Source organism: uncultured Amphritea sp., assembly GCF_937127095.1.
In the GTDB taxonomy this organism is placed as follows: Bacteria; Pseudomonadota; Gammaproteobacteria; order Pseudomonadales; family Balneatricaceae; genus Amphritea.
Window position 1 is genome coordinate 1 of sequence record NZ_CAKZLP010000011.1, and the last position, 56238, is coordinate 56238.

General features: G+C 50.2%; 63 protein-coding genes (1 of these 63 only partly in view). 52 read left to right on the plus strand and 11 right to left on the minus strand.

What is annotated here, in order from left to right; genetic code table 11:
* The first annotated feature begins 167 nt into the window (after positions 1-167).
* The 32 genes from Q0499_RS02535 to Q0499_RS02690 all read left to right on the plus strand — a co-directional run bounded on the left by Q0499_RS02535 (position 168) and on the right by Q0499_RS02690 (position 22949).
* Positions 168-905: a Rha family transcriptional regulator gene (locus Q0499_RS02535; RefSeq protein WP_299195712.1), complete on the plus strand. Its 738-nt coding sequence runs from the start codon at positions 168-170 to the stop codon at positions 903-905.
* Positions 906-907: 2 nt separating this feature from the next.
* A complete protein-coding gene (locus Q0499_RS02540) occupies positions 908-1741 on the plus strand; it encodes a DnaT-like ssDNA-binding domain-containing protein (RefSeq protein ID WP_299195954.1) in 834 nt (277 codons plus the stop codon).
* A 16-nt stretch (positions 1742-1757) separates the two neighbouring features.
* A complete protein-coding gene (locus tag Q0499_RS02545) occupies positions 1758-1943 on the plus strand; it encodes a hypothetical protein (RefSeq protein WP_299195714.1) in 186 nt (61 codons plus the stop codon).
* Positions 1944-2001: 58 nt separating this feature from the next.
* Positions 2002-2439 (plus strand): DUF6378 domain-containing protein, encoded by a 438-nt coding sequence (locus Q0499_RS02550; protein ID WP_299195716.1) that lies wholly within the window; start codon positions 2002-2004, stop codon positions 2437-2439.
* The gene (locus Q0499_RS02555; protein WP_299195718.1) at positions 2436-2858 is read left to right on the plus strand and encodes a hypothetical protein; all 423 of its coding nucleotides are present in this window, start codon (positions 2436-2438) and stop codon (positions 2856-2858) included. Before Q0499_RS02550 ends, Q0499_RS02555 begins: the two co-directional genes overlap by 4 nt.
* Positions 2855-3079: a hypothetical protein gene (locus Q0499_RS02560; RefSeq protein WP_299195720.1), complete on the plus strand. Its 225-nt coding sequence runs from the start codon at positions 2855-2857 to the stop codon at positions 3077-3079. The genes Q0499_RS02555 and Q0499_RS02560 overlap by 4 nt, the downstream gene beginning before the upstream one ends.
* A complete protein-coding gene (locus Q0499_RS02565) occupies positions 3045-3506 on the plus strand; it encodes a hypothetical protein (RefSeq protein ID WP_299195722.1) in 462 nt (153 codons plus the stop codon). The genes Q0499_RS02560 and Q0499_RS02565 overlap by 35 nt, the downstream gene beginning before the upstream one ends.
* 333 nt (positions 3507-3839) lie before the next feature.
* On the plus strand, positions 3840-4112 hold the full coding sequence (locus tag Q0499_RS02570) for a hypothetical protein (protein WP_299195724.1): 273 nt from the start codon (positions 3840-3842) through the stop codon (positions 4110-4112).
* Between the two features lie 404 nt (positions 4113-4516).
* Positions 4517-4801 (plus strand): hypothetical protein, encoded by a 285-nt coding sequence (locus Q0499_RS02575; protein WP_299195726.1) that lies wholly within the window; start codon positions 4517-4519, stop codon positions 4799-4801.
* A complete protein-coding gene (locus Q0499_RS02580; protein ID WP_299195728.1) occupies positions 4801-5259 on the plus strand; it encodes a lysozyme in 459 nt (152 codons plus the stop codon). Before Q0499_RS02575 ends, Q0499_RS02580 begins: the two co-directional genes overlap by 1 nt.
* Positions 5259-5597, plus strand: coding sequence for a hypothetical protein (locus Q0499_RS02585; RefSeq protein WP_299195730.1), 339 nt, complete (start codon positions 5259-5261; stop codon positions 5595-5597). Before Q0499_RS02580 ends, Q0499_RS02585 begins: the two co-directional genes overlap by 1 nt.
* A 154-nt stretch (positions 5598-5751) precedes the next feature.
* Positions 5752-6114 carry an HNH endonuclease signature motif containing protein gene (locus Q0499_RS02590; protein ID WP_299195732.1) on the plus strand — a complete coding sequence of 121 codons (363 nt, stop codon included), beginning with the start codon at positions 5752-5754 and terminating at the stop codon, positions 6112-6114.
* A gap of 102 nt (positions 6115-6216) precedes the next feature.
* Positions 6217-6684: a phage terminase small subunit P27 family gene (locus Q0499_RS02595; protein WP_299195735.1), complete on the plus strand. Its 468-nt coding sequence runs from the start codon at positions 6217-6219 to the stop codon at positions 6682-6684.
* A 3-nt stretch (positions 6685-6687) separates the two neighbouring features.
* A complete protein-coding gene (locus Q0499_RS02600) occupies positions 6688-8409 on the plus strand; it encodes a terminase large subunit (protein WP_299195737.1) in 1722 nt (573 codons plus the stop codon).
* Positions 8409-9623, plus strand: a complete 1215-nt coding sequence (locus tag Q0499_RS02605) for a phage portal protein (protein WP_299195740.1) — start codon at positions 8409-8411, stop codon at positions 9621-9623. Before Q0499_RS02600 ends, Q0499_RS02605 begins: the two co-directional genes overlap by 1 nt.
* Positions 9601-10263: an HK97 family phage prohead protease gene (locus Q0499_RS02610; RefSeq protein ID WP_299195742.1), complete on the plus strand. Its 663-nt coding sequence runs from the start codon at positions 9601-9603 to the stop codon at positions 10261-10263. Before Q0499_RS02605 ends, Q0499_RS02610 begins: the two co-directional genes overlap by 23 nt.
* Positions 10264-10265: 2 nt before the next feature.
* Positions 10266-11468, plus strand: a complete 1203-nt coding sequence (locus tag Q0499_RS02615; protein ID WP_299195744.1) for a phage major capsid protein — start codon at positions 10266-10268, stop codon at positions 11466-11468.
* Between the two features lie 64 nt (positions 11469-11532).
* Positions 11533-11730 carry a hypothetical protein gene (locus Q0499_RS02620; RefSeq protein ID WP_299195746.1) on the plus strand — a complete coding sequence of 66 codons (198 nt, stop codon included), beginning with the start codon at positions 11533-11535 and terminating at the stop codon, positions 11728-11730.
* Positions 11731-11795: 65 nt separating this feature from the next.
* Positions 11796-12365: a head-tail connector protein gene (locus tag Q0499_RS02625; RefSeq protein WP_299195748.1), complete on the plus strand. Its 570-nt coding sequence runs from the start codon at positions 11796-11798 to the stop codon at positions 12363-12365.
* Positions 12366-12677 (plus strand): phage head closure protein, encoded by a 312-nt coding sequence (locus Q0499_RS02630; RefSeq protein ID WP_299195750.1) that lies wholly within the window; start codon positions 12366-12368, stop codon positions 12675-12677.
* A 12-nt stretch (positions 12678-12689) separates the two neighbouring features.
* Positions 12690-13148 carry an HK97-gp10 family putative phage morphogenesis protein gene (locus Q0499_RS02635; RefSeq protein ID WP_299195752.1) on the plus strand — a complete coding sequence of 153 codons (459 nt, stop codon included), beginning with the start codon at positions 12690-12692 and terminating at the stop codon, positions 13146-13148.
* Positions 13145-13498 (plus strand): DUF3168 domain-containing protein, encoded by a 354-nt coding sequence (locus tag Q0499_RS02640; protein WP_299195755.1) that lies wholly within the window; start codon positions 13145-13147, stop codon positions 13496-13498. The genes Q0499_RS02635 and Q0499_RS02640 overlap by 4 nt, the downstream gene beginning before the upstream one ends.
* A gap of 16 nt (positions 13499-13514) precedes the next feature.
* The gene (locus tag Q0499_RS02645) at positions 13515-13943 is read left to right on the plus strand and encodes a hypothetical protein (RefSeq protein WP_299195757.1); all 429 of its coding nucleotides are present in this window, start codon (positions 13515-13517) and stop codon (positions 13941-13943) included.
* 159 nt (positions 13944-14102) lie between these two features.
* On the plus strand, positions 14103-14453 hold the full coding sequence (locus Q0499_RS02650; RefSeq protein WP_299195759.1) for a hypothetical protein: 351 nt from the start codon (positions 14103-14105) through the stop codon (positions 14451-14453).
* Positions 14453-14689, plus strand: coding sequence for a hypothetical protein (locus tag Q0499_RS02655; RefSeq protein WP_299195761.1), 237 nt, complete (start codon positions 14453-14455; stop codon positions 14687-14689). Before Q0499_RS02650 ends, Q0499_RS02655 begins: the two co-directional genes overlap by 1 nt.
* Positions 14690-14726: 37 nt before the next feature.
* Positions 14727-16373: a hypothetical protein gene (locus Q0499_RS02660; RefSeq protein WP_299195763.1), complete on the plus strand. Its 1647-nt coding sequence runs from the start codon at positions 14727-14729 to the stop codon at positions 16371-16373.
* A 3-nt stretch (positions 16374-16376) separates the two neighbouring features.
* Positions 16377-16991, plus strand: a complete 615-nt coding sequence (locus tag Q0499_RS02665; protein ID WP_299195765.1) for a hypothetical protein — start codon at positions 16377-16379, stop codon at positions 16989-16991.
* Positions 16992-16998: 7 nt separating this feature from the next.
* On the plus strand, positions 16999-18990 hold the full coding sequence (locus tag Q0499_RS02670) for a hypothetical protein (protein ID WP_299195767.1): 1992 nt from the start codon (positions 16999-17001) through the stop codon (positions 18988-18990).
* Positions 18990-20030, plus strand: a complete 1041-nt coding sequence (locus Q0499_RS02675; protein WP_299195769.1) for a hypothetical protein — start codon at positions 18990-18992, stop codon at positions 20028-20030. The genes Q0499_RS02670 and Q0499_RS02675 overlap by 1 nt, the downstream gene beginning before the upstream one ends.
* A gap of 71 nt (positions 20031-20101) precedes the next feature.
* Positions 20102-20383, plus strand: coding sequence for a hypothetical protein (locus Q0499_RS02680; protein WP_299195771.1), 282 nt, complete (start codon positions 20102-20104; stop codon positions 20381-20383).
* Between the two features lie 5 nt (positions 20384-20388).
* On the plus strand, positions 20389-22455 hold the full coding sequence (locus tag Q0499_RS02685; protein WP_299195773.1) for an immunoglobulin-like domain-containing protein: 2067 nt from the start codon (positions 20389-20391) through the stop codon (positions 22453-22455).
* Positions 22455-22949 carry a hypothetical protein gene (locus Q0499_RS02690; RefSeq protein WP_299195775.1) on the plus strand — a complete coding sequence of 165 codons (495 nt, stop codon included), beginning with the start codon at positions 22455-22457 and terminating at the stop codon, positions 22947-22949. Before Q0499_RS02685 ends, Q0499_RS02690 begins: the two co-directional genes overlap by 1 nt.
* A gap of 205 nt (positions 22950-23154) precedes the next feature.
* Here Q0499_RS02690 and Q0499_RS02695 read toward each other — a convergent pair whose 3' ends face one another.
* Positions 23155-23523, minus strand: coding sequence for a hypothetical protein (locus tag Q0499_RS02695; protein WP_299195777.1), 369 nt, complete (start codon positions 23521-23523; stop codon positions 23155-23157).
* Between the two features lie 280 nt (positions 23524-23803).
* Here Q0499_RS02695 and Q0499_RS02700 point away from each other — a divergent pair, with 280 nt between their 5' ends.
* Positions 23804-24304, plus strand: a complete 501-nt coding sequence (locus tag Q0499_RS02700) for a low molecular weight protein-tyrosine-phosphatase (RefSeq protein ID WP_299195779.1) — start codon at positions 23804-23806, stop codon at positions 24302-24304.
* Positions 24301-25326 carry a UDP-N-acetylmuramate dehydrogenase gene (murB, locus tag Q0499_RS02705; RefSeq protein ID WP_299195781.1) on the plus strand — a complete coding sequence of 342 codons (1026 nt, stop codon included), beginning with the start codon at positions 24301-24303 and terminating at the stop codon, positions 25324-25326. Before Q0499_RS02700 ends, murB begins: the two co-directional genes overlap by 4 nt.
* Positions 25327-25404: 78 nt before the next feature.
* On the opposite strand, the gene rne is transcribed toward murB, so the two are convergent.
* Complete coding sequence (gene rne, locus Q0499_RS02710; protein WP_299195783.1) at positions 25405-28620, minus strand: ribonuclease E; 3216 nt, start codon at positions 28618-28620, stop codon at positions 25405-25407.
* Positions 28621-29117: 497 nt separating this feature from the next.
* Between rne and rluC the strand changes: the two genes are divergently transcribed.
* From rluC to Q0499_RS02730, 4 genes are all read left to right on the plus strand, one after another.
* The gene (gene rluC, locus Q0499_RS02715) at positions 29118-30098 is read left to right on the plus strand and encodes a 23S rRNA pseudouridine(955/2504/2580) synthase RluC (RefSeq protein ID WP_299195785.1); all 981 of its coding nucleotides are present in this window, start codon (positions 29118-29120) and stop codon (positions 30096-30098) included.
* Positions 30099-30108: 10 nt separating this feature from the next.
* Positions 30109-31215, plus strand: a complete 1107-nt coding sequence (locus Q0499_RS02720; RefSeq protein WP_299195787.1) for a DNA-binding protein — start codon at positions 30109-30111, stop codon at positions 31213-31215.
* A gap of 133 nt (positions 31216-31348) precedes the next feature.
* Complete coding sequence (gene cysB, locus Q0499_RS02725) at positions 31349-32323, plus strand: HTH-type transcriptional regulator CysB (RefSeq protein WP_299195789.1); 975 nt, start codon at positions 31349-31351, stop codon at positions 32321-32323.
* 92 nt (positions 32324-32415) lie between these two features.
* Positions 32416-33399 carry a pseudouridine synthase gene (locus Q0499_RS02730; protein ID WP_299195791.1) on the plus strand — a complete coding sequence of 328 codons (984 nt, stop codon included), beginning with the start codon at positions 32416-32418 and terminating at the stop codon, positions 33397-33399.
* 16 nt (positions 33400-33415) lie between these two features.
* On the opposite strand, the gene Q0499_RS02735 is transcribed toward Q0499_RS02730, so the two are convergent.
* The 3 genes from Q0499_RS02735 to Q0499_RS02745 are packed head-to-tail and all read right to left on the minus strand — an operon-like array spanning position 33416 to position 36546.
* Positions 33416-34429 (minus strand): LLM class flavin-dependent oxidoreductase, encoded by a 1014-nt coding sequence (locus Q0499_RS02735; protein ID WP_299195793.1) that lies wholly within the window; start codon positions 34427-34429, stop codon positions 33416-33418.
* Positions 34419-34838, minus strand: coding sequence for a heme-binding protein (locus Q0499_RS02740; protein WP_299195795.1), 420 nt, complete (start codon positions 34836-34838; stop codon positions 34419-34421). Before Q0499_RS02740 ends, Q0499_RS02735 begins: the two co-directional genes overlap by 11 nt.
* Before the next feature lies 1 nt (position 34839).
* Positions 34840-36546, minus strand: coding sequence for a sigma-54-dependent Fis family transcriptional regulator (locus Q0499_RS02745; protein WP_299195797.1), 1707 nt, complete (start codon positions 36544-36546; stop codon positions 34840-34842).
* 117 nt (positions 36547-36663) lie between these two features.
* On the opposite strand from Q0499_RS02745, the gene Q0499_RS02750 reads away from it, so the two are divergent.
* Positions 36664-37551, plus strand: a complete 888-nt coding sequence (locus Q0499_RS02750; RefSeq protein ID WP_299195799.1) for a LysR family transcriptional regulator — start codon at positions 36664-36666, stop codon at positions 37549-37551.
* On the opposite strand, the gene Q0499_RS02755 is transcribed toward Q0499_RS02750, so the two are convergent.
* Positions 37544-38125, minus strand: a complete 582-nt coding sequence (locus Q0499_RS02755) for a DUF2889 domain-containing protein (RefSeq protein ID WP_299195801.1) — start codon at positions 38123-38125, stop codon at positions 37544-37546. The two genes, Q0499_RS02750 and Q0499_RS02755, sit on opposite strands and share 8 nt — an antisense overlap.
* 110 nt (positions 38126-38235) lie before the next feature.
* A complete protein-coding gene (gene paaX, locus Q0499_RS02760; RefSeq protein WP_299195803.1) occupies positions 38236-39156 on the minus strand; it encodes a phenylacetic acid degradation operon negative regulatory protein PaaX in 921 nt (306 codons plus the stop codon).
* Between the two features lie 550 nt (positions 39157-39706).
* Here paaX and Q0499_RS02765 point away from each other — a divergent pair.
* The 6 genes from Q0499_RS02765 to maiA all read left to right on the plus strand — a co-directional run bounded on the left by Q0499_RS02765 (position 39707) and on the right by maiA (position 45008).
* The gene (locus tag Q0499_RS02765; RefSeq protein WP_299195805.1) at positions 39707-40729 is read left to right on the plus strand and encodes a TRAP transporter substrate-binding protein; all 1023 of its coding nucleotides are present in this window, start codon (positions 39707-39709) and stop codon (positions 40727-40729) included.
* Between the two features lie 10 nt (positions 40730-40739).
* Positions 40740-41255 (plus strand): TRAP transporter small permease, encoded by a 516-nt coding sequence (locus Q0499_RS02770; protein ID WP_299195808.1) that lies wholly within the window; start codon positions 40740-40742, stop codon positions 41253-41255.
* 51 nt (positions 41256-41306) lie between these two features.
* Positions 41307-42635, plus strand: coding sequence for a TRAP transporter large permease (locus tag Q0499_RS02775; protein ID WP_299195810.1), 1329 nt, complete (start codon positions 41307-41309; stop codon positions 42633-42635).
* A gap of 57 nt (positions 42636-42692) precedes the next feature.
* Positions 42693-43175: a universal stress protein gene (locus Q0499_RS02780; RefSeq protein ID WP_299195812.1), complete on the plus strand. Its 483-nt coding sequence runs from the start codon at positions 42693-42695 to the stop codon at positions 43173-43175.
* Between the two features lie 174 nt (positions 43176-43349).
* On the plus strand, positions 43350-44276 hold the full coding sequence (locus tag Q0499_RS02785; protein WP_299195814.1) for a LysR family transcriptional regulator: 927 nt from the start codon (positions 43350-43352) through the stop codon (positions 44274-44276).
* Between the two features lie 99 nt (positions 44277-44375).
* Positions 44376-45008, plus strand: coding sequence for a maleylacetoacetate isomerase (gene maiA, locus Q0499_RS02790; RefSeq protein WP_299195816.1), 633 nt, complete (start codon positions 44376-44378; stop codon positions 45006-45008).
* A 79-nt stretch (positions 45009-45087) separates the two neighbouring features.
* On the opposite strand, the gene Q0499_RS02795 is transcribed toward maiA, so the two are convergent.
* Complete coding sequence (locus tag Q0499_RS02795; RefSeq protein WP_299195818.1) at positions 45088-46311, minus strand: HDOD domain-containing protein; 1224 nt, start codon at positions 46309-46311, stop codon at positions 45088-45090.
* A gap of 174 nt (positions 46312-46485) precedes the next feature.
* Between Q0499_RS02795 and ylqF the strand changes: the two genes are divergently transcribed.
* From ylqF to Q0499_RS02815, 4 genes are all read left to right on the plus strand, one after another.
* Complete coding sequence (gene ylqF / locus Q0499_RS02800) at positions 46486-47442, plus strand: ribosome biogenesis GTPase YlqF (protein ID WP_299195820.1); 957 nt, start codon at positions 46486-46488, stop codon at positions 47440-47442.
* 1 nt (position 47443) lies between these two features.
* A complete protein-coding gene (locus tag Q0499_RS02805; RefSeq protein WP_299195822.1) occupies positions 47444-47725 on the plus strand; it encodes a hypothetical protein in 282 nt (93 codons plus the stop codon).
* Positions 47726-47815: 90 nt separating this feature from the next.
* Positions 47816-48058 (plus strand): CDGSH iron-sulfur domain-containing protein, encoded by a 243-nt coding sequence (locus Q0499_RS02810; RefSeq protein WP_299195824.1) that lies wholly within the window; start codon positions 47816-47818, stop codon positions 48056-48058.
* Between the two features lie 81 nt (positions 48059-48139).
* On the plus strand, positions 48140-49318 hold the full coding sequence (locus Q0499_RS02815; protein WP_299195826.1) for an NAD(P)/FAD-dependent oxidoreductase: 1179 nt from the start codon (positions 48140-48142) through the stop codon (positions 49316-49318).
* A 157-nt stretch (positions 49319-49475) separates the two neighbouring features.
* On the opposite strand, the gene Q0499_RS02820 is transcribed toward Q0499_RS02815, so the two are convergent.
* Positions 49476-50279, minus strand: a complete 804-nt coding sequence (locus Q0499_RS02820; protein ID WP_299195828.1) for an alpha/beta hydrolase — start codon at positions 50277-50279, stop codon at positions 49476-49478.
* Positions 50280-50370: 91 nt separating this feature from the next.
* Here Q0499_RS02820 and Q0499_RS02825 point away from each other — a divergent pair, with 91 nt between their 5' ends.
* Positions 50371-50958, plus strand: coding sequence for a CGNR zinc finger domain-containing protein (locus tag Q0499_RS02825; RefSeq protein WP_299195830.1), 588 nt, complete (start codon positions 50371-50373; stop codon positions 50956-50958).
* 68 nt (positions 50959-51026) lie between these two features.
* Here Q0499_RS02825 and Q0499_RS02830 read toward each other — a convergent pair whose 3' ends face one another.
* Both Q0499_RS02830 and Q0499_RS02835 read right to left on the minus strand, forming a co-directional pair.
* Positions 51027-52688, minus strand: a complete 1662-nt coding sequence (locus tag Q0499_RS02830) for a diguanylate cyclase (RefSeq protein ID WP_299195832.1) — start codon at positions 52686-52688, stop codon at positions 51027-51029.
* A 157-nt stretch (positions 52689-52845) separates the two neighbouring features.
* Positions 52846-53739 carry a LysR family transcriptional regulator gene (locus Q0499_RS02835; RefSeq protein WP_299195834.1) on the minus strand — a complete coding sequence of 298 codons (894 nt, stop codon included), beginning with the start codon at positions 53737-53739 and terminating at the stop codon, positions 52846-52848.
* 103 nt (positions 53740-53842) lie between these two features.
* On the opposite strand from Q0499_RS02835, the gene Q0499_RS02840 reads away from it, so the two are divergent.
* Positions 53843-54958, plus strand: coding sequence for an FAD-dependent monooxygenase (locus Q0499_RS02840; RefSeq protein ID WP_299195836.1), 1116 nt, complete (start codon positions 53843-53845; stop codon positions 54956-54958).
* Positions 54959-55209: 251 nt separating this feature from the next.
* Positions 55210-56238, plus strand: the 5' portion of a protein-coding gene (gene rsgA / locus Q0499_RS02845; RefSeq protein WP_299195838.1) for a ribosome small subunit-dependent GTPase A. Its footprint extends 15 nt past the window's final position; only the first 1029 of its 1044 coding nucleotides appear in the window; the start codon lies at positions 55210-55212; its stop codon lies beyond the right edge, outside the window.

The following is a 56238-nucleotide window of genomic DNA, read 5'->3' on the forward strand; positions in this document are numbered from 1 at the left end:
GTTTATGGGTAGTTCGACTTCCCTTGGCATTCAATGAGTGTCTTGGCTGCTCATAGACTGCTCTGCAGATGTGAAGGTGGAAGATGCCAGGCACAGACAATAAAAAGCCGCTATCAATGGGGCGGCAACCCCTAAGCGGCATTTATCAACTAACTGAGGTAGCGAGTATGAATCATGCACTGACAACCTGCAACTATCAGATGGTGATGAGTAGCCGCGAAATATCTGATCTTGTTGAGAAGCGTCACGATAACGTTAAGCGCACGATTGAAATGCTGACCGCCCGGGGCGTTATACAACTTCCTCAATCTGAGGATGTTAAAAATGAGCGCGGTCAGACGGTTTCTGAGTATCGTATCACCAAACGTGACAGTTATGTCATTGTTGCTCAGCTATCCCCTGAGTTTACGGCGCGGCTGGTGGACCGGTGGCAGGAACTGGAAACTCGCTCTGCACTGCCTGACTTTACTAACCCGGTTGAGGCCGCTAGAGCCTGGGCTGATCAGGCTGAACAAAAGCAGCAGCTTGCCCTCGAAAACGATTCTTTAAAGCATGAAAACGACCACCTTAGCCGGTTTTTCAGCGACGGTGTGGGCATTGTTGATTTTGCCCGCACCCTGAACGGAGTGAATATTCAACAGGTGCAGAAGTTTTTAGCGGCGAAAGGGTGGATCCGCCGGGCGGGTTTTGAAGGCTATAAGGCGAACAGCCAATACCGTGATCGTTATGTGGCTGATTCGTGTCGCAACTGGACACACCCGGTCACTCATGAGCAGTGCCAGAGCTTTAAGCCTGTGCTGCTCAAACAGGGTGCCAAGCGCCTTTATCAATTTTATCTTAACGGTGAGTTACCTATGAAATCGAACTGGGATGGCTGCTTTCTGCACCAGGAGGCAATGGTTTGAGCATGACGTTGATGGTTGAGGCGTTGAGCGTAAAAGTGGGTAACCACGGGCGCAAACTCGTCTTAATCAAATTGGCTGATAACGCCAACGATAAGGGCGAGTGCTGGCCGTCTTATCAGCATGTGGCTGATCAGTGTGAGATGGGGCGCAGCACGGTTAAGGCGCACATTAAGCAGTTGGAAAAGGATGGGTTTTTAAAGATCGAAGCCCGGAATGATGGCAAGAGCAGCAACCGGTATCTGTTGACGATTAGCAAAGGGTCTATTGATTCAACCCGGTCAAATTCTGACCCGGTTGAGAATAAACCCGGTCAGAATACAACACCCACCCGGTCAGAATCTGACCCCCTGACCCGGTCAGAATCTGACCCCAGAACCTATCACTCTTTTGAACCTGTCATTGAACCGGAGGAGAGCGCACCCACCAGCAGCGATGAAAATGCCCCATCGGCTTTGCGTATCGAGACAACCCAGACCGCTGATGATCTGCTGGCCAATCAACCGCCCGCGTTGAGCAGCCCAGTCAATCGTCAACGGTTTGAGATGCACTGGGACTGGCAGCCCTCGACGGCCCTGGCGGATCACTGCCGGGTGATGGGCGTTAACCTCGCTCTGTTTGATTCTGATGCGCAGGAGCTTCAACTGGGCGAGTTTCGCAGCTATTGGGTATCTCAGTCCGCCGCGTTTAATCAATCGGGCTGGGAGCACAAGCTGGCGCAGCACCTGAAACGCCAGATGGTTCGACTACAGGAAACCCCGCCGGATAACACCACCCCGGCAGACCGACGCGCTACGGTGTCGGCGGCTATTTCCGATCTCCATGACACAAATTGGTAACCCGCGAGGTAACGACATGAGCTCACATCAGGAACAACGCAACATCAACGCCATGCAGTCAGGCATGAAACGCACAGAGCGGGCGCTGACTGAAGCCAGAGCGGTGATTATGGCGGCCCTGGATGATCTTAAAGCGGGCGGCACAATCGCGGCAAAAGCGAAGCTTGAAAACTATGTGAAAGAGGTGATGTGTGGTGACTGATTCGGTTATTAAGTGTCATATTTGCCAGCGAGTTAAAGGCAAAGATCAGCAGTTTGTTATGACGAATGGTATTTATCTGTGCTCCATCGAGTGTGCTGATAAGCATTTCAAATCATCGGAGGCTGAAGCCACTCCAGACGGTATTGATCAGCATGAACCTGGCGCAAAGCTGAATGTGTCATTCATAGAGAAATCACCGGTTAAGCCTTCAGAGGTGTTAATGGCTGGCGCAAAGCACATGGAGGATCGTTCCGTTACTTACGATAAGCCAGATGGCGAGCGCAGCATGGAGGCAACGGTTAACGCTTTTAATGCCGTCACTGGTAACCTTCTGACTGAAGAGCAGGGGTGGCTGTTGATGGCGCTATTAAAAATGGTCCGCAGTCAGCAGGGCATGTTCAAGTTAGATAATTATGAAGACGGGGCCGCTTATTTTGCGCTGGCAGCAGAGGCTGGAGCAAATGAAAGAGATCCTGCCGGGGCTTGTCAGTCATGATTATCGGTATCGATCCAGATCTGGTTAAAAGCGGTGTAGCGGTGACAGTAGACGGCACGATCATCACGCTGGATGCTATGCCGTTTTTCGACCTGTGCCGGTTTATTGATGAGCATAAGCATCAGTGTGTGTTTCATGTTGAAGATGTGGAGTGCAATAAGTCTGTATTTATTCGCCCGGGTACCAGTCCAGCGGCTATGAGAAAGATTGCTCAGAACGTTGGCCAGGTTAAAGCGATCGTGCGGTTGCTGGTGGAATATCTTAATGGTGCCGGGGCTAACTACAAGATGGTCAGGCCGCTGGTGGGCCACGTTAAGAAGGCCAAGGGTGACGCTGAGTTCTTTAATCGCTTAACCGGCTGGACTGGTAAGAGTAACGAAGATAAGCGTGATGCCGCGCTGCTGGCGCTCTACGGATGAGGCCAGAGCATGAAGCCGCTAATGCCGCGTTAAGCCACTGGCCAGATAAGGCGGCCATGCGTAAAGCGCTGCAGGCGTATGACAGAGCGGTTAAGTTGATAGCGGGTGATCTGGTAAAGCGTCAGATGCTGATGTTTGAGTTTGAAGATTATCGATATTTTGGGTGGTGCACGGTGAGGCCTGGCAATGATAAGCGAACTGAAGATAAAGAACGTCGTTGATCGGTATATCTCTGTTGAGATCGCCCGCCAGCTTAACCAGGACGCCGGTTTTCGTGGCGAGCATCAACTGGGCCGCATGATCGATTATCTGGGACAGTTGCCGGACGGGTGCGGCGGTGGCGGTAGCAATAACGCGATGATCTATCAGATCAGTCTGTTATTCAAAGAGCCGAACGACCCGCAGACCCGCTGGGCCTGCAAGGCGATGCAGTTGGTTGAGAAGCAGAGCATCAATCAGCACCGGTCGCTGGTGGCGTGGTCACTGTTTAAAAACCGCCCGGACCCTATCAATGAGTGCGACTATCACACTGATGAGCGTATTGCAGCGCTGCTGGATGTCAGCCGGTCGACATTCCTGAAAAGTTTATATCGGGGGAAAGCGACTATTGCGGATTATATAGAGCTGCGAGAGTGTGATGTGGCGTGATGAGACGTTACGGCTGGGCCCTGGATGGCTATGGAAGAGTTTTTCTTTATGAGGAAGGCGACGATAAAGTTCTGTTTTGTGTGTTGCCGGGCATTAGCGTGTATTTAGCTATCGACGCGCTGCAGGGATATTGTGACTGTGAGTATGTTTGTGGGGGATAGCATAGCAGACAGGGGTAAGCGCTCAGTGCGCAGTCCAGCTACTAAGCGTTGTTATGTTTCGTTAAACTTCTGCAAAAAATATAGCAAAACGCTTTACATACATAAATATAGTTATATACTATATTCAAGGTTGAGGAGTGGCCGAAACCGGAAAAGCAAAAAGGATACGGAAATGACTAACGCAATCACTGAAGCAGCATCAATTGAGCAAGTAGTAGAGATTATAAATGCAAGCAAAGCCGGAGATGTAAGTGAGTATTTCGGCGGCAGTGACACCCGCGAAGCTGAGGAAATGGCTGGGCAGTACGCATGGGAAGCGGCAGAAGAGTCGGGATATACAGACGATGGAAGCATTGAAGCGCAGCTTGATTTTCTTGTTGAAGTCGGGGCCGAATTTGACTTTAGCGCAGCGCTTGAAAACGCGATCAGCAGAAAAAAGCAGTAAGACCTGCGGCCAGAACACTCGGCGAATACATCGCCGATGAGTTCTCCGGCTCACAGCGCGCATTCGCGACCGCGCAAGGAGTAGCCCCAGCCCAGGTCACGCAATGGCTGAAAAAGGGATTTATTGTAGTAGACGATATTTTGTATTCACCCCGGCGCGATCTGGAGCGAGAAACATAGCGGTAATGCTCGCGAGCCGAAGGCCTAGCGCAGCGCAGTGCTATATGCTTTTTAATCTGTTAATTCATACAGCCTGTAAATTAATACAGTGGTGTGTTGATTTATCGACACAAATATCCTACGATATTTCTAAGTTGGGATCGTTGCCCAAGAACCATAGCCTCGCCATTCGGTGGGGCTTTTTTATGCCTGAGATTTGAGCCCTTTATCCAGCAGGAGTTTAGTTTGAACCAGCACTCGACAGTGGACACTGCCGTTATTACCTATAGCGGTTATGTGACCAAAGGATCTGGCGTGACTGCTGTCGGCGCTGGTATCTCTCAACGAATTGCAGAAAGTCCGGAGATGATAACCATGGCTGATATTGGCGTTATTGCTGGTATCGCGGGTGTTGTTATCGGGTTGGTCGTCAATGTTGTTGCTAATTGGCGTAGAGACCGCCGTGAACAAGAGTTTCATCGGTTGCGGATAGAGGCATTAAAAAACCAATGTGATAGTGGGCTGCTGTGATGAAGATGCGGTTGGTTGTTGCTGCACTGTCGCTCAGTGCTGCCGGATTTGTGGGTATCCTGACCCATGAAGGGTATCGTTCAAACGCTTATCAGCCAGTGTCTGGGGACGTAGCAACAATCGGCTTTGGTACCACATCAGGCGTTCAGCCTAGCGACACCATCACCCCCGAGAAGGCAGTTACCTTAGCGCTGGCGGATGTTGAACGGTTTGAAACCGCGGTGCGGGGCTGTGTGAGTGTGCCTCTGCAACAGCATGAGTTCGACGCGTTTGTATCGCTGACGTATAACATCGGCGGAAGTGCGTTCTGCGGGTCTACCCTGGTTAAGAAATTAAATGCTGGTGACTATGCTGGCGCATGTGAACAAATAAAGCGCTGGGTTTATTTTAAGGGCCAGCGGTTAGATGGGCTGATCAAACGGCGGAATATTGAATATCAGCAGTGTATGGGTAACTGATGTCTGCCCGGGTCGTATTGATTGCGCTGTTTGTCGCGGTTTTTGCCGCCGCTGCCTGGCAGACTTACCGTATCGGTCAGCTATCAAGCGAGGCTGATCAGTATGAACTGGTGATTGATGACATGCGCTCAGCGCTGCTCGATCAGCACCAGCGACAGTTGAAGACCGATAGAATGCTGTTGGTCTCTTATGAAGATAGCCTGGCAATCAGACAGAAGGCGAGGCAACTTGAACATGATCTGCAGCAACAGGGCGCTGAGTGTATTAATACTGTTATCTCTGATGACATTGTTAACCGGGTGTTCGAGTTCAGCCCCGCTACCGACTCAGATGATTAGAGAGTCAGTGCCGCTCATCTGGACAGATAGTATTCATTCGCCGATGGAGCATGGGATTACATTCGGTGATTACATTGCTCGATGCGAAGCAGTCATCCAACAATGCAACGCTGATAAGAAAAGCATCCGCACCTGGTCAGACGCAGAGAAGTAAATGCCCCCGAGAATACCGAAAGCCTGCCGTGTGCGTGGTTGCTCTGGCACATCAACCGAGCGCCATGGTTATTGTGAACAGCATGCAGATAAAGCTAAGCCGTGGACCGGCGGACGTGCTGGCCGTGGACGTGGTGGTAGATCGTGGCGAAAACTGCGCGAAATCGTAAAAAGCCGGGCTAATGGGCTATGCGAAGAGCATTTAAAGCGCAAATTCGTGGTTGTTGGTTGTATATGCGATCACATCATTCCAACGGCTGAGGGTGGCACTGACGACCTGAATAACTTGCAGTTGTTGTGTCAGTCATGCTCAGACAAGAAAACCCATGAAGAGAAGCTGAGGGCTATCCGCCGCAGCTCCTGACAGGGGGGGGCGGGTTAAATCTCTACAACCTGAGCCACAGGACACCGTCCACTCAAGTCAATTTTTACGTGGACAAAATTAAAAAATAATCCGGGAGGGGCTATGGCAGGGAAAGCGGTGGCTCCTGGTCGGGGTCGCAAGCCTAAGCCGAACCGTCAGAAAGTGTTGGCGGGCAGCAAGCATGCTAACCATGACGCTGTTGAATTCCAGTTGATGCAGAATGTTGATCCGCCTGGCTGGCTTGATGAACTGGCTGCAGAAATGTGGCGCACGGTTTGTCCGCATCTCTGCAAAGAGAAAGTGTTGGCGGTGACTGACCTACATAATCTTGAGGCGTTTTGCTCTTCCTATTCCACATTCAGAATGGCTGAGCAAGAGGTGAGAGAAAACGGCCTTACGGTTGAAGGCGCGACAGGTGGTCTTGTTAAGAATCCTGCACTCACTGCAAAAAATGAAGCGCTGCGTCAGATCGCCACTTTCGGCTCGATGCTTGGTTTAGATCCTTCCGCCCGTGGGCGGCTAATGGGGCCCAGTGGTGGCGCCGGGGGGAATGATTTCTCGGAGTTTTAATACATGGCCAGTTATCCCAACGTTAACGCCGCTAATAAATATGCGCGTGACGTTGTCGCTGGTCGGGTTGTTGCTTGTCGTTATGTCATGCTGGCGTGTAAGCGGCAGATTGATGATCTGGAAAAGGCGAAAACCCGCGCCTTTGGTTATCGGTTTGATAAAGAGGCTGCTGAACGGGCCTGTCGCTTTGTTCAGAAGCTACCGCATACAAAAGGCAAGTGGGCCCGCGAGCGCCGCAAGCTAAAGCTTGAGCCATGGCAGTTATTTCAGTTTGCAGTTGTGTTTGGCTGGAAGCGGAAAAAAGACAGGCTGCGCCGGTTTCGTGAAGCGTATTCTGAGATACCGCGCAAGAATGGCAAGTCTGCCGTGGGCGCGGGTGCCGGGCTTTATATGTTCGCCGCTGATGGTGAGGCGGGTGCTGAAGTTTACTCAGGCGCAACCACTGAGAAACAAGCGTGGGAAGTTTTTCGCCCCGCTCGGCAGATGTGCCTCCGGACACCGGATCTGACTAATTATTTTGGTATTGAGATCAATGCTAAAAACCTGAATCGTCAGTCGGACGATTCCAAGTTTGAACCGGTGATTGGTGACCCGGGGGATGGGTCGTCGCCATCCTGCGCGATTGTCGATGAGTATCACGAGCATAAAGACAATGCTCTGTATGACACGATGATAACCGGCATGGGTGCGCGTGAACAGCCGCTGATCTGGGCGATAACCACCGCTGGCTTTGATATTGCTGGTGCGTGTTATGACCACCGCCGGCGCGTGATAGAAATGCTGGAGGAAACGACGCCGGACGATAGTCTGTTTGGCATCATCTTCACTATCGATGAGGGCGACGACTGGACATCTGTCGAAGCGTTGCGCAAGGCCAACCCGAATATGGGTATCTCGGTCTTTGAAGATTATCTGATCGGCCAACAGCAAAGGGCTATTAAAAACCCCCGGCACGTTAACACATTTAAGACCAAGCATTTAAACCTGTGGGTTCAGTCAAAAACCGCTTTTTTCAATATGGAAAAGTGGAAAGCTTGCGAAGATAAAAGCCTGACGCTCGATCAGTTCCAGGGCGAAGAGTGCACGCTGGGTATGGACCTGGCGCGTAAGCTGGACATGAACAGCATGCCCCGCGTGTTTCACCGCATGATTGATGGCAAGCGCCATTATTACTGTGTTGCGCCGTGCTTCTGGGTGCCAGAAGACACCGTGTTCGATAAAGATAACAGCCGTTTATCCGAACGTTACCAGGGATGGGTTAACGCAGGCTATCTGACACCGACAGACGGAGCCGAGATTGATTACCGCGAGATATTAGCCGAGGCCCTTGATACACAGGAGACGGCCCCGGTTGTCTGTTGTGCGATCGATCCCCACGGCGCGACCAACTTGTCGCACCAGCTGGCGGATGAGGGGTTAAACCCGGTCACCATTATTCAGAACTTCACACACATCAGCGACCCCATGAAAGAACTGGAGGCGGCTATTGCTGTTGGCCGGTTCCATCATGACGGCAACCCAATCATGACTTGGTGTATCTCGAACGTTGTCGGCAAATATATGTCCGGAAACGATGACATTGTCCGCGCCACGAAAGAAGGCAACGACAACAAGATCGACGGCGCGGTCGCGCTGATGATGGCGATTGGGCGAATTATGTTAGGTGATGCGAAAGAAGAATCGCTTTCTGATCATCTTGAAACTCACGGAATCAGGACTCTTTAATGGGATTTTTCAGCCGCCTGTTTGGCAGCAAATCTACTGAATTACTGGATACACCAGAGAAGATCGCATCAGCGATCGGCTATGGTTATGACACATATTCAGGCAGAGGCGTATCAAGCCAGAAAGCCATGCAGCTGACGACGGTTTTTGGTTGCGTGAGAGTGCTGTCAGAGTCTGTTGGTATGCTTCCTTGTAAACTGTATCAGATGAATGGCGATCAAAGGGAATCAGCGGTTAACCACAAGGTATATCGGCTGCTAACCACGGCCCCTAATGATTACATGACCGCCCAGGAGTTCTGGGAAATGCTAATCGCCTGCCTGTGTTTGCGAGGCAATTTTTACGCATATAAAGTAAAAGCGTTTGGAGAAGTTGTAGAACTGTTACCGCTTGACCCAAGCGCAGTAAAGCCAAAGCTTGAGGACCATAAAGCCAGCTACGAAGTCACGTGGAAGGACGGCACAAAAGAAACGCTCGATCAGGATCTGATCTGGCATGTGCGGATATTAACCCTCGACGGCTTAACCGGATTAAACCCGGTGGCATACGCCCGCGAGGCGGTTGGTCTTGGGCTGGCGACAGAAGAACACGGCGCGAGACTGTTCAGCAATGGGGCAGTGACATCTGGTGTTCTAACCACTGAACAGAAACTGACTGATGAGGCATTTAAGCGCCTTCAGACACAGTTTAAAGATAATCATGAAGGCCTGACTAACGCCCATAAACCGATGATCTTAGAGATGGGTCTCAACTGGAAGCCCGTCGCGCTTAACTCTGAAGACAGTCAGTTTCTCGAAACCCGCAAATTCCAACGGGATGAGATCTGCGCCATATTCCGAGTACCGCCTCACCTGGTGGCAAACCTCGATAAAGCCTCTTTCAACAACATTGAACACCTCGGCCTGTCGTTCGTCAATTATGCGCTGGTGCCTTATCTGACACGCATCGAAAGCCGGGTTAATGTCGGCCTGCTAAAGAAAGAAGACCAAGGCAAGTATTACGCAAAATTCAATGCGGGGGCACTGCTGCGCGGTGATCTCAAATCACGCTATGAATCATACGGTCAGGGCATTAACTGGGGCATCCTCAGCCCGAATGACTGCCGTGAACTCGAAGACATGAACCCAAGAGATGGCGGTGATCTGTACTTAACGCCTCTCAATATGACGATAAACCCGGAGAGCCAGACCAATGCTGACCCGAAAACGGCTTGATGTGCCGCTGAAAATAAAATCTGTCACCGAGACCGGGGAGTTTGAAGGTTACGGCTCTGTCTTCGGTGTGAAAGATAGTGATTCTGACATCGTCATCAAAGGGGCCTTTGAAAAGTCACTCGCGGCGTGGAAAGAAAAAGGCCGTCTGCCTGCGATGCTGTGGCAGCACAAGATGAGTGAGCCTGTCGGTATTTATACCGAGATGAAAGAGGACGAAAACGGCCTGTATGTGAAAGGCCGACTACTCATCGATGACGACCCGCTAGCAAAACGCGCTCATGCGCACATGAAGGCGGGATCGCTTGGTGGGCTGTCTATCGGCTATATGCTCAACGAATACGATTATGACAATCAGAAAGACGCCTGGATTCTCAAAGAGATAGATCTCTGGGAGGTTTCACTGGTCACCTTTGCCTCAAATGAAGAGGCACGTATCTCTGATGTAAAAAACGCGCTCGAAAAAGGCCAGGTGCCTCGTCCGAGCGATATGGAACGCGCCCTGCGAGATGTTGGGTTGTCCCGAACGCAAGCCAAAAGTTTTATGGCGAATGGCTATGGTGCGCTGGATCTGCGAGACGCTGAGACAGAAAAAGCACTGCAATCCCTTAAATCCCTAACATCATTATTCTCAGGAGAATAATCATGGCTGTTGAATTAAAAGATGTTGAACTGGTTGCAGCAGAGCTGAAAGGCCAGTTTGAAGAGTTCCAGAAAAAAAATGACAAACGTGTCGAAGCGCTGGAATCAGAAAAAGGTAAGCTGACGGGTCAGGTCGACACCCTGAACGGTAAGCTTGACGAGCTGGATAAGCTGAAATCCGATCTTGAAAAAGAACTGCTGGAGCTGAAACGTCCTGGTGGCACTGCAGTGAAGAAAGAAGTCGCAGAGCATAAAGCTGCATTCTCTCAGTTCTTGCGCAAAGGTCGTGAAGATGGCCTACAAGAACTGCAGGAAAAAGCGCTGAGTATTGGCGTTGATGCTGACGGTGGCTTTGCTGTTCCGGAAGAGCTTGACCGCACTCTGCTTCAGCTAATGCGTGATGAGTCACCCATGCGGGCTGTGTGCAACCAGATCACCATCTCCACATCTGACTACAAAAAACTGGTCAACTTGGGTGGCGCTGGTTCTGGCTGGGTAGGGGAAGCTGATGCACGTCCTGCAACCGACACCCCGACACTAGCGCAAATCGTCGCAACCATGGGCGAGATATACGCGAACCCACAGGCAACACAGACCTCGCTGGACGACATGTTCTTCGATGCCGAAAAGTGGCTGTCAGATGAAGTGGCGATTGAATTCGCAGAGCAAGAAGGCACAGCTTTCCTGACGGGTAATGGCACCAATAAACCCAAGGGTATTTTGGCGGCAACGTTGGCAACCACTGCTGACAGTGTGCGGGCGTTCGGGCAGCTGCAGAAAGTTCACTCAGGAACGTCTGGCAGCTTTGATGCAGACAATTTGGTTGAGCTGCTCTATACGTTGCGGTCTAAATATCGTAATGGTGCGCAGTGGATGCTGGCAGGCACCACGCTGCACACAATCCGCACGTTTAAAGACGGTCAGGGTAACTATCTCTGGGTGCCTGGGCTTCAGGCGGGTCAGGCGTCTTCTCTGCTGGGTTACTCTGTCGCAGAAAACGAAGATATGCCGGTGGTCGCAGCAGATGCAAATTCAGTGCTGTTCGGCAACTTCAAGCGGGCTTACACCATTGTTGATCGTACTGGCACCCGCGTTCTGCGCGATCCGTACACCAACAAGCCAAACGTTGGCTTCTATACCACTAAGCGAGTCGGCGGCATGCTCACTGATTCCAATGCGGTGAAGGTGCTGACGCTCAGCGCATAAGTGCTGGGTGGTTAAGCAAAATACAAAGGCCCTTCGGGGCCTTTGTTGTTTGGAGTAATAAACCATGAAAGTAATCATCGTTGAAAAGCCGTTCAGACACTCGGATGACGGCAATACAGTGAATCAGTATGAACCCGGTGAACAGGTGGTCAGCGACCGTTGTGCTGAAGTGGCTGTTAAGCATCTGAAGGTGGCGAAAGAGTCGAAGAAAACGCCCGAGCAATTCGCAGAAGAAAAAGCGAAAAGCGAAGGCCAATCTTAGGAGTAAGCGCTCTTACTCAAGGGCGCAGCCCTGCGCCTTTCGTTAAGACTGTTTAGGTAACCACTATGCCAATCATTCAAGCCACACCTCCCGCTGAAGAGCCGATCACGCTGGAAGATGCCCGCGTGCAGTGCCAGATCGACGCGGATATCACCGACGAAGACGCATTGATCGATCAGTTTATTGCTGCTGCGGCTTCATTCTGTGAAACGTTCACCGGTCGGCCGCTGATCACTCAAGAAAAACAGTATATCGGTGGGTTTGGAAAACTGATTGAGCTGACGCCGAATCTGCTGTCGGTTGAATCTGTGACGTATATCGATGTCGATGGAGCCACTCAGACGCTCGACCCGGTGACATATTACATCGACACCGCGTCTGTCGTGGGGCGTATTGTGCCGCTGGAGTCATGGCCGTCCGTTAAATCAGGACACCCGCAGCCAGTCACCGTGAATTTCACTTGCGGCTATGGTGCTGCGGCTGATGTGCCGGACAGCATCAAACAATGTATGCGCATGCTGGTGGCCCACTGGTACCGCAACCGCGAGGCCGTGATTGTCGGCGTGAGTGCTGGCCCGATAGATTTTGCCGTCGATGCGCTATTAAACCCGCACCGCGTGATGAGGATAGGTTAAATGCGTTACCCGCATCGCGTCACCATCCAGCAGACAAAGAACACAAAAAGTGCAACCGGTGTCCCGGCAGATGCGCCTGTCGCGGTCGCGGCTGACATCTATGCAAAAGTGTCGGTAATCACCGGCCGTGAAAGATGGCTGCCGGAATCCAGCGCACAAACCAACGATGTCACTGTGATTATTCGCTATCGCCCCGGCATCACAACGGCGATGCAGGTTGCCCACGGCGCAGATACTTACGAGATTACCGCCGTCATACCGGACGAACGCAAACGCGAGTTGCGGCTGGTGTGCAAACATTACCGCCGCTGATCAAGGTGACAGATGGAAATAACTACCGACGTTCAGGGCCTGGCAGAACTCGAAAAAGCGCTGTTAGATCTCGGTGCACAAACGGGCTTTAAAACGCTACGGTCTGCTGCCCGTAAAGCCATGAAACCGGTATTGTCGGACGCGCAAGCTAATGTAAATGTCGACTCGGGTGACACCAAAGAATCGCTGGCGATATCAGCCAAAAAAGGGAAAGGCCACGCCAGTGCGGTGGTGGTCAGCGTGGGTAACACCCGCAAAAAAGCCCGTAAATCCGAGGGCGGTCACAAGTTGGCCGGGGTAAACCAGAAAGTGATCGCGCAGGAATATGGCACAAAAAATCAGGCGGCTGACCCGTTCCTGACGCCTGCGCTTATCAAGAATAAAGACCAGGTGCTTAACCTTTTTAAAGCCGAGCTGGTTACCGCAATAGATCGCGCCGTTAAAAAAGCAGCTAAAACGGGTAAAAAATGAGCCTCGATATCGCCGTTTATACAGTATTGGATGCGGCCGGGGTGACTAACCCGGGCCGGGGCTGGAAGTCAGAAAGCCAGCCGATGCCCTGCGCTATTGTGCGTTATATATCTGACTCACCGATTAACTCGCTGAAAGGCGAGATGAACATGCAAAACGAGTATATCGCGGTTGATTGCTGGGCGGATGATCTCGAATCAGCCGAAGCCAAGCGCGACGCGGTGATAGCCGTCATTAAAGCTGCGGTTGCAGCTAAAACCCTGATTGCTATTCGCAAGGCCACCAGGCCATTACATGAACCCGAAACAACAACGTTCCGCTTCACCATCGAATATTCGGTGTGGGGCTAATACCTGGAGATGAACCATGCCTACACCTATTCCAACCGAAGGCACTCAGTTTTACATTCGTGATACCGGCGGTGTCGATATTGAAATTGAAAGCCACACTGGTATTTCAGGTCTTGATGGTGAGCGTGCGGAAAAAGACCGCACCACACTAAAAGACAGTGCTGAGGTGATCGCGCTGGGTATTAAGCGTTATGGCACCGTCACGTTGTCTGTCCTTCATGCAGACGATGATCTCGGACTGGCTGAGGTTGAGGCGGCCTATGAAGATGGCGCGTCTCGGCTGATCACCTGGGTGTGGCCAACGGGCACATACCGACAGTTCACAGCCTATATCAAAAACTTTCCGTTCACTGATGGCGGGGTTGACTCAGATTACAAAGGCGACATCAGCATCCGGGTATCTGGTTCACCAACCAAAGGTTCTAGCTTCGTCCCAGCCGTATGATAGCCACCTCATCAGACACTGAGCGCCGGTTAAACGCCTGCGCTCAGTGTCCACATCTTATCCACACGCTCACCGTCAAGCGCTGCGGAAAATGCGGTTGCTTGTTGAGTGTAAAAACGAAATTTAACCGGGCTAAGTGCCCGATAGGGAAGTGGTGAAATGGCTCTATTAACACGCGATCAGATTCTTGCAGCTGATGATCACAAAACCGAAGTCGTGCCAGTGCCTGAATGGGGTGGTGAGGTGATGGTCGGCACAATGTCCGGCACTGCGAGGGACAAATTGGAGGCTAGCGTAATAGGCAAAAATGGCGGCGCTAACCTAACCAACGCCCGGGCTAAGTATTTAGCGGCGTGTGTTGTAGATGAAGCGGGCAATCTGATGTTTTCAGAGAAAGATATCACGAAGCTTGGGTCTAAATCAGTTGCCGCACTTGATCGCGTTTTTGAAGTGGCACAGCGCCTCAATCGCATCACCGACGCCGATCTGGAAGACCTCGCAAAAAACTAATGCGGCGTCCATTCCGTCGCTATGCCATAGGGTTGTCGCTGCGGATGGGGATGCCGGTTAATCAGATGATTGAAGTGATGGACTCAGCCGATATAGGCGAGTACATCGCATTTGATATGACTCAGGATAGCGATTTTATTGATCGCTATAAGCAAGAAAAAGACCGCGAGTTCGCCAAGACACTCACCCCAGAGCAGCACGAAGCCTGGCTTTTATCACGGCTGGGCGATGCTTAAACAGGAATCCTGATAAATGGCAACTATCTCAACGCTGGTGGTATCACTGCAGGCGAATAGCGCCAAACTGGTCAGTGAACTGGCGAAATCAAAGAAAAATGTGAACAGCTGGGCTAAGGATATCCGGGCAAAAGTAAACTCACTAGCAACCGCCTTCGCAGCCTCTGCGCTGGCAACTGGTGCCACGATTGTAGCTATTGTTAATGGTCATTCTGAAGAGATAGATAGGCTAGCAAAGAAGGCAGGAAGCCTGAGAATAGATACAAGTGGTCTTCAAAGGCTGAGGTATCAGGCCGGACTGTCAGGCGTTTCAACAGAGTCATTAGATAAGTCTATGACAAAAATGTTGAAAACGGTATCAGACGGTAAAGCAGGCTTATCAACCGCAGTCCGTGCGCTGGATGACCTGGGTTTAAGTGCTGAAAGACTTTCTCAAATGAACAGTGATGATCAATTTTATGCTATTGCTGAAGCGATGAATGGCGTTCAATCGCAGGCTGATAAAACCCGTATTGCCATGGACATTTTTGGCCGGTCTGGGTCTGACCTGCTTAACATGTTTGCATCAGATCTTAAAGCAACCGGAGCTGAGTTTGACAGTCTTGGTGCATCTATGACCAGTCAACAAGCGGCGATGGTCGAGGCGTATGTTGATGCTAAAGCAAAGCTCAGCACTATCTGGGATGGTTTCCTCAACCAGATGACTATTCGACTGGCTCCATTAATGAAAGATTTTGCTAATTATATTAGCCAGATCGCTATCGAATTTGGTGGCCTCGACAAAGTGGCCGCAAGTGTTGTCAGCGGCATTGCCACCGGGGTCGGTTTCGTCGCTGATGTTTTTTATGGATGGCAGCTTGTTATTAAAGGCGTACGAATTGTCATATTAAAACTAGCCGAAACAGCAGCAAAGGCTTTTAAATTCATCTACAGCCAGTATTACGATTTAATTAAGCTAATAAATAAGGACGCCTTGCCGCCTGATTTTTTTGGGGGTATGTCTGACTCATTCTCAAAAGAGGCGGATAAGATAAAAAAGGAATTCGATGATCTGCTGGCAAAAGATCGCCCTTCAATTGCAATCGATTCAGCCGTGGCAAAAATGCAATCTGAGGTAGTGAAGGCGGGGAAAGATAACCGTGTAAAAAATGTAACGGCATCAAACACCGAAGCCAGCAAACAAAATACAGCCGCCACCGATGCGCTAACGGCCGCGATTAAAACCCCCTCAAAAACCGCCGCCTCCGGCTTTTCTTCTTCCGCCTGGGAAAAGGTATTCGGCAAGCAAGACGATGTAGCCAACAAAAACCTGAAAGTCTCTCAAATATTCTCTGACTATGCCCGGTCGCTGAATGCCGCGATCAACCGGCAAGACACCAACAGCATGGCGTATTTTGTCGAACAAACCCAGCGCACCATCGATGGTCTCGCTGGGCGGGGGCCGAACGGCCTCAACTTCGGTAGTGACCGGTCATACGACATCGACGGCATGCAATCTGTGCTCGATCGTCTGATTCAGAAAATGAACGACACCCCGGAAACCGTCGGGTCCATCGATATCAATGTCGCCGCAGATGGCAAAACCATAAGCGGCAAGCTGATGGGCGACCCGGCTTTTTTGAAACAACTAAAACAATTTGTGGATAACTCTACAAAAGAGACCGCCCGCGCGGTGGCGAGGTAACGCATGGCACTGGCTGATGTAACGTTTAAACTGTATGAAGATGCAGCGCTCATTACTCAATTCACCGGCCCGCTGATAATCGAGCACCAGAGCGATCTATCAGACGGTAACCGTGACTATGTGCTCTATTTCGGGTCGTTGTCGGCCAGCACTCAGTTGCAAACCACGGTTAACCCAGGGGTGGATGACATCACCATCACCCCGGTGGATATACTGCCTGAATGGGTGGCCAGCACGGCGGCAGCACTGGATGACTCTATTGAACCAACGGCCGGTAATAACCGCCGCTATGTTGCCACCACAGCCGGCACCACCGGGGCAACAGAACCCACATGGCCTACGGCTATTGGTTCGGCAGTGGCTGACGGATCAGTCATCTGGACCTGTGTATCAGAAACGCACGAACCCACAGAATTTAAAGTCGCATCCACTAACGCTGGTTTAGATGCCGCCACCGCCGGGGCAGGCTTGGCGCTGGGCAACACGTTGCTGTCGGGTTCGGCCAATGCGGTGGAAGTGCATATCAGAGTGACAAACACTGTCACCACCCTGGGCGATAATAGCGCCCAACCTGAGATCGGATTTAACATCAACGACGTAACAGAAAGCGCCCAGTAGGAAAACCATGGCATCAGGATCCGGCACGCTATTTACAGTTGCTCAGCGAGTCGTGCGCTCTGGTAGTGGGCCGTTATTTAACGTTAGCCAGATAGTAGTACGCTCTGGCAGCGGCCGTCTGTTTGATGTTGCGCAGATTGTTAATCTCAGACAGTCCGGCAAGGGGCGGCTGTTTAATGTTGCTCAGATTGTTAAACACTCTGGCTCTGGCACGCTGTTTAAAGTCGCTCAGCGCGTTAAAGACCCTGCTGTTAAATACCAGTTTAACCAGGAAGAGGGCGGGCTGTTTGGCTGGTCTGAGTTTGACCTGATCGTCACCATTGGCAATACAGTGATAGACCCGGGCCTGCTGACTGACACGATAAGCATCACCCGCCGAGAGGGTGATTCAGCGCTGGCAACATTAACCCTACAACCGGATTACGGCCCTCAAAATCTGAGTCAGTATCACGGAAAACGGGTAACCATATCCGCTTCATCTGCCAGCAAAACAAAATTGATGTATGACGGCATTGTCGATCTGCCAAAAATTGACCTGATCTATAAAAAAATCACGTTGGAATGCACAGACAGCCGCACCGAAAAAAACAATGCGCTCAGCGCAGCATTTGTGCAGGGTATTGGCTATCACTCTCCGGCGGTATTCACTGAGCCCGCCGATCTGAATGAGGAGTTAACCCAGCGGCTGCAAACCATTCCCTACGCGTTTGACTATGGCAGCGATGGTATCGGGCGGTTAACCCCATGGGCACCCAAAGCAACGCCAGATTTTACCATCGACGATGACGTGATTTATTACCGCAATCCAACAGCGTCTGTGCTGTCGCGGGGCCGGGTGACTAACAAAATAACCATCACACTCACCTACAACTACCAGCTGCTGCGGTGGCGTGAACGTCAGTTCAGTTTTGATAGCGGCCTCAGTGCTTTTTATTACGGCTCGTGGGGGCTGCCACCTTCAAATATTCAGCTAAAACAGGCGATTCAAGCCGCCGGCTGGCCCTATGATAACTATCAGTTTGTAGGGCTGGACCCAGCGGGAAAATATGGCGATATCCACTGGAGCCCAAAGGTCAACAAAGCGAAAATTGCGCCAAAACTGGATGCAGACGGCAATCAGGTGACCGACCAGAACGGCAACCCTGTTTATGAACAAACAGGCCGAACGGTCAGCGATAGCACTAACCTCTATGCCAACACCGCTACCTGGACCGCCAGCAAACGCTGGGCACAGAATGTTACCGAATCTATCGAGATCACGCTGCAGGCGCCGCAATCGATTCAACAGTACGGTGAAGTCTCTAATGATGTTAGTTATGGTGTGGCCGACGATTATGACGCAACCGATTGGGAAGCGTACGAAGCCCACAAAGCACCGCCAGCATCTGCCAGCCAGAGTGCAAACGGTGATTATCTCATCAGCAAAGCAACCGATATCGCTGGTTTCAATAACATGGCCCTGACGGCGCTCAACCGAGAAGCCACAAAAATCATCAAAGGGCACCGCGACAACCGCGTCGAATTCGAGGTGCCGTGCTGGCCAGATGTTGAGATGCATCACACCATTGAAACCACTGGCGGAACAGTTAAAGCAAAAGCGAAGGTCAGCGCCATAACCCACACATTCGATCTCGGAGACAAAGAGGCCGCTACAGAAATTGAGCTATCACTCAGTCAGTCAATCAGCACCACCACGAATACGCCAATCACCGTGCCAAACAGGCCGCCGATTGTAGATGCAAACTATACGCCGCAAGTGATCAAACTGTCGGCGCACACCATCCCATTGAACGGCGAGCAGAACACAGACTGGACGGGTTATATATTCCAAGAACTAGTACGCCCCGGCAAAGCGGTTCGCTATGGTTTGAAAGCCCCGGTTGCACTCATTATCGACACGCAGGATATCGATGATCAAAGCCGTGACACTCGTGAAATATCGTCAAAGCAGGCGTATAACATCGAGATCCGTAATGATCTGCTCGAGGTAATATTCTGATGGCAAACCGACAGCAAGAAGATTTAAAACTGATCGTCGGGGTGGAGGGATCTAAAACCGGCAACATCCCCGCCCATAAACCGAAAGAGAAAATCAAAGGTCAGCGAGGCATTGTTTACTTCAATGCCGACGGCACCAGCTCAAGCACCACCGGCAACACCCCCAGCACCGATGAAGAGGGTAACAAAGAAGAGGGCACCACCCAGCCAGACGCTGGTGGAACAGGTGCAGGCACATCCGGGGGTAATTACAACAGCGGCAACAAACTGGAAGACACCGACCTCACCGCGCCTTATCCGGTCGACGACCCAACTGCTCCGGGCGCGGGTATATTCTCTGTAGACCAGATGACCCTGGGCGATGTCGTTAAAGGCCTGTCAGGGCTGATCGATTGCGCCACCGGTGACCCTGTTGATGTGCGCTTTGATGGGCAATTTACAGCACCGGATGGGTGGGACAGTCCAGATTCGCATGAAGTCCCTGCATTTGATGATGATGGTACTTTTGTTGAGGGGAGTTTGTATCATGTAGGCCAAGCCTTGAACGGCCTACCTTTTTATGCAACGGCAGGCGATGCTTATGCCGCCGATAATTGGCCCGCTTCGTATCGGCTTTTTTACTATGTCGGCTCTTGGCGGGCGCAATATCAGAATCAGTTTGGTGATTGGGCCAATGCTCAAACATATAGATTATATAACGCTGCCGCCTATGGCCTCACAGATGCTTATGCAGCATTAACGACACCAACAGTCGCTACCCAATGGCCCGCCGAAAAACCTATGCAGCTCAGCCGCAACCCCGAAACCGGATTATTCGGAACGCACCCCATGGACGGCAACGTCACCACCGCCTATGCGCAGCCAGTTAGTCAAGTGAATCTCTGTGATGCTGACGGCAACCCAGTTGGTATGTACCATCAGGCTGGTGGAGGGATTGCTGTATGGCTCCCTGGCGATAGTCACGCAACCTTTCTTGATGCAACCGGCAAAGTCACCGGCTTTGGTGATGGTGCCGCGGTCACCAACAACCAGCCCCGCTAAATCTAAACCCCTAATACACATAATCAAGGCTTCCAGATCGCTGGTGGCCCGCTAACACCTGGAGAAACACCATGGCAATCACTCGCACCGTACCGTTACTGGTAACTGATACTGGCTGGGTCGAAGGCATCACAGTCGCCACCGATGATTTTATGGTGCAAAACCCCAGCAGCGGAATCCTATACTGGCGCCTATCACCCACCGACCCAGGCGCAGCGGTAGAAGACGGCAACTTCGCATACCCTGGCGGCATGATTGGTCGATCTGATGCGATTAACGAGCCGATTCAGCAGGGTAAAGTCTGGTTTCGCGGCAGCGTCCCCATGTCAATCTACATCACCGATCCGGAGTAAACCGCATGAGATTTATTAATGCGCTGTACAAGCCGAATTTATTGGCCGGGGCGGTTAATCTGCAGATAATGAAGACACAGTCTTCGGGCATAAAGTCCACGGGCGGTAACGTTTACGCCAGCGCCTCTTTCCGTGTTCGCTTACCTGCAGGCGGCTTAACTGGCATGACAGCTATCACCATTGGTGGTGTTAGCTGCACAGATGTCACTGTCATCAGCGACACAGAGATGACCGCTATCGCCCCGGCAGACGGATTACTGCATAAGGATTCCGTGGGTGATTACATCAATCACACGCTAGAAATTACCGGCGCTGGCACTATCAGCATTAATAATGTTCGCTATCTTCCTGCGTCAGCATTCAACGTATCTGTTATCGACACCGCATCACCTACAGCTGATTCAGTCGCCTTCGGTGCGGTCGGTTTAGCTGTTAATGACAATATCGTGTTCCAGCGGTCAGCAGTGCGTACAGGGGGCGGCACTGGATCTGTTGTGCTGGATGCTGCTGGCGTTCCTACTATTTCCGGCCTGCCAGGCGAATACACGTTCTCATATCATCTGATTCATGTAGCAACTGGCCTGAAATATGGCGCTGGCTCTCACGTGATGACGGTCGCAGATGTTGATGCACCGAGTGTGCCGCAAAATCTTCTGGCGGCTGCGACTGGTGAAACAACCGGAACAGCTACATGGGATGCGGCAAGCGATAATGTTGGCGTTGATCACTATGTTGTCTATCTAAATTCAGTCGAGCACGATACCACATCATCAACTACTTACGACTTCACCGGCCTAACAGATACAACACCGTATAGCGTTACCGTGAGCGCGGTTGATGCTGCGGGTAATGAGTCAGATCAATCAGCGGCTGATACATTTACTACAGTTACACCAGATACCAACGCCCCAGTTATTACGTTGCTAGGCAGCTCTACTCCAACGATTGCACACGATAGCGTTTGGACTGATCCCGGTGCGACTGCTTATGATGATGAAGACGGCGACATTACAGCGTCAATCGTTGTTACTGGAACGGTTGATACTGGGTCGGTTGGATCATACGTGTTAAGTTACAATGTCAGTGATTCAGCGGGTAATTCGGCAACTCAGGTTCAGCGTACCGTATCAGTAACAGACCAAGTTGCGCCAACTGTTCCCGATAATGTCGTGGGTGTGTCTACAGGCAGTGATTCAGGATCGGTTACGTGGGATGCGTCAACTGATGCAGTCGGCGTTACAGGCTATAAAGTTTTTGTCAATAGTGTTGAAATTGAGGCAGCTGCAACATCGCCATATTCGATCACAGGACTAGTTGCAGAGACATCGTATTCAGTTCAGGTTAGCGCATACGATGCGGCGGGTAACGAATCTACGCTGAGTGCGGCTAGTGTTTTTGCGACTGATGTAGTGCCAACAGTGACTAGAAATATAACTCCACTTGAGTCAGCGGGATCACAGTATTACAGAATACCGATTGTTTCCCTGCCGGGTGATTTTCTGCTTGAGTTTGAAGGCCCTCTTATATCAGATATTTTTACGATAGAAACGTTTTTCGGGTTAGAAAGTTCCGCTGCCAGCAAAATACAGAGAGTGCAACTTTCAAGCATCCCAAGAATACGTATGCGACTTGGTGGAATTAACGTTGATGTTGCTGTTGGTAATGTATCATCAGATGAACAGTTACGAACTTACGGGTTCGGGCGTGTAGGCAACACTATGACGTATTATGAAAATGGTATTGCTGTCGAGTCAGTAGTTAATGCGACAGCCGGAACAAAATTGGTAGAGATAGACACTATAGCATTTAGTAACAACGTAGATAAATTTGACGGGCCGTGTCTTGGTGCTAGAGTCTGGAGCGCTGGAACGCTGATCAGAGACTATCGAGTTGATGAAGACTGGGCGTCTGATTTAGTGCTGTTAGATTACTCGGGAAATGCACAGCACGGTGCTGCTGTAAACATTACATCCGCTGATGCTATAACCGTTACGCTGAATGAATCTACTACTCCAGACCAGTTGGAAAATGCTGATCTAACATATGTGTTGCCGATAGCGGGGACGCCATAATGAGACATTTATGGGAAATGCGTTTTCAAGAGCGTGATGCGCAGGGTGATCTGGTAGATCCGATTACGCAGGAAATGTTTGATAGTTTTCCAAGCGCAAGCGCCCCGCCTTTTTGGTTTGTATTCGTTTCGAGTCACCCTGGCACGGTCGGTGCTATCGTGCTTGATGACGTAATGTCAGAACACAATTTGCTTCTAGATGAACTTGCGTGGTTCACAGCAAAATTGCTGGTGCAAGAGCCAAGGCCAGTAATTCAGTACACAAAAAAGCTGGCAGGGAAGCTATGGAAACATCCCGCATGGCGTGTGTGGAAAGCCGATTACGGCTCTGAAACTGGCGTGGATGAGCTTCGTGAATCTGACTGGAACTACGTTGGGAATATCGTTGAAGCTGGTATGCCAGAGGCTATTGGTGCATGGCCTGCATTTGATTCTACTATCACTGCTGATCAAGCCCGTGAGATCATGGTTACTGCAATCAAAGCGTATTCGTGAAAACTAAAGCTCAAATTGATGCCGTTGGTGTAGCTGTCGAAAGTGTGGCGTTTAGCCATTGATTAGCTGAGAGCCGCCCCGGGGAGAAATGGAAGTAAACTCCAAGGGCGGTTGGCCGAAGCCATCCACAATATAAAACCGTTCTTTCTGTATGAATATAGGAAAAAGTATGATTTAGCTTTTGTTGTTGTTTAAGCAACCTTCCTCACCTCAAAGGGTGAACCCCTTTATCCCATAGTCTCAAAATCCGCCCCTGATACTCGATGTAAGCCCACGGATACCCGGACACTTTATCATAAGCTTCGATAGCCTGGTCCAGCGTGTCGAAGTCATCAGAGTATTTGCAGTTTCTTTCCTGATCGTCCCACTTGCCTGCTATTACTGAGAATGCAGTTTTTCTTAATCGATCATTCTCTGCAGCCATTCCCAGGCATAGCGCCTGGAGCTCTTCAAACTGAACGTCAATACCATGTATCCAGTCATTAACCCTTTCAAAGCTGCAGTCTATTGGCATTGTTACGCCGTCCTGAGTTTCTGTTAAAACCTCACCCAGTTCATTCATAGTAAAGCTCATATGCCAAAGCCTCTGATCGGTTTTGATATTGAAATTAAGTGACAGGCAAGTGCCTTCGCACTTTTCAGAACTCTTAAAAATGGTGTGCTGATTACCTGAGATGAAACAAATAGATAAGACTGATCTGGGGAATATGTCCCCGCTATTTTGATAGGGTAGAGTTTCAAGTCTAATTCTTCTTATATTTCCCGTTTTTCTTTCTGAAAACCATTTGGTAAGTATTTGTTTTATAATATGCGTAATAGCCTGTTTTTTTTAGGCAAAACTACACCGAAAAATAATGGTTAATTATTTGAAAAATATAGATAAAAAGGCTGTTTTATTTGTATGCCTGGGTAACATTTGTCGCTCTCCGACTGCACACGGTGTATTTCGGGCGCTGGTGGAGCGGCGGGGCCTGGCCCATCTGATCGAGATCGATTCGGCGGGCACGGCGGCCTATCATATCGGCAATCCGCCGGATCATCGGTCAGCTGCAGCGGCGTTGCGGCGGGGTTACGATCTGAGTGATCTGCGTGCCCGTCAGGCGATTGCTGCGGACTTTGGTCATTACGATTACATTATCGCGATGGATAAAGAAAATCTTGCTGAGCTTAAATCTATCTGTCCTGCCGGGTTTCAGGGATACCTTGGCCTGTTTCTTGATCTGGCTGAACTGTCTGTACTGGAAGTGCCTGATCCCTATTATGGCGGTCCCTCCGGTTTTGATCAGGTACTGGATCTGGTGGAAGCGGCTTCTGAGGCGCTTTTAAATCGTATCGCCAAAGAGCTTAATCAATGAGTCTTCAGTTTCAGGAAAATATCTCTCTTAAGCCCTATAACAGTTTCGGTTTTGATGTGTCGGCGCGCTATTTCGCGCTTCTGGACAGTATTGAGCAGTTAGCAGATCTGCGCGAGTTTATGCAGCATCAGGCTATCCCTGTGTTGCTGATCGGCGGGGGGAGTAATCTTGTTCTGACCGCGGACCTGGATCTGTTGGTGGTGGTCAACCGAATTCGCGGATTACACATTAGCGATAATCCGGATGGAACCGTTTCAGTGACCGCGGGTGGTGGTGAAGACTGGCATCAATTTGTTCGCTGGACCTTGGAGCAGGGGGCATATGGCCTGGAAAATTTATCCCTGATTCCCGGTACTGTGGGTGCGGCTCCGATTCAGAATATCGGTGCTTACGGTGTCGAGATTAAAGACCGGATGTTGAGTCTGGAGGCGTTTGATCTGGAAACCGGCGAACAGGTTGTCTTTACGTCGGCCGATTGCCAGTTTGATTATCGTGACAGCATTTTCAAAAGTCGCTTCCCGGGGCGCTATCTGATTATCGCCGTAACTTTTACCCTGAGTCGTGAGTTTACTCCTGTGCTGCATTATGGTGGCATTTCCGGTCAGTTGGCGGATCGCGGTATAACATCGCCTGAGCCGCTGCAGTTTAGTGATCTTATCTGTGAGGTGCGTAATAGCAAACTGCCTCAGCCAGAACAGCTGGGAAATGCAGGGAGTTTCTTTAAAAATCCGGTAATACCTGAGGATCAGGCGCAACAACTTAAGCAGGTTTTTCCCGGTATGGTGGTTTTTGCCGATAAGCCTGGGTACAGTAAGCTGGCCGCGGGCTGGCTGATCGATCAGCTGGGTTGGAAAGGGCGTACTCAAGGTGATGCTGGGGTCTATGAGAAACAGGCGCTGGTGCTGGTAAATCATGGTAATGCTACAGGTACGGATATTGTTGAGCTGGCTGGTGCGATTCAGGCGGATGTCTATAAGCAGTATGGTGTAATGCTTGAGATTGAGCCCCGCTGTTATCCCTGATAGATCGAATGACTCTGCTATACGCAGAACATAAAAAAGCCGGCTGAATAGCCGGCTTTTTTGTCAGTTTACAGAGTCTCAGCTATCGCTGTTTTCCTGCTGACGCGGATCATTAGGCGCGCGGCGCTGGCGACGCTGACGTGGCGCCGCTGCTTCGGCTTCCGGTGCCGCAGTGGGTGCTGCTTCACGACGGGGACGGGCAGTCATTACTTCATCAGGTGCTACAGCCGGTGCTGTCAGATCGGGGCGCTTGCGCACACGACGTCCGGTAGGGCGTTGCTCCTCTTCAGTAACTGTCTGCGCAGCTGCCTCTGGAGTTGTTTCGATTTCGATTTCAACTTCGAGAGTCTCAGCTGGCGTAATCGTATCTGCAGTCGTCTCAGTGACAGGCTCTGCGGCGACGGGGGCTTCTGTAGCTACTGTTTTAGTTTCATCGACAGGCTTGGTCTCAGAAACGTTTTCTGTAACGATAACCTCGTCAGCTACGGTCGCTGCAGTCGCTATCTCTTCAGGGGCGGTTTCTTCTACAGCTTTTTCAGCTATAGCTTCTTCAGCTACAGCTTCTTCGGCTACCGTTTGTTTAACTAGTGTCACTTCTTCCGCTACAGCTTCTTCAGAAACAGGTGTTTCGTCAGCAGGAGTCTCAGGAGTAGTGACTTCAGCAGCCTTAGTTTCAACAGCCTTAGTATCAGAAGCCGCTTCGGGCTGTTCGATCTGTTCCGCTACAGTGTCTGCTGCGTCGGGTTCAGTCAGCTCAGTCACCGCAGGTTCGGCCGCTTTTTCAGTAACTGCTTCTACAGCTACCGGTGCAGATTCTACAGGTTCTGGTTTAACGGCATCGGCAGTCAGGTTGTCTGCTGTCTCAGAAGATTCTGCAGCGGTAGACTGATCAGCTTCATTGCTGGTTGAGCTATCTGCTTTTGGTCCACGACGACGCTGGCGGCGCTTGCGTGGAGCTTCTTCAGTCTTAGCGTCGGCCTGAGAATCACTCTGAGTCTTTTCTGCAGGCGTTGGCTGGCTAGCTTCACTGTCAACCGGCAGTTGTGCCGTTGTTTCTGCTGCAGCATCGGTTGTGGTTAGCTGCTCATTCGTTTCGGTAGTGTTGCTGTCAGCAGTGCGTTTACCGCTTCGCTCACCGCGACGACGACGTCCGCGACGGCGTTCGCCGCGCGCGCGTCCATCTTCATTCTGCTCAGCAGGCTTGTCCTGTTCGTTACTCTTTTGAGGGGTTTCCTGTTGAGTAGCGTTCTGTTGGGCATTGTTTTGCTCTTCAGGTTTATCCTGTTGAGAGTTTTTATCACGCTCGCTACGACGGCGATTGCGCGAACGTCCACGACCAGAATCTTCAGGGGCTTCATCACGATCACGTGATCCCTGCGGTTCAGGCGTATCAGACAGGTTGTCAATAATCGTGTCGTTGTCACGGCGTTGATTGCGGTTACGATCACGATCACGGCGATTGTTGCTGCCACCGGTGCGTTTACGACCGCGTTGTTTCTTATTGCGCTCTTCCTGCTCCAGTTCCTGCTTGGCTTTTTCCTGCTCCAGTCGGGCTTTCTCTTTGGCGTCTTCAGAATTGCCAAACAAACCGCCCAGGGCATTGAAAATGCGACTGGTCAGGGAAGGGGCTGCAGCAGTCTGCTGAACAGGTGCTACCGGCTGCGGTGCAGGTGCTGCCTGTGCCGGAGCCGGTGTTGACGGTGCAACAGTACTGACTGCAGCGCGCTCACGAACAGGCTGCGTTCGGGCGGCTTCTACTTCCAGCTCTTCCTGAGGCTCAGGTTGCAGGGTATAGCTGGCATCATTGGTGTTGATCACTGTGTGATCATCCCGCAGGCGAACCACTTCGTAATGAGGTGTTTCCATGTTCGGGTTGGGTATAACCACCACACGAACTTTATGACGTAATTCAACTTCGTGAACTTCACGACGTTTTTCGTTGAGCAGGAAGGTCGCCACAGAGACCGGCAGAATAGCGCGAATCTGCGCGGTGCGGTCTTTGGATGATTCCTCTTCAATCAGGCGTAGAATCGACAGTGCAAGCGACTCTGGATCACGTACGGTGCCCTGGCCATTGCAACGAGGGCAAACGGCTCCACGGCTTTCGATCAGCGATGGACGTAGTCTCTGACGAGACATCTCCATCAGGCCGAAGCGGGAGATGCGACCTAGCTGTACGCGGGCACGGTCTACCTTCAGCGCATCACGCATCCGGTTTTCAACATCGCGCTGGTTCTTAATGGGGGTCATATCGATAAAGTCGATAACGATCAGACCGCCGATGTCTCGCAGGCGTAGCTGGCGAGAGATCTCATCAGCGGCTTCCAGGTTGGTCTGCAACGCGGTTTCTTCAATATCGTTACCGCGGGTTGCGCGGGCAGAGTTGATGTCGATCGATACCAGTGCTTCAGTGGGGTCGATAACAATAGAGCCGCCTGAAGGCAGGTGGACTTCACGCTGGAAAGCGGTTTCGATCTGGCTCTCAATTTGGAAGCGGTTGAACAGAGGGATCGCTTCATCATACAACTTGATCTTGTTCTGGTAGCTGGGCATGACCTGCTGAACGAAGTTCAGGGCTTCCTGATAGACCTCTGGCTTATCGATTAGCACTTCACCGATGTCCTGGCGCAGGTAGTCGCGGATTGCACGGATAACCACGTTGCTTTCCTGATAGATCAGGAAGGGCGCGCGACGCTCTTCAGCAGCTCCGGTAATCGCTTCCCACAGGGTCATCAGATAATCAAGGTCCCATTGCAGCTCTTCTGAGGTGCGACCGATGCCGGCGGTACGTACGATGGCGCCGGTCTTTGGCGGAATGGTGACGCCATCAAGCGCTTCTTTCAGCTGTTTGCGATCATCGCCTTCGATGCGGCGGGAGATACCGCCTGCACGTGGGTTGTTCGGCATCAGTACCAGATAGCGGCCTGCCAGGCTGATAAAAGTGGTCAGCGCAGCACCTTTGTTGCCGCGCTCTTCCTTATCAACCTGAACAATGACTTCAGTGCCTTCAGCGATCACTTCTTTAATATTAGGACGTCCACCTTTATCGGTGCCCTTTTTGAAGTATTCGCGGGAGATCTCTTTGAGAGGCAGAAAGCCATGGCGCTCGGAGCCATATTCTACGAAAGCGGCTTCCAGGCTAGGTTCAACCCGGGTGATTTTGCCTTTGTAGATGTTGGCTTTTTTCTGTTCGCGGGAGCTGGATTCGATATCCAGATCATAAAGGCGCTGCCCATCAACCAGGGCAACGCGCAACTCTTCTTGTTGAGTTGCGTTAATTAGCATTCTTTTCATTGTTTGTTAGCGTTCTCTTATAACACTAACGCACTTCATCCGGCCGCAAGCCACACAGAGAGGTGTCTGCAAACTAAACAGACACAGAAAACCAAGTCTTCGTAACGACTCATGTGTTTAACTTAATGCCAGGCAACACAATGATGTTGTCTGGTCTTATCGACGGTGAAGGAAACAGTTGCCTCATATCGACTTCTTATTTCGAGTCTGATCAGGTTGTGTCTGCCGGTTTATATTGGCAGGTTCCGGGCAACTGACATCTTCACCTCCAACTGGCTTTGTAATTCAGGGCATTGCCAGCTGGATGAAATACGTAGTAATTCTCTTAAAATTGATGCTGTACGAGGGATTCAAACCGATTATTTGCCTGATTCTTCAAACTAAATTGCAAAATAATAGGGAATTTCAAATTAGCTAAAGCCAACTGCCCGCAGCAGCGCTAGAATATAGCAGCTTAAACAGATAGCATCAATCGAAAGGTCCGATATCCCATTAATATGTCAGAAGAAACAGCAGTATCAGCCCCTGCAGTGCAATGGTTTGAAATAGATTCAGAGTTAGCCGGGCAGCGGATAGATAATTTCCTGCGCACCCGTCTAAAAGGTGCTCCTAAAACATTGATCTACCGGATTTTACGCAAAGGTGAGGTCAGGGTTAATAAAAAGCGCATTAAACCGGATTACCGTTTACAGGATGGCGATCTGGTCAGAGTTCCGCCTATCAGACTGAGTGAAGAGAAGCCTCAGGCAACGGTCAGCGATAATCTCAAACATCTGGTTGAGAACGCTATCCTGTTTGAAGATGATGATCTCATCGTGTTGAACAAACCTTCAGGGCTGGCGGTTCATGGTGGCAGTGGTATCAGCCTTGGTTTGATAGAGTCGATCCGCCAGATACGCCCGGATGCCCGTTTTCTTGAGTTGGTGCACCGGCTGGACCGGGATACCTCGGGCTGTATTATGGTGGCTAAAAAACGCAGTGCGTTGCGCTTTCTCCATGCCGCGCTGCAAGCTAAACAGATCACCAAAATCTACCATGCACTGGTAGAGGGTAAATGGTCTGCCCGCAAAACAAAGGTCGACGCTCCGCTGCAAAAGAATGAACTAAAGTCCGGAGAGCGGATCGTAAAAGCCCATCCTCTGGGAAAGCCTTCGCTCACCGAGTATAAGGTTTTACAGCGTTTTGATGGTTTGGCTACACTGGTTGAGGCGCGGCCTATCACCGGACGTACCCATCAGATCCGGGTGCATTGCCAGTTTGCAGGACACCCGATCATTGGTGATGATAAATATGGTACAGACCCGGTCAATCGGGAGATGAAAGGTTACGGTATGCGCCGTTTATTTCTTCATGCTGCTGAGCTACGTGTACCTCTGCCATCCGGTGGCAGAAAAATTTTCCACGCCCCATTGGGGGATGAGTTGGAAAACGGGTTAAAAAAATTGCAGAAAATTGACGGGCAGTCATCAGCCCGGTAAGGCGTTATCAATGAGTCAACAGATTAATACTGAAGAGTTTAATAAAGCAGCAGATGCCATGCTTAAAAGTGGCAGAGCACCCAATACCGATGATCTGGCAAAGGTGCTCGGGGTGGTGCCAGAGCAGCTGGTGGCACTGCTGGAACAGTGGTGGACGGTGTTGCCTGATCGGATGCGAATGTATGGCGATTCCTCGCCTAAAATGCCGGAGCTGCCAGAATCCTTAGTCCATAGCTTTGAGTCTATGTGGCAGCTTGCTGTACAGGAAGCGCAGTCCTCTTTATCGACCGATAAGCAATATCAGCAACTGGCCAGTGAAGATGCTCGTCGACACTCAGAAACCGAACTGTTTAAGGCGCAAAGTCAGCAGGCGGAGATGGATCAGAATGTTCGCGACCTGCAGCAGCAGCTGGTGCAGGAGAAACATCAGATCCAGGTGTTGGAAGCAGAGGTTTCGGTGCTGAAAATAAACCTGGGAACCGCCATCTCTGAGCAAAAAGCTGAAGAGCAGCGTCGTTTGAATGTCGAGCAGGAGTTGAACCTGCTGCAGAAAAAAATGGACGACTCTAAACGTACCTTCGATCAGCGCATTGTCGATGAGCAGCGACACAGTCTTGAACAGGTTGCTAAGGTTGAGGCCGATACCCGCTATTACCGTAGTGCGCTGGAAAAGTTTCGCGATGAGTGTGGTCGTAAAGAGTCCGCTCTGACCAAAGATATCCATAACCTTCAGGCTCTGGTGGCGAAGAAAGATGTCAAGCTGGAAACATCTGCGACTCAGATTAAAACGCTGGAAGCAGAGCTAAAGCGATATAAATCTGAAGATAGTCAGAATGGCCGCGAGCGGAGTCAGCTAAGTAGTCTGTTACTAACGGAACAGAACCGCAGTAAGCGCCTTGAAGACAAAGTCAATGAAGTTAAAGAGGAGCTGAAGCGGGTTAATCAGAAAAACCTGCTGGCGGTTAACGATGCATCCCGGCGTGAAAATATGCTTCGGGGACAGGTTAAAGATAAAACCGAGGAGGTGATGCGTGCAACCGCTCGGCTGGTCACTCAGGAGAAAAAAATCACCTCATGTGAAGAAGAGATACGTAAGTTACGTAATCGACTGAGCTGAACGGAAGACGCCAGATTATTCGCTAAGCCGACCTTTGTTTAGGTGATGCTGAAGATAGGTTTTCCGAAAACGGTAACGGTGTATTATAATCAATAGTTATTAAAATATAGTTTTATCGTTGTTGGAGGTATAAATGAAGCTGCAGCAGTTGCGTTACATCTGGGAAGTGGCCAGACATGATCTGAATGTCTCGGCCACTGCACAGAGTCTTTATACTTCTCAGCCGGGTATTAGCAAACAGATACGCCTGCTTGAAGATGAGCTGGGTGTTGAAGTGTTTGCCCGCAGCGGAAAACACCTTACCCGGGTAACGCCTGCCGGTGAAGCGATTCTTGAGGTGGCGGGTGATATTCTGCGTAAAGTAGAAAGCATCAAGCAGGTTGCCCAGGAGTTTAGTGACGAAAGAATGGGGAGTCTTGATCTGGCGACGACTCATACTCAGGCTCGCTATGCCTTGCCACAGACAATTAACAACTTTATGAAAAGCTATCCGGATGTTTCCCTGCATATGCATCAGGGAACGCCGATGCAGATTGCAGAAATGGCCGCTAATGGCACGGTGGATTTTGCCATTGCGACTGAAGCGATGTCGCACTTTAATGATCTGATTATGATGCCCTGTTACCGTTGGAATCGCTCGGTCGTTGTGCCTAAAGATCACCCCCTTGCCCAGGTGGCTAAACTGACGCTGCAGGACGTTGCTCAGTACCCCATAGTCACTTATGTCTTTGGCTTTACTGGCCGCTCAAAGCTTGATGATGCATTTAGCCGGGAAGGGCTGGAGCCAAAAGTTGTCTTCACTGCGGTCGATTCTGATGTTATCAAAACCTATGTTCGCCTTGGATTAGGCGTCGGAATTGTCGCCAGTATGGCATTTGATGAGAATCAGGATCAGGACCTGGTGCGTCTTGATGCCAGCCATCTGTTTGAGTACAGCACCACAAAGATTGGTTTCCGTAAAGGTACCTTCCTGCGGGGTTACATGTATGATTTCATTCAGCAATTTGCACCTCATCTGACTCCTGATGTGGTGAAGCAAGTACAGTCATGCAGTAACCGTGCAGAGATCGAAGAGATATTTTCCCGTCAGCAGTTACCAGACCTCTGACCGGCAGGCGGTTTTAAGAAGCCATACAGATCTGCTGCCAGAAAGCCTCCCGTGAGGCTTTTTTTATATTTTTGATGCAGGGTTCCGGTCCATTGTCAGTCTACTTTACACTTATTTTTAATCTTTCTGATATTGAAGGTTCTGGTGCCTCTCAGCAGTTTCCTCTGTCGTTGACTGAATTTCTGCGTTCACGCCTGACTGATGGGGATGGTTTAAGGCTGACAGAACTGTTGGCTGATGGCTATATCAGTGTCGATAACACCGAAGTTTCAACTGATCAGCTGCTTAACGGAACTGAACAGCTCTGTGTGAGGTTGCCGGATCACGCTGAAGAGGACGTGGACACAGGCTGGCGGTTGCTGTGGCAAAACAGTGAGCTGATGGCGGTGTATAAGCCGCATCAGCTACCGGTTAGCCGTACTACCCGTAATCTCTATAATACCCTGATCTCTCTGGTGCGGCGGCAAACACCTTATTATGATGCCCGCTTGTTACATCGGTTGGATACCGAGACGGCCGGGGTGATGTTGTTAGCGAAAGATGCAGACGCAGATCGGCGCTGGAAGCCTCGTCTGCATGAACTGATTCATAAAAAGATCTACCACGCCTGGGTTGAGGGTGTGCCTGACTGGCAAGCAAAACTCATGGAGTGTGAGTTATCTGAAAAAAACGGCAGCTTAATACGCAGTCAGGTATATGTCGTTGATCCGGCTGAGGCGTGTCACTTTATAAAGCCGCGCCATACTAAGACGGAGTTCAGGGTAATAACCAGTTATGCAGGCAGGGCACTGATTGAGTGTCACTTGTATACGGGCCGAAAGCACCAGATTCGTGTTCAACTGAGCTATCTGGGTTATCCGCTGGTGGGTGATAAAATCTATGGACATCAGGGGTATTATTACCTGAAGCGAATAGAGCAGGGACTGGACGATACCGACTTTGAACGGCTGGGCAGCCCCTATCATCTGTTGCAGGCAGTTGAGCTAACACTGGATATTGACGGCCAGGTGGTGACGCTAGCGTTACCGGAAGAGCAGCGATTGCTGTCGGTTTCTGATCGGCCGGTTCACAACTGAACCGGCTTTTACCTGCTTAAAATGCGGCCATCAGTTTGCGATAACTGTTGCAGCGATCTTCAAAACCGTGGGTGACATTCACCAGCATCAGTTCCTCTGCATGGTAGTGTTGTGCCAGTAGTTCAAGTTCTTCACGGCACTCAGTCGCTGAGCCGCTGACCACTGAATCAAGGGTTTCCTGATAATAGGCCTGATCCGATAGTGGCAGCTTGTTGACAAGACTCAGAGCTTCCTCAGGACTGCGGATATGCTCACGAATACCGTGGCGGAACGCCATCACTTTCCAGTACATATTAGGGGCGGCCAGATAGGCGGCCTCCTCTTTACTGTCAGCGCAGAGGCAGGCGACCGAGAGGATTGTCTGTGGCTGCTCCAGTCCACGTCCATTGGGCCGGAACCTTGTTTTATAGCGTTCAAAGATCTCTGCTGGCCGTTCATGGGTGCCGATAAACAGTGCCAGAACAAAACCCAGACCGAGCTCAGCAGCCAGATCAACACTGCCGCTGCTGGACCCCAGCGTCCATAGTTGTGGGGCTGTGGCATTGATCGGCGTGGCGTTGATACCGAAAAAAGGGTGTTCAGCGGGCAGATTGTCATGCAGAAATCCGCTCAGATCACTCAGCAGGTGAGGGTATAGCTCTGCGGTGTTGGGTCTGTTCGGAAAAGCCAGCGCTCTGCTGGTCAGGTCAGTACCGCCGGGTGCGCGGCCAACGCCCAGATCGATTCTTCCCGGGTTGAGTGCTTCCAGCGTGCGAAACACTTCAGCCACTTTCAAAGGGCTGTAGTGGGACAGCATGACACCGCCGCTGCCGACACGAATCTTTTGGGTATTCTGGGCGATATGAGCAATCAGAATTTCCGGGCAGGAGCTGGAGTAACTGGCAGTATCATGGTGTTCAGCAATCCAGAAACGGTGGTAACCCAGCTCTTCGCACAGCTGCGCCAGGCGGGTAGAGTAGTGTAGCCCCTGAGTTTGAGACTGGCCGTCGTGAGCTGGAGACTGGTCAACAACGCTGAGCTTAAACTTCATCGGTTGCTCCTGCAGGGGTGAAGCCGGCCTGGTCGATAGCGGCAAGGGCGATCATTTTATCTTCTGCGGCGCTACCACCAGAGATGCCGACGCCGCCGATCAGTTGGCCCTGATGAAACACCGGCTCACCTCCGGCAAATAGAATCAGACCTTCATTGGTCTGTTCAAAGCTGTCCAGTTGCTGTTCCCGCACGAGTTGGCCCAGTGCTTCGGTGGGGGCGCCAAACAGTACGGCGCTGCGGGCTTTCTTCTGGGCAATGTCAACAGACCCTAGTGGGGAACCATCCATGCGTTGAAACGCGCACAGGTTGCCACCAGCATCGCAGACAGCGATGTTTACATTAACGGTTGCGTTTGTGGCGAAGGCGATCGCCTTATTCAGTAGCTGCTGGCTTTGTTCAAATAACATCTTATCCAATCTCTATATTCAGTTTTTTTAGCCGGTACGCCAGTGTCGGGCGGGTGATATCGAGCATCCTGGCTGCCTCAGCCACATTGTTTTCCGCTTTAGAGATAGCGTATCTCACCAGCGCTTCTTCAATTTTTTCCATCGACCCCAGTTGCTCTATAGCCTGTTGCGCCCAGTGGCTATCCGGGTTCTGAGGTGAGGGTGTGGAAGAGTCGATCAGCTGCCCGGAGGTTGAGATCATCTGACTGTTGCTATCACGATTCATGTTGGGGAACAGGTACTGAGCGTCGATGGTTTCGCCATTTTCAGCCAGTATAAGCCCCCGCTCGATTACATTTTCCAGTTCCCTCACATTTCCGGGCCAGTCGTAACTAAGCAACGTTTTTGTTGCCAGGTCAGATAGTCCGAGGGTTTTTTTGCTGTAGTACGCCTCATATTTACGCAGGAAATACGTCGTCAGCATTGAGATATCTTCGCGCCGTTCTCTTAACGGTGGGATTTCAATCGGATAGACATTGAGACGGTAGTAGAGGTCAGCACGGAAGCGACCGGTCTCAACGGCTTTAATCAGTGATTCGTTAGTGGCGGCGATCACCCTGACATCAACTTTGCGTGTCTGGGTGTCGCCAACCCGCTCCAGTTCTCCTTCTTGCAACACTCGCAACAGGGTTGCCTGGGCGCGGGGGCTAAGTTCAACCACTTCATCGAGAAAGATAGTGCCCCGGTGAGCGCGTTCGAAGCGGCCTTCTCGGGTCTGCGTTGCCCCGGTGTAGGCGCCTTTCTCAACACCAAACAGCTCTGCTTCGATCAGGTCGGGAGGAATGGCTGCACAATTGACCGCGATAAAGGGTTCGACCGAACGACAGGAGTTTTCATGTATGCCTTTGGCTACCAACTCTTTACCTACACCGGTTTCACCCAGCAGCAGCACCGAGACTTTTCCGGTTGAAGCTTTGTTGGCCAGTTTGCAGACCCGTTGGAAGCCGTCTGACTGGCCAATAAAGTTCCCCAGACTTGCGCTGCTGTCTATCTTGTGGCGCAGCACTGAAAGCTGATTCTGAAGATCGTACAGCTCTTCAATAATGGGGGTTGTTTTAAAGTAGTTACGATAGCTTTGGTAATCATCCCACTCGGTAGCTGGTTTGCCTTCAAACAGGCATTGAGGATCACCGCAGCCACGGCATTTGATCTCTTTGAAGATGATCTCCTGTCCCAGTAGTTCGGAGGCGAAACTGCTGGCATGCCCAACCAGTGCCCAACAGGCCGGGCCGTCAGTGAGACCCAGTTCAGAGATGAACATTTCGGCCTCGTAGGCATCGTGCATATTCAGTAGGGCATAGAAATGTTTATTGTCCGGGTCAATCTCGAGTTTAAGTTCTTCAACCTTTACCGATCCTTTTAATGAGTCGAGCTGAAAGCCTGTCCTGAAGAGTTCTTCGGGTTCGATATCACCGGCCAGTCGTTTCACCAGTTCCGCATCTTTTTGTCCCAGGCTGTAGCCCAGGCGCATAAAGAAGCCTTTAGCCCGTTCCAGGCCAACAGTGAGTATCTGCTCCTTACGAAAGTTTGTCAGTGAGGCCAGTTGCATTAGCAGCATCCGTTGCTCACCAAACCAGACGGTACCATCACTGTTCTGGAATCTAACCTGCTTTGATAACTCGTGGATGTCAGGGCTCCTTGTACTCAGGTGTTTGGCTGCAATATTCATTAAATAAGCACTCTGGATGGTTATGATTGTTATCAAATCATCATATATGATTGCTTATATAAAAGTATGATGCGGATGTGTAATATATGATCCCATATATGGGTTTATGGTGATGAAATGAACTATCAGGATCTCTATCTGTTTCTCAAGGTGGTTGAACGCGGCAGCTTTCTTTCGGCTTCTGAGTCGTTATCAGTACCGACGTCGACGGTGAGCCGTAAGGTGCAGCAGCTGGAAAAAGACCTGGGCTATAAACTGATGCATCGTAGTGCCCGCAAGATGGTGCTTACTGAGGCGGGGATGAAGTTTTATAACCGTTGTCTTCCGCTGTTTGCTGAGCTGGAGTCTGCCGCAAAAGAGCTTGATGATGAGCTTGCTGAGCCTTCGGGGCTGCTACGGGTAACGGCGCCGGTCAGTCTTACTAACGATCTGCTGGCTGAATGGTTCTTTAAATTTATGGAGCGCTTTCCGCGGATTAATCTTGAGTTGATTGTTGTTAACCGCAATATTGACTTGGTCGAGGAGGGTATTGATGTTGCGTTTCGTATTGGCGATGTGCGCTTGCAGAACTGGATCTCCCGGCCGCTGTTGCAGTCAAGTTTCAGTGTCTGTGCCAGCGATGATTATTTGCGTCGACGGGGAAGGCCTAAGCATCCGCAAGAGTTGCATCAACACACTCTGATATTAACCCGGAGAAACCCTGTGTGGAGTTTTAGTGGGCCGGATGATGAGGTGGTCAGAATAGACGGTGAGGCACGGCTTAAAGTAGATGAACTGAATATTGCCGCAAGGGCGGCGGAAAACGGTCTGGGGATTATCAACCTGCCTGATTATGTGGTGGATAAATCTTTAAACGCCGGGCGTCTGATAAAACTGATGCCCGGCTGGCGGCCACTTCCGCGGCAGGTGTATATGTTATATCCGGAACGCAAATATATACCCGGTAAAGTGCGACTGTTTATTGAGTATGTGATGTTTCAGGCGAATGAGAGTCGGGTCAGTTGACTTCACGGGTGGTGATTAACTTTTCCGGTTCATAAAACTGCGGCCAGTATTTTTTAACCACCTCTCCGGTGCTATCGAAGGTATGGCAGGTATTCAGTGTATGCGGCCGGTCATGCTCATCATCCTGCTCTTTTCTGGCTTCCCGGGCCTGATGGGTTGCCTGAAATGCGGTGGTTGCGACTGGCCCGAGAAGTTCCAGCAGGTGGGTGCAGCCATTTGTGCCGCTGAACAGTTCTTTGCATTTTTTTGTGAAGCCGGGTGCAATTCTTAGCCCGGTCAGTTGCTTATACGCGTCCGCAATTGAAGGGCAGATGCGGAAAGGGGTGTGATCCATGCTGGACACGGCATCGATGATGTTAAAATCAAGGTCAATGGTAATCCGGATAGACATTTCGTGGATCGGCACACCGGGTTCAACAGCCGTATCGCTTCTGTCGCGCAGCATAATTGGTACTGTTTTAATATCGGTGAGGTGTCCTTCAATATCCCAAAGTCCGTCGGTTCTTTCAAACCCTTCGCAGGTGACGGTACGGGTGTGCATCTTTTTCCGCTCAGCGGCTTGTGGTAATGGCATAGAATCAGTTCTGTGTAGTCGAAAAGGGATTAGCTGGCAGCTTTTATGGCTGCTCTTTGTTTTATTAATTCCATAAACTGTTTTGAGTTGCAACAGTTTGTTGCAGTTGCTTACAGACCGCCAAAACGTTTATAGAAGCGTGGGGCGGGTTCTGGCAGTGAGCCATCAGCGGTTTCCTGGGTTGCGGAGAGATGGTCCTCTGCTTTCTGATAGATTAACCGATAGATGTTTCTGCAAAGGACTCTAGCTGATGTTCCGCACCAGTCAGCAGGCAGCAGCTTCTCCGGCAGTTGTGGGTCACGCAACAGAATTCTGCGATAGTAATGAATCAGCAGGGTGCGCAGCTGAAAACATTGTTCAGGGTCCAGTTCGGGTTGTGCTTCTACGGCTCTGAGAATCGGCCTGAAGCGTTCCAGAAATGACTGATAGCCTTCTGCCAGCTGATCGAGATTCCAGCACTCATGTACCAGCTCTTTCAGTGGTGATGAGGTTTGATTGCCAACCAGCTCTGATCGCATATGAATAACATCATTGAGTACACATAACTCCTGCAACGTGGCATTTACATCGGTCATATCCGCCATTGGGTGTGCCATGATACTAGGGGCGATGTTACCGAATCCGAGCCACTCAAGCTCTTTTTTAACCACTTTACGTAACTCGTTATCAAGCTGCGTAGTAACGATCATGTCCCATTTGCCGTCCCATTCAGGGTAAAGCTCGGCATAGATCCGTCTGAAGGCAATTTCAAATCGGCGGCGTCCGGTGTCGGTCAGGCTGTAAAAACTTTTACGGCCAACCTGGCTTGACGCGAGCCAGCCATCTTTTGTCAGTCGGAATATAGATGTTCTGACCAATCGCTGGTTAAGCCCCAGGGGCTCCAGCAGTTTGATCAGGCTTCCGAGCCAAACTGTTCCCCCCCGGGGCGATATGGCATCGCCATAGATGGTGATAATCAAAGAGCCTCCGCGGATGGGGCGTTGATTCTTAAAATCATCAACCAGCTCTTCAATACAACGAAGTTTGTTCATGCGGCTCTCATACAGTCAGAACGGGAAGGGTATTCAATGCTTGTCATCGGACATTACCCGCAAACCAAAGAGTTTATGTGCAAAAAAGTATCCCATCAAGCTAAGAGAAGGCAATTATATCCCTATGGTCTATAAGTAATTATGCTGTTGGTCTTTATTGTCGCGGGGCCTTCATACGGGTGTGTAATCGTTTTCTCCGTTTGCGCAATGGTCGCGGGGTTGTAGCTGATTCTTGTTTATATCTGTTTACGGGCAAATGCATCTAAGTTAACATGTTAACTATATTGCATTGATGGACACACTAGAACTTCCATTGCCTGAGTGCCGAGTCTTTTCAGACGGGGTGTCGATAAGCATTAAGATAGTGTGTTATTGATACAAATATACTACGTTATTTGTATAGAATTGTATCACGTTGTTGGTTATGATTCGAATTGACCTTATTGCAGAGATGCAAAGGTAAATAATAAATAGGGGCAAAGCCCCAACAATCTCTTATAAAAATAATTGACGTTAATAGCGTCGAAGAGATAGCCAGGAGATAGAACGAATGACAAAAATGACTTTCCTGAAAACTGCTGCCGCAGTTGCTTTGGGTGCATCCTTTTCTGTAAGTGCAATGGCTGAAACTACACTGCGTGTAGCCAGTTGGTTGCCACCGACCCATCCGCAAAATGCTGTTGTCTGGCCTACCTGGGCTAAGTGGGTTGAAGACGCCACTGAGGGACGGGTTAAGGTTGAGATTGAGTATGGTCTGGGCCATCCAAAAACGATGTTTGAACTGGTAGAGGATGGCGTTGTTGACGCGTCATGGAGCTATCACGGTTATGTGCCGGGTCGTTTCAAGCTGACACAAGCTGTTGAGCAGCCTTTGCTGGGTGCAAGTGCTGAAGCAGCCTCTGTTGCTCACTGGCGTGTGCATCAAAAATACTTCGCTAAGGCGAATGAGAATGATGGTCTTGAAGTGATCGGTCTGTTTACTCATGGCCCGGGTCAGATTCATCTGGCGAATCCAATTACTTCACTGTCTGAGCTGAGCGGTAAGAAGATCCGCCTTGGTGGTGGTGTACAGGGTGAAATCGGCGAGCGGATGGGTGTTACTGCAGTCGGTGCTCCGGCACCAAAAGTATATGAGATGATGCAGCAGGGCGTTATCGATGGCGTCTTTATCCCTATGGGTGAGCAAAAATCTCTGCGTCTGCATGAAGTAGCCCGCAACGTTGTTGCACTGCCGGGTGGCATGTACCTGGGTAGTTTCGGCATCTTCATGAATCCTGATTTCCTTGCCGACCTTGATGCGAAAGACCGCGAAGCGATTCTCAGTGTTTCCGGTGAAAAACTCTCCGCAATGGCGGGTCGTGCCTGGGACGCTGCCGATGTTGAAGGTCTTAAAGCCGCTCAGGAAAATGGTGTTAACGTTGCGCTGATTAAGCCCGGCGAGCCTATGGCTGAAGAGTTTAAGGCTCTTACTAAGGGTATGGATGAGGCATTCTATGAGTCTGTAGCTGACCGTGATGTTGATGCTAAAGCTGCTCTTGCCGAATTGCGCGAAATTGCCCGCAGCTATAAGTGAGGAGTTTGATATGTCCTTGAGTGCCTGGATTACAGAGCACTATGAGGAGAAGGGGCCAGTCGTATGGCTGGCCTTTTTCCTTGAGTTGATTGCTGCTCTCACGCTTTTTTTTATGATGATGCTGACCTGTGCTGATGTATTTGGTCGCTATTTTCTTGGCAATGCTGTAGACGGCGCAACAGAGCTGACCGAGATGAGTCTCGCTATCCTGGTTTTCGCAGAGATGCCTGTTATTACCTGGCGCGGTGGTCATGTCGTGGTCGATATCCTTGATCGGTTACTGGGTAATACGCTGATTAAAGTTCTGGGGCTGCTGTCGGCTCTGCTTATCTCCACATCATTGTATTTTCTCGCTGTACGTATCCATGAGCTTGCAATGCGCTCCATGAGCCGCGATGAGGTGACTGAGTTTCTGCAAATGCCGGTGGGGTATATTGTTGAATACATCGCCATCATGAGCTGGGCAACCGCTGCGCTGATGATCAGCTATGGTATCTACCGGTTGTTATTTCTATCCCGGGATTGATTCCGGGCTGCCGGGTATAAATGCGCTGATAACGTTACAGGTATTATAAGAATGATTACTGCATTAATTGGTTTTGCAATATTACTGCTGTTTATCGTCGTGGTTCGCGTGCCTATTGCTTTTGCGATGGGCTTGGTGGGCTTCTTCGGTTTTGCATATATGCAGGGACTGAGTTTCGAAAATTTTATGGATTTCAACTGGAACTCCTCTTTATCGATGGCTTCCAAGCGGGTTATCAATACCGCTCAGGAATATAGCCTGTCGGTGATTCCGTTATTTATCCTGATGGGAAATCTGGTAACTAAGTCGGGTCTTTCCCATGAGCTATACCGCGCCTCCTATGCTTTTCTCGGGCATCGTAAGGGCGGGTTGTCTATGGCAACCGTGGTTGCCTGTGGCGGTTTCTCTGCCATCTGTGGTTCCAGTCTGGCTACGTCTGCAACCATGGCCAAGGTCGCTATGCCTCCGATGCGTAAGTATGGATATGCAGACTCGCTGGCAACCGCATCAATCGCTGCCGGTGGCACACTGGGTATACTGATTCCACCGTCAGTTATTCTGGTGATCTATGGTTTGTTAACAGAGACCAGTATTCGCGAGCTGTTTGCTGCTGGCTTTATTCCGGGTTTTCTGGGTATTTTACTCTATCTCTGCGCAGTACGTTTTGTCGTCTGGCGCACGCCGGAAGCGGGCCCTTGCGGTGATAAAATGGACTGGCCGGAGCGCATTCAGGCATTGAATGGTGTCTGGGGTGTGCTGGCACTATTTTCAATCGTCATGGGGGGGATATACATGGGTATATTCACTCCAACTGAAGCTGCAGGCATTGGTGCGGGTGGGGCGTTTGTTATTGCGCTTTACCGCCGATCGCTGAACTTTGGCAGTCTGTTTGATATTCTCACCGATACTGCGCGTACCTCGGCAATGCTTTTTGGTGTGCTTATCGGCGCGCTGATCTTCTCAAACTTCATCAATCGTGCGGGTTTACCGTCTGATCTGCTGGATCTGGTCAATAGTCTCAACGTAGCCCCGATGGTCGTCATTCTGGTGATTCTGGCAATCTACATTGTGCTGGGTATGGTGTTTGAAAGCTTGTCGATGCTGCTGTTGACGATACCGATCTTTTTCCCTCTGGTTCAGAGTCTGGGTTTTGATCTTGTATGGTTTGGTATTGTTGTGGTTGTGGTGACAGAGATTAGTCTGATTACCCCGCCGGTCGGTATGAATGTCTTCGTACTGAGTGCGGTGCTGCGAGATGTGAAGGCCAGTACAATTTTCAAAGGGGTTACCCCGTTCTGGTGTGCTGATATTATTCGTCTCGCACTGATTACACTGTTTTCATCGATCTCACTTTTCTTACCAGAACTGCTGTATCGCTAAACTGTTAAGTTACAATATTAAGGCCCCGCGGGGCCTTTTCTATCTGAGGGTTTGAATATGCTGCCTGATGTAAAAAAAATTCTATACGCGTCTGATATTGATAAAGGTTCACGGCCTGCATTTCGTGCAGCCGTCAGTCTCTGTGGTCACTATCATTCTGAGATTACCTACCTGCACGTGATAGAGCCTCTGAGTGCCTCGGCTCAAAGTATCGTGCAAACGATGATAAATGATTCGACCCTGAACGAATTGCATGATCAGAGTCTGGCAAACCTTAAGCTTAAAATTCAGGAGCGCATTGAGCGTTTTTGCGAATCAGAGCTTGAGCAGAGTGAGATGCTAACCGAAGGCTCTATCAGCTCCAGAGTCGAGGAGGGGGCTCCCTGGAAAACCATTTTACGAGTAGCTGATGAGATTGATGCCGATGTTATCGTCATGGGAACCCGAACTCACTCTGCGATGGGGCAGTTCCTGTTGGGGTCTACCGCGAATAAAGTGATGCATAACTCAAAGCGTCCGGTATTGATTGTGCCGCTTTAACGACGGTCTTTGTAAATACGGTCTTTGTTAATAAAAAGCGGCAATTGATGCCGTTTTTTTTTATTCGTAGCTGTATCGTGGGTCAGATGATTATCCGCTTTGTCGAATTAATATTGTTTCTTCTAAGGTGCCCTGATAGCGTTAAGGCTGATCACGGTTATGGAGAGTCGGTGAATGGATGTATTGTCGGCGATGAGCGTATTTGTGCGGGTGGTGGACCTTAAAAGTTTCTCCCTGGCCGCAACGGAACTGGGAATTTCCAGTTCATCTGTGAGTAAGCAGATTTCACATCTTGAACAGCATGTAGGTGCACGGCTGTTGCAGCGAACAACCCGGCGGCTGAGTGTCACTGAAGTCGGTGCGGCTTATCATGAAAAATGTCAGCGTATTCTTGCAGAGGTAGATGAAGCCGAAAACCTGGTGTCGCAACTTCAGGGTAAGCCTCGTGGTGTGCTGAAAATAAACTGTAACATGACTTTTGGTCAGTTACTGCTTGCTAAAGCAATACCCGAATTTATGGCGGCTTACCCGGATGTTCAGCTGGAAGTTGCCCTTGATGATAGTGACGTGGAGCTGCTAAGGGATGGATTTGATCTGGCGCTGAGAATTACCCATCCTAAGCTGCCCGATTCCAGCCTGATTGCCCGTGAGATAGCATCTATACCGCTGTTCCTCTGTGCTACTCCTGATTACCTGGCTCAGCATGGCTATCCGCAAACGCCTGACGCACTTAAGCAGCATAATTGCCTGGTGTTTATGCTGGCGAGTAATACCAATGCCTGGACACTGACAAACGCTGCGGGCAGTCAGACTATTCAGGTCAGCGGTGACCTGAAAGCCAATAATAGTCTGCTGGTTCTACAGGCGTTGCTGGCGCATCGCGGCGTGGCTAACCTGGCGTCCTTTGTGATTGAGCAATATGTTAACCAGGGGCAGCTGGAGTTGCTATTGCCGGGCTATGAAGCTGAGCGGCTTAGTCTGTATGCGGTCTACCCGGAGCGGAAGTATGTCCCGCCTAAAGTCAGTCTGTTTATTGAGTTTTTTAAGGACTGGCTGGAGAAGAACCTGCAGCAAAAACTAAACCATCAGTGCCTTGTGTAGTCTCTGCTTATGAGCATGTGTGGGCGGTCTGATATTATCAATTAGCTTTAAATTATATTTATAATTAATTGATATATAGATTATTAGAGGAAAGTTTGAATGATCTTATACGATTACTGTCGCTCGTCAGCGGCTTACCGTGTGCGTATCGCGCTTAATCTTAAAGAGGTTGACTATCAGCAGGTGCCGGTTAGTTTGCTTGCGGGAGAACAGGGCTCTGCTGAATATCTGGCGCGAAACCCGCAAGGGCTGATTCCCGCACTTCAGGATGGAGATCTGCTGTTAACTCAGTCACTGGCGATCTGTGAATACCTGGATGAAACCTGTTCAGAGGTGCAGCCGCTGTTGCCAAAAAATCCTGCCGACAGAGCTAAAGTTCGGGCTATGGCTCAGCTGGTGGCCTGTGACATTCATCCGCTTAATAATCTGCGGATGCTTAAATATCTAGTGTCTGAGTTAGGTGCTAGTGATGAGCAGAAAATTCAGTGGTATCAGCACTGGATCTACCAGGGGTTTGATGCGCTGGAGCAGTTACTTGCCGAAACGGCAGATGAGTATAGTTTTGGTGGTGAAGTGACGCTGGCTGATCTCTGTCTGGTACCTCAGGTGTTTAATGCCAATCGTTTCAATTGTGCACTCGATAGCTATCCTAATATAGTGCGGGTGAATGCGAATTGTGTGAAGCTTAAAGCATTTGCCAGCGCGCACCCGGATCTGCAGCTTGGCGCATAAAAAGCGCGTATAAGACGAACAAATAAGCAGCAGGCCGCAAATGCGGCCTGAGGTTACGGATTAATGGATGCTGCGTCTCTTAACCTATATCACTGAGGGCCTGCATCGCCTCTTTGCTCCAATCGAGCGCTTTGCGATAGCTCGATTCATAAAGGTTTGAGTCGAAGTTAGTCGGTAACAGGTCCCAGTCGCCGGCTTCATAATAGTCAACGTGCAGCAGTGTTTCGCCCATCTCTCCCTGGTTGAACAGGATCGCATTTTTAATTTCGTCACTCAGCGGAACTTCTTTGAGCATCGTTTCACGATCAATATCCAGCAACAAGTGCAGGTTGGACATCATGCCGGTCATGAAATAACTGCCATGATTGCTCCGTTTAGCGGCCAGCGCGATCTCTTCACACATCCGGCCCCGTACCAGCAGGCTGCGGCAGATCTCTTCCGGTTTACCGCTCTGGTTGTTCAGGGCGATCAGGGTTGCCCACTTTCTGATCTGCGCCATGCCAAGCATGACCACCGCTTCCGTCAGGGACTCAACCTTGCGCACCAGAGAGTAGGCCGCCGAGTTAACAATCCGTAGTAGTTTGTAGGTCAGAACAGGGTCACGTATGATCAGGTTTTCGAGGCGTTCCGGTGTGGTATTGGGGTTTTGCAGTTCCTGTACCAGTTCAAACAGGGCGGCCTGGTTAGGATCAACTTTTTTCCCCTTCACCATTTTCGGTTTACTGAGGAAATTACCCTGAAACAGTTTAAAGCCGAGTTTATTACACTCTTCTAGCATCTCCACCGTCTGGATCTTCTCGGCCAGCAGGGTCACCTTAAAGGGGCTCAGCAGCCGAACTTGTTCGGCAACCTCTTCAAAACTCATATTCTGTACATCAACCTTAACGATCTGGGCCATCTTCAGCAGCGGCTCATACGCAGGTTTATAAGTAAAATGATCCAGTGCTATCCGATAACCTGCTTTAACAAGGCGGTAAACAGCGACGATCACATCCCGGTCTACTTTAATGCTTTCATGAATTTCGAGGACGATATTTTTACGTGGAAGTTCTGGAAAATCATCTGACACCAGCAGGTCGCGATTGAGGTTAATAAACGCGGGTACCCGCTTCAGCTCACCCTGATCAGAGATGCTGGTGTAGGAATTGAGGATCACTTCGCTGGTGTTGCCTGAATTACGGAACAGTCCGTTTTCAGTATCCTGTCCATCCCGGTATAGCAGTTCATAGGCAACAACCCGCTGGCTGCGATCAAAGATCGGTTGTCGGGCCATCAGAACTTGTGAATCTGATGTGGTTTCCATATAGGTTTTTTCCATTAAAACTGCTTTTTGGTTAAGCATATAAGCAATGGCGTTTGTTGTCAGCAGGGCATATCACCATTACAGGTAATCCGATTATCGGATAAACGGCGAAAGAAGTCGCTGTTTTCTATGCGACAGGTATAATGTTGCTCCCTGATTTAGCAGACTGTGATTATGAGTACGATTAACTGGTTCCCGGGCCATATGCATAAAGCCCGCAAAGAGATCGCCAAGGTAATGGACGAGATCGATGTGGTCATTGAGGTGCTTGATGCCCGCCTGCCTGTATCCAGTGAAAATCCGATGGTATCTCAGCTGCGTAAAGGGACGCCGGTTATTAAACTGCTGAATAAAAGTGATCTGGCTGATCCACAGCGAACCCAGGAGTGGGCGGATTACTATAATAGTCTGCCTGACACTCAGGCGATCATGATCGATTACTCGCAAAAAAAGCTGATCAGTACTATTCCTGATCTGTGTAATAAACTGGTGCCTTCCCGCAGTAATAATGGTCGCCAGGTGCGGGCGATGATTATGGGAATTCCCAATGCCGGCAAGTCCACCATGATCAATGCGCTGCTGGGTAAGAAGATTGCCAAGGTTGGTAATGAGCCCGCCGTCACCAAGGGACAGACACGCTTTACCTTGCGCAACGGTATGGCGTTATCCGATACCCCGGGGATGTTGTGGCCAAAAATTGAAGATATTGATTCCGGTTACCGACTGGCTGCCAGCGGAGCGATTAAGAATACCGCTATCGAGTTTGAAGATGTTGCGCTTTATGCTGCTGAGTTTCTGCGTAAGGACTACCCGGATCTGTTAATGGCCCGCTATAAGCTGAAACAGTTGCCCGAGCGCGGCGATCAGGTGTTAGAAGCGATTGGTCGCAAGCGGGGCGGTCTGAGACCCGGTGGCAAAATTGATATGCACAAAGCATCAGAAATATTGCTGAACGAGTTGCGGGGTGGCCAGCTAGGCCCGATAACCTATGAAACCGTCGCCGAATGGTTGGAAAAGTGGGAACGGCAGAGGCTGGAGGCTGAGCAGCTCGAACAGGAAAGACTAGAACAGGAACGGTTAGACGCAGAGTCACAGAGTGATCGCTCGGCTCACCGAAATAAAGGTAATTGAAATGTCACGTATAAAGAAAAAACGCACCTCGCCAAAACCTATTTTTCTCGATGTTCCCCGTCGTAGCGAAAAACTGGCAGACCCTGACAGCTATGAAAGCCGTAAACGCCGTAATCTGGAACAGAAGAAAAAGAGTAAGAGCAAGTCTGTGTATGAGAAAGCCCGCGAAGCTGAAAAGGCTAAAGAGTCGGGTCAGCCGCAGCGTAACACGCCATTAGCGGAAAAAATCCGTCGTCTGAAAAAGGCAGAAGAAGCTCGTCAGAAAACCTCTGACGAGGAATAATCTCTCCTGGAGTTTGATCTCTGATAAACCGTACTCTACGTTTACTGTTACCTGCGGAATGATTCGCAGGCAGTAAACGGAGATCAGAGTATGTCTCATGCTGATGTTCAACGTGCTGGCGACCTGCCAGCCAAAGTAGATCTTACTGAGGGTGAAACCTATGGCTGGTGTGCCTGTGGGCGTTCCGGTAAGCAACCCTTTTGTGATGGCTCTCATCAGGGCACAGGGCTCGACCCGGTAGTCTTTGTGGCCCGCAAAACGGAAACGGTTTTTCTTTGCCAGTGTAAACAGACCGGAACACCACCGTTGTGTGACGGTAGTCATAGTCAATAAGAACCGCAAAGCTAATAGCACTCGCTAGAACCGATCTGACTGGGTACAATGCGTTTCATTTTTTAGCGGGAAATAGTTACCTTGCAACAGGTTGATGTGGTTATTGTAGGGGCTGGTGCTTCCGGTCTGATGTGTGCTGCTACAGCAGGCTATCGGGGGCGATCCGTACTGGTGCTTGAGCACACGGCAAAGATCGGCCGGAAGATCCTCATGTCCGGTGGTGGGCGCTGTAACTTCACCAATATCCATAACTCTCCCGCTAACTTCATCTCAGAAAATCCACATTTCTGTAAATCAGCTTTAAGTCGTTACACCGCCCAGGATTTTATCGATCTGGTTGACCGTCACGGGGTGGAGTATCACGAAAAGACTCTGGGGCAGCTGTTCTGTAACGAATCCAGCAAAGAGATACTACAGGTCTTACTGACAGAGTGCGACTGGGCAGGGGTTGAGATCAGAACCGAAACCCAGGTGCATAAGTTACTGCAGACCGAGGGCGGTTTTCAGCTGCAAACCACCGCTGGCAATATCGCTGCGAAATCGGTTGTGATTGCTACCGGTGGGCTGTCTATCCCCAATGGCGGTGCCACCAGTTTTGCCTACGATATCGCCGAGCAGTTTTCGCTGGATCTGTTACCGCGAAGCGCTTCTCTGGTGCCTTTTACCCTGCAACCCAAAGATAAAGAGCAACTGAGCGAGTTGTCCGGTGTTTCGCACCGGGTGCGGGCGAGTATCGGTAAAACCAGCTTCGTTGAGATGATGCTGTTTACTCACCGGGGGCTGAGTGGCCCTGCGGTGCTGCAGATATCCAACTACTGGCAGCCGGGGATGGAAGTTGAGATCGACCTGTTTCCCGATTTCGATCTGTTAGCATGGTTGAAAGAGCAGCGGGAACAACGCCCTAAAGCAGAACTGACCACCATCATGGCGCAGCAGATGAGTAAGCGCATGGCGCAGATACTCTGTGCCAAATTTGAGCTCTCTGGCGTAATAGGAAACCTCTCCAATAAGCAGCTTGAAGCGGCTGCTGCTGCATTCTGTTGCTGGAAAATCAAGCCGTCGGGTACCGAAGGTTATCGCACAGCTGAAGTGACGATTGGTGGTATAAATACTAATGAAATCAATCAGAAAACTATGGAAGCTAAATCTGTTTCTGGCCTGTATTTTATTGGCGAGTGCCTCGATGTAACCGGCCATCTGGGCGGCCATAATTTCCAGTGGGCCTGGGCATCCGGGGTGGCTGCAGGGCAGGCGGTTTAGTTTCAGACCCGCATTCTGCAAACACTGTGTTACATGCTTGTATCGGTTTCATCGCTGCCTTTTTCAATTCTACCTGTAACGGAGAAGGGCAACGATAGTATTACCAGATTGATCTGAATGACCACAAATCAGACAACTCTCAAATGTGAAGTTTCTCTTAATTAAACATAGCCGCCACGATGGCTTCTGGTGCGTCCTCTTGCATCAGGTGGCCCGATGCCGGAACCGGTGTTAACACTCCACTGGTCAGCAGGTTTGCAAGTTTCCTGCCCTGTGAAATCGGTATCCATTCATCGTTCTCGCCCCACAAAATCTGCACTGGGTCTTCCATGGGGGCGTAAAGCTTCTCTATGTCATCAGTGTAGCGCTGATCCATCTGTGCTATTTGGCGATAGAATGCTGATTGTCCAATGCTGCCTTGCCAGGGGGCCATATAGATTTCAAGCGTCTCTTCACTCAGTTCACAATATGCAGAACTCTGAAGGTATGCACGGAGCAGAGCATCATGAGCATATGCGGGTAGTCCCGCAAATGCTTCTTCGTATTCGCGGACATGGCTGACAAACGGTGATCCCCAGGGAGCGACTGCTACCGGATCAATTATAGTCAGCCGGGCATAACGGACGCCATTCAGGTAGTACGCCCGCAACGCGGTTGCGCCACCAAAATCATGACAGAGCACTTCAGGCTTCTCGATTCCCCATTCCTGAAGCAGAGCAGTAAACAGAGTATTTTGAACCGCCAGCGATACATCCTGGCCTTCCCGCTTTTCTGATAATCCATACCCCAGCAGATCGAAAAAGTAGACTTTCTTTCGCCTTGCCAGCAGCGGTGCGATCTTCCTCCAGACCTGTGAGGAAAAGGGTGTTCCGTGAATGAGCACGAGCGGTTCACCCTCACCCATACATCCCCACGCAATATCCTGTCCTTCAAATGTGAAACGATGTGACAAATTAAGCATAAAACGACCTGTATAACCCTTAATTGGATATAATAGGTTAGTTAATCAGTTATAATTAAACAACCGTTAAATTGAAGTAATAGGTTATGGTATGGCGCTATGGAATGACGATGCGTTTATTGGAGGGCATCCTGCACTTGATTTCGTGAACACTGTGGAAGATCAGGATAAGTGCAGAGACAGTAGTCGTATTTCTGACTGGCCAGGCTTTCTGGGATGGGCGAACGCTTCATCTCTCTTCAGCAAAGAACAGATGAATGTGTTGGAAAATGAGATACAACAAACCGACATTCCCACTTTGCTGAGGAATATTCACGAACTAAAAGAGACAGCATATGCGGCACTTAGCGGCATAGCATCGGGAGAAACGCAAACGGATGAAGCGCTGCAAAAGCTTGAAGAGGGTATAAGAATTGCGCTAAATAACTCGTCTTTGAAACTGAAAGAAAACTACTATATATGGCTACCCGATATGGTTAATCCGAACTGGGTCATTGACGTTCTGACGCTATCCATTGAGAGCCTGCTACGTTTTCATGACATGACAAAACTCAAAGAGTGTGGGCGTTGTTCATGGATGTTCCTGAATCAAGGTCGGGGCAGGGGGCGGCGGTGGTGCAACATGAGGACATGTGGAAACCGGGCAAAATCTGTATCTTTCAGAAACCGCAAGCAATAGTGTTTTAGCAAGGTTGATTGCTTTTAAAACCCCGAGACATTCGTTGTGTTGAAGGCGTTCTACTGGCGTTACTGTTTAACGCTGGTTGTCCCTTCTTTTTTTGAACGTTTATGCTCATACATCCGTTTATCTGCCAGGGATAAACACTCAGATAAATTGACAGATTCATAGCTGTTTGCAACCCCATAGCTGAGGCTTGCCTGTTGCCAGCCGGCCTGTCTTAATTCCTGTTCGGTTTGAGTGATAAGTTGTGAGATCTTTGTCAGCACGTTTTTATCGTTCTGTTTTCTAACGATAAGCCAGATAAATTCATCGCCACCGGTTCGAAAAACGTCACCGGCTCCCTGCAGGTTGCGCTGCATTATCCCGGCGCATTCAATTAAATACCTATCGCCTTGTTCGTGTCCTTGTGTGTCATTCAACTGTTTGAAATTGTCAAAATCGATGAAGGTTAGATAATAGGCTGAGGATAGCTTATCAAGCGTTTCACTCAGTAAGTGACGATTACCTACCTGGGTCAGGGGATCTATTCGCGAGAGCGTGTAACTGCGGTAATATTCCTTTTGCTGCAGGTGAATCCATTCGGATAAAGACAACATAATACAGATACAATCAACCGCTAAAGCCAGTAATACAACGAGTTCAGGTAACAGAATCCCATTGACCAGTTTGGTATGAGAAAGCACGTAGTACGCCAAAGCCAGACCATAGGTCAGGTTTCCCACCAGATAATATTTGGCACGATAGTCACTTTTCCCCAGCATGAAGAAGCCGATACTGATGGATATGGGAATCCACAAGGCCGCAATTAAGTGTGAAATTAAGTAGCTTGTTGCAAACGGTAACACCCACATCAGTATACCCAGAGCAGCACTGATGAGAGAAAAGCCGTGCAAAAATTTGCTTAGTTTTGAATAGTCCTGGGGGCAGTCAAATAACATTTTAGTAAACTGGCTTGCCGCAGCAATGGCAAAGGGAAAAATCAGCATGCCGGCATACGCAGGATTGATTGCTGAAATGTTGAACAGATAACTCAGCTGACCCGATGCGGCAAACCAGCCAAGGCCATGCAAGCCCACATAACCTGCGCATGCCAGAATGATCATCTGTCGGGTGCGTATATAGGTGAAAACAGCCATCAGAGCCAGTGTTAACATCACTGTAATGCTGATAGTTGTCAGTATATTGTCCTGAAACTGTTGATAATAAAACTGAGATTCAGGTATTAACCTGATCGTTACCGGGACGGAAAATACCTTCGCTTCAATATGAATCCATAGTTCAACGGTGTCGCCACTCTCAATATAGAGTGGAAAAGCTTGCGCATGAGCTAACTTAGCATTGGTCGCGGAACCCTGACTGAAGTCTGCATGACCAACGGCAGCATCGGTAGTGCTTTGCCAATAGGCCTGGCCCTGATCGAGATAGTTGGCATGTAGATTCACAAACCATCTCTCTCTGTTATTGCTGGTATTGTGAATAACCAGTTTGGTGACAAAAGCGCCGCGCAGACCGATGGTGGAGTCTACCGTCGGCGAAGCTTGATAGAGCTGCCTGATATCTGAAAGTGTTGCAGGGGGAGGGGCTGAATCAGCACGCCGCCATAAATTAAACTCTTTGATTGCAGATTCTTGTTGCAGAGGCAGGGAGATCGGGCCTTGGGCATAACAAGTGCCACTGTTTAGCATAATGACCAGCATGCTAAACAGCACTATAAATCCAAGTTTCATTTACGATTCAATACCTCTATCCCAGAAATACAATTATTGCCCATAGGGTTCTGGTCTACAAGTCAGTATCAGGCATTTCAAGCGGATGGCATTGGTTTTAAAGGCCTGGACGTTCACACTTGGTTTGCTCAGCACCGGCGGCAGGATGATCTGTATTTCACCTGTCCCTCAGTCCCGAAAGCCCCTTTCGCAGGTGTTCCAAAAACAGTTTTACTTTCTCCAGTGGGTATTTTCTTCCCGAGTATAGTGCGTATAACACAAGGTCTTCCGGTTCGCTGGTAAGTTCAATTGGGATAAGGTCACCGCTGTCTATCTCTGCCTGGCATGCATGAGTGGGTAAGATGGCGAAGCCCAGCCCTTTCAGTGCCGCGGCTTTAGCCATGAGGCCGCTGTTGACCTTATAGCTGGACTGCACCTGAATGGTCTGGTTCTGTTTAAACCGCCAGGGCATTCCCTGTAGTACAGAGAGTGTGGTTATACAGGGCATTTTCCGCAGTTCATCCAGCGAATGTGGCAATCGGTGATGTTTCAGTAACCGGGGAGCGACAACCACGCAACTTGGCCAGCGCAGTATCTCTTTAGCGATCCAGCCAGAATCTTCCAATGGGCCACGGCCAAAGCGTAGCACCAGATCGTACCCTTCTAACAAACCTTCCGTCGGATTGAGCTGGGTATCACAGCTCAGTTCTATTTTCGGGTGAAGCGAGCAAAAGTCCGCGATGCTTTCAGCCAGAAAGGGGAGATCAGGCATGATTATTTTAAGATGACCGGAAAGACTGTCACTCTGCAGAGAAACATCTGCCAGTACATCATTCATTGCCTGAATGAGAGGTGTCATGGAATGGTAAAGTTGTTTGCCAGCAGGGGTTGGGATCATCTTGCGTGTGGTGCGCTCCAATAAGCGCACATTTAACTGCTGCTCTAATAAAGCGACATGGCGGCTGACGTTGGATGCAGGCAGTTGCAGTTGATCGGCGGCCAGCTTAAAGCTCAGTTGTTGATATACCGTCTGAAAGCTGAGTAACCATCGGGGGTCAATTTTCTCAATCATTATTCACTCATAAAATGGGATTAACAACCCAATAATACCTTATTTATCCTGAATGATGGCTTTGTGACAATCTCTGCCCAGTTTAATTAATGAGGTAGTGCAGATGAGCAACATCGATCGAATCGCCATTGTCGGCGCAGGCGTTGCCGGGATGGCGCTGGCGATACTCTCCGCAAAGCAGGGTTATCAGGTGAGTCTGTATGAGCGTGACAGTCAGGTCTCATCCATGGGGGCGGGTGTCACTTTATGGGCAAATGCTGTTTATATTATGCAGCAGATGGGGTTGGAAAAAGAGCTGATGCATCTGGGGGGAAACCCTCGCTTTATGCGTCAGTTTAATCAGCAGGGAGTCCTGTTGGGTGAGCTTGATATTGAGACTATGAATAGTCTGAGTGGCTTTACCAGTGTGACGATATTACGTCGGGATCTAATGAACATACTCGACAGCGCATTAGATGGCCTGGGTGTTGAGAGACAGTTCAATTGCACTATCACGCCAGAGGCGATTGCAGGGTTAAAGCAAGACTTTGATCTGGTGGTCGGAGCCGATGGGCGAATGCATTCGGTGGTGCGTCAGGTCTTATATCAGGGAAAGATAACTCCCCGCTATCAGGGCTTCGTCAATATTATCGGTATCAGTCAGATGGACGAAGCTTCAGATAACGCCATTCATGATTATCGTGGCCTTGGTGAGCGCTTTGGCATCGTCCCGGTTGCTCCCGATGTCTGTTATTGGGCTGCTGCCTGGAGCACATCTATGGATAAAGATCGGCCACTATCTGGCTGGTATGAAGAGATGCACCGGCGTTTTCTGGGCTGGCCTGAAGCGCTGCAGTGTGTGCTCAGCTCTTATGATAAAGCATCTCTCAGAGCTATTTTCGTTCATGATCTTGATCCTTTACCCTATTGGCATGAGGACAATCTGCTAATGATTGGAGATGCTGCCCATGCGCCGTTGCCAACGTCAGGGCAGGGAGCCTGTCAGGCGCTGGAAGATGCATGGCATCTTGTCCGGATTCTGGCGGAAGAGGATGAGCTGGATAGCGCTCTGACCGCTTTTTATCAACGACGGATCGAGAAGGCTTCTGCCACACAAGCGGCTGGAAGAGCGTTAGCACAGGGGATATTTGCAGCTCATTCTGAGCCTCCTGCGTCTGTTTCAGATATTTCGCTGGAGCAGTTAACTCAGTTCTGGATGCAGGGACTGGCGGTTGAGTAATGGATGCTTACCGCTGACCCTTACCGTATTCTTTTCAGCTGTGGGGTCTTGACTCAGTGCAGGCTTCTGCTAAATTGAGCACTCTTTATAAATAACACACCACTGGAGGGGATCGATGATTGTAGTCAACACCTTCCGGGCACTCTGCTGAACTCAGCCAAGCTGATCGCGCTGCCCGGTTACTGAACCGGGGGCTTCCGCCCCTATGGATTAATTTCTGGACGCTACTCAGGTATGCGTCAGGGGTTCTTATGACTACTATTTCTCCTTTGTCCCAACTGGGATGGAAACCTTTTTTTCAGCAACAGCTTACCCTCGAAGAACTAGCAGACTATCAGCCTGCCCGCGTAGCGGTGCAACATCGTTCGCAGTATGAACTGTATAGTGAGGAGGGCCGAAAGATCCTCCAGGCTTCATCCAATCAGCCTTCTCTTGTCGTGGGGGACTGGGTGCTGCTCGACCGTGAAGAGGGCTTTTATCGTGCGCTGGAGCGTCTCTCGTGTTTCTCCCGTAAGGCGGCGGGCAGCAGGATATCCGAGCAGCTGATAGCCGCCAATGTGGATACGGTGTTTATCACCTGCGCCCTTAATCAGAACTTCTCTCTCAGCCGCATAGAGCGTTATCTGGCCCTGACCCGCGAAGCAGGGGCTGAGGCTGTTGTCGTGCTGACTAAAGCCGATCTCTGTGATGATCCGTACAGCCTGGTTAGTCAGGTTCAGGCGCTGGATAGCCGGTTGCTGGTTGAAGCGGTGAATGCGCTGGATCAGCAAAGCACCGAGGTATTAGCTCCCTGGTGTCGGGCAGGCAGTACCGTGGCGCTGTTAGGATCATCCGGTGTAGGTAAATCAACGCTGATTAATAGTCTGATGGGCTGCCCGGTGCAGCACACCCAGTCAGCCCGTGAAGACGATGACCGGGGCCGGCATACCACGACCGCCCGATCACTGCATCTGATTCCCGGTGGCGGCGTCTTGCTTGATACGCCGGGAATGCGTGAGTTGCAGCTGAGCAGTTGTGAAGCCGGTATCGAAGCAACCTTCGCCGATATCAGTGCGCTGGTATCAGCATGCCGGTTCACTGACTGTCAGCATCAGAATGAACCCGGTTGTGCGGTTCAGGCAGCCCTGCAAGCATCGCAGATCGACCAGCGGCGGCTGACGAACTACCTCAAACTGATGCAGGAGCAAGCGCGCAACAGTCTGACACTGGCACAGAGCAGAGCGAAAGAGCGTTCTCTGAGCCGATACTACCGTAAGGTGCTGCACGAGAGTGTTAAGCTG

Excerpts from the sequence above, each read along its gene's own strand:
- Q0499_RS02535 (WP_299195712.1), top strand. The coding sequence starts at position 168 with ATGAATCATGCACTGACAACCTGCAACTATCAGATGGTGATGAGTAGC.
- Q0499_RS02540 (WP_299195954.1), top strand. The coding sequence starts at position 908 with ATGACGTTGATGGTTGAGGCGTTGAGCGTAAAAGTGGGTAACCACGGG.
- Q0499_RS02545 (WP_299195714.1), top strand. The coding sequence starts at position 1,758 with ATGAGCTCACATCAGGAACAACGCAACATCAACGCCATGCAGTCAGGC.
- Q0499_RS02550 (WP_299195716.1), top strand. The coding sequence starts at position 2,002 with ATGACGAATGGTATTTATCTGTGCTCCATCGAGTGTGCTGATAAGCAT.
- Q0499_RS02555 (WP_299195718.1), top strand. The coding sequence starts at position 2,436 with ATGATTATCGGTATCGATCCAGATCTGGTTAAAAGCGGTGTAGCGGTG.
- Q0499_RS02560 (WP_299195720.1), top strand. The coding sequence starts at position 2,855 with ATGAGGCCAGAGCATGAAGCCGCTAATGCCGCGTTAAGCCACTGGCCA.
- Q0499_RS02565 (WP_299195722.1), top strand. The coding sequence starts at position 3,045 with ATGATAAGCGAACTGAAGATAAAGAACGTCGTTGATCGGTATATCTCT.
- Q0499_RS02570 (WP_299195724.1), top strand. The coding sequence starts at position 3,840 with ATGACTAACGCAATCACTGAAGCAGCATCAATTGAGCAAGTAGTAGAG.
- Q0499_RS02580 (WP_299195728.1), top strand. The coding sequence starts at position 4,801 with ATGAAGATGCGGTTGGTTGTTGCTGCACTGTCGCTCAGTGCTGCCGGA.
- Q0499_RS02585 (WP_299195730.1), top strand. The coding sequence starts at position 5,259 with ATGTCTGCCCGGGTCGTATTGATTGCGCTGTTTGTCGCGGTTTTTGCC.
- Q0499_RS02590 (WP_299195732.1), top strand. The coding sequence starts at position 5,752 with ATGCCCCCGAGAATACCGAAAGCCTGCCGTGTGCGTGGTTGCTCTGGC.
- Q0499_RS02595 (WP_299195735.1), top strand. The coding sequence starts at position 6,217 with ATGGCAGGGAAAGCGGTGGCTCCTGGTCGGGGTCGCAAGCCTAAGCCG.
- Q0499_RS02600 (WP_299195737.1), top strand. The coding sequence starts at position 6,688 with ATGGCCAGTTATCCCAACGTTAACGCCGCTAATAAATATGCGCGTGAC.
- Q0499_RS02605 (WP_299195740.1), top strand. The coding sequence starts at position 8,409 with ATGGGATTTTTCAGCCGCCTGTTTGGCAGCAAATCTACTGAATTACTG.
- Q0499_RS02610 (WP_299195742.1), top strand. The coding sequence starts at position 9,601 with ATGCTGACCCGAAAACGGCTTGATGTGCCGCTGAAAATAAAATCTGTC.
- Q0499_RS02615 (WP_299195744.1), top strand. The coding sequence starts at position 10,266 with ATGGCTGTTGAATTAAAAGATGTTGAACTGGTTGCAGCAGAGCTGAAA.
- Q0499_RS02620 (WP_299195746.1), top strand. The coding sequence starts at position 11,533 with ATGAAAGTAATCATCGTTGAAAAGCCGTTCAGACACTCGGATGACGGC.
- Q0499_RS02625 (WP_299195748.1), top strand. The coding sequence starts at position 11,796 with ATGCCAATCATTCAAGCCACACCTCCCGCTGAAGAGCCGATCACGCTG.
- Q0499_RS02630 (WP_299195750.1), top strand. The coding sequence starts at position 12,366 with ATGCGTTACCCGCATCGCGTCACCATCCAGCAGACAAAGAACACAAAA.
- Q0499_RS02635 (WP_299195752.1), top strand. The coding sequence starts at position 12,690 with ATGGAAATAACTACCGACGTTCAGGGCCTGGCAGAACTCGAAAAAGCG.
- Q0499_RS02640 (WP_299195755.1), top strand. The coding sequence starts at position 13,145 with ATGAGCCTCGATATCGCCGTTTATACAGTATTGGATGCGGCCGGGGTG.
- Q0499_RS02645 (WP_299195757.1), top strand. The coding sequence starts at position 13,515 with ATGCCTACACCTATTCCAACCGAAGGCACTCAGTTTTACATTCGTGAT.
- Q0499_RS02650 (WP_299195759.1), top strand. The coding sequence starts at position 14,103 with ATGGCTCTATTAACACGCGATCAGATTCTTGCAGCTGATGATCACAAA.
- Q0499_RS02655 (WP_299195761.1), top strand. The coding sequence starts at position 14,453 with ATGCGGCGTCCATTCCGTCGCTATGCCATAGGGTTGTCGCTGCGGATG.
- Q0499_RS02665 (WP_299195765.1), top strand. The coding sequence starts at position 16,377 with ATGGCACTGGCTGATGTAACGTTTAAACTGTATGAAGATGCAGCGCTC.
- Q0499_RS02670 (WP_299195767.1), top strand. The coding sequence starts at position 16,999 with ATGGCATCAGGATCCGGCACGCTATTTACAGTTGCTCAGCGAGTCGTG.
- Q0499_RS02675 (WP_299195769.1), top strand. The coding sequence starts at position 18,990 with ATGGCAAACCGACAGCAAGAAGATTTAAAACTGATCGTCGGGGTGGAG.
- Q0499_RS02680 (WP_299195771.1), top strand. The coding sequence starts at position 20,102 with ATGGCAATCACTCGCACCGTACCGTTACTGGTAACTGATACTGGCTGG.
- Q0499_RS02685 (WP_299195773.1), top strand. The coding sequence starts at position 20,389 with ATGAGATTTATTAATGCGCTGTACAAGCCGAATTTATTGGCCGGGGCG.
- Q0499_RS02690 (WP_299195775.1), top strand. The coding sequence starts at position 22,455 with ATGAGACATTTATGGGAAATGCGTTTTCAAGAGCGTGATGCGCAGGGT.
- Q0499_RS02695 (WP_299195777.1), bottom strand. The coding sequence starts at position 23,523 with ATGAGCTTTACTATGAATGAACTGGGTGAGGTTTTAACAGAAACTCAG.
- Q0499_RS02700 (WP_299195779.1), top strand. The coding sequence starts at position 23,804 with ATGGTTAATTATTTGAAAAATATAGATAAAAAGGCTGTTTTATTTGTA.
- murB (WP_299195781.1), top strand. The coding sequence starts at position 24,301 with ATGAGTCTTCAGTTTCAGGAAAATATCTCTCTTAAGCCCTATAACAGT.
- rne (WP_299195783.1), bottom strand. The coding sequence starts at position 28,620 with ATGAAAAGAATGCTAATTAACGCAACTCAACAAGAAGAGTTGCGCGTT.
- rluC (WP_299195785.1), top strand. The coding sequence starts at position 29,118 with ATGTCAGAAGAAACAGCAGTATCAGCCCCTGCAGTGCAATGGTTTGAA.
- Q0499_RS02720 (WP_299195787.1), top strand. The coding sequence starts at position 30,109 with ATGAGTCAACAGATTAATACTGAAGAGTTTAATAAAGCAGCAGATGCC.
- cysB (WP_299195789.1), top strand. The coding sequence starts at position 31,349 with ATGAAGCTGCAGCAGTTGCGTTACATCTGGGAAGTGGCCAGACATGAT.
- Q0499_RS02735 (WP_299195793.1), bottom strand. The coding sequence starts at position 34,429 with ATGAAGTTTAAGCTCAGCGTTGTTGACCAGTCTCCAGCTCACGACGGC.
- Q0499_RS02740 (WP_299195795.1), bottom strand. The coding sequence starts at position 34,838 with ATGTTATTTGAACAAAGCCAGCAGCTACTGAATAAGGCGATCGCCTTC.
- Q0499_RS02745 (WP_299195797.1), bottom strand. The coding sequence starts at position 36,546 with ATGAATATTGCAGCCAAACACCTGAGTACAAGGAGCCCTGACATCCAC.
- Q0499_RS02750 (WP_299195799.1), top strand. The coding sequence starts at position 36,664 with ATGAACTATCAGGATCTCTATCTGTTTCTCAAGGTGGTTGAACGCGGC.
- Q0499_RS02755 (WP_299195801.1), bottom strand. The coding sequence starts at position 38,125 with ATGCCATTACCACAAGCCGCTGAGCGGAAAAAGATGCACACCCGTACC.
- paaX (WP_299195803.1), bottom strand. The coding sequence starts at position 39,156 with ATGAACAAACTTCGTTGTATTGAAGAGCTGGTTGATGATTTTAAGAAT.
- Q0499_RS02765 (WP_299195805.1), top strand. The coding sequence starts at position 39,707 with ATGACAAAAATGACTTTCCTGAAAACTGCTGCCGCAGTTGCTTTGGGT.
- Q0499_RS02770 (WP_299195808.1), top strand. The coding sequence starts at position 40,740 with ATGTCCTTGAGTGCCTGGATTACAGAGCACTATGAGGAGAAGGGGCCA.
- Q0499_RS02775 (WP_299195810.1), top strand. The coding sequence starts at position 41,307 with ATGATTACTGCATTAATTGGTTTTGCAATATTACTGCTGTTTATCGTC.
- Q0499_RS02780 (WP_299195812.1), top strand. The coding sequence starts at position 42,693 with ATGCTGCCTGATGTAAAAAAAATTCTATACGCGTCTGATATTGATAAA.
- Q0499_RS02785 (WP_299195814.1), top strand. The coding sequence starts at position 43,350 with ATGGATGTATTGTCGGCGATGAGCGTATTTGTGCGGGTGGTGGACCTT.
- maiA (WP_299195816.1), top strand. The coding sequence starts at position 44,376 with ATGATCTTATACGATTACTGTCGCTCGTCAGCGGCTTACCGTGTGCGT.
- Q0499_RS02795 (WP_299195818.1), bottom strand. The coding sequence starts at position 46,311 with ATGGAAACCACATCAGATTCACAAGTTCTGATGGCCCGACAACCGATC.
- ylqF (WP_299195820.1), top strand. The coding sequence starts at position 46,486 with ATGAGTACGATTAACTGGTTCCCGGGCCATATGCATAAAGCCCGCAAA.
- Q0499_RS02805 (WP_299195822.1), top strand. The coding sequence starts at position 47,444 with ATGTCACGTATAAAGAAAAAACGCACCTCGCCAAAACCTATTTTTCTC.
- Q0499_RS02810 (WP_299195824.1), top strand. The coding sequence starts at position 47,816 with ATGTCTCATGCTGATGTTCAACGTGCTGGCGACCTGCCAGCCAAAGTA.
- Q0499_RS02820 (WP_299195828.1), bottom strand. The coding sequence starts at position 50,279 with ATGCTTAATTTGTCACATCGTTTCACATTTGAAGGACAGGATATTGCG.
- Q0499_RS02825 (WP_299195830.1), top strand. The coding sequence starts at position 50,371 with ATGGCGCTATGGAATGACGATGCGTTTATTGGAGGGCATCCTGCACTT.
- Q0499_RS02830 (WP_299195832.1), bottom strand. The coding sequence starts at position 52,688 with ATGAAACTTGGATTTATAGTGCTGTTTAGCATGCTGGTCATTATGCTA.
- Q0499_RS02835 (WP_299195834.1), bottom strand. The coding sequence starts at position 53,739 with ATGATTGAGAAAATTGACCCCCGATGGTTACTCAGCTTTCAGACGGTA.
- Q0499_RS02840 (WP_299195836.1), top strand. The coding sequence starts at position 53,843 with ATGAGCAACATCGATCGAATCGCCATTGTCGGCGCAGGCGTTGCCGGG.